Consider the following 54,951-nt stretch of genomic DNA (forward strand, 5'->3'; position numbering starts at 1 on the left):
CCCCATAAAAATCTCTATACCTTAATTATACAAAAAAGACTGCCAGCAAACCCGAAGTTTTTCGAATTTGTCGACAGTCTGAGACTCCCAAAAAGGGAGTTCTTTTATATTTATTAAGTTAATTCAGTTTTTAAGGTAAATTCCCAGTTGAGATTGTGAATCGGTTCACTTCAACTAAAGGGTGCAAGAGTTAAAGATCGGAGCTACCATATTGGTGGCTTTTTTTTATTGGACTAACGGGGCAGTATAGTTGAATAAAGGTATAAAAAAAACATGAATGTAGGCTTTTTTTCATAACTATATTTTTGGGGTGATAAAATGCCAAGAGTAAATTATCGAAGTTATGAAGTGGACGAAATGGCAAGGATGATGAGAGCAGAGGCTGAAGGTGAAGGAAAGCAAGGAATGTTATATGTTGGAAATGTAATAGTAAATCGGTGTGTAGCAACCTGTTTAGACTTCAAAGATGTAAGAACTATTCATGATGTAATATTTCAAGTACAAGGTGGAAATTATTCTTTTGAAGCAGTTCAAAAAGGAAATGTTTTTTATCAAAGAGCAAGAACATCTGAAAAAAGATTAGCAAAACAAAATTTGAATTATTGGAGAGATTACCCAGCGAAATTTGCACTATGGTATTTTAATCCACATGGTCCATGTCCTCCAACATGGTACGGTCAACCTCATACTGGTCAATTTAAAGAACATTGTTTTTATGAACCAAAACCTGGAACATGTGATAGTGTTTATAGCGGTTAAGCTTACTCTTTGAGTAAGCTTTTTTCATGTTCGGAATATTTACACAAAATAAACCTTTAGTAATAGTTTTATACAAGAAAACAAGATTGTGAAATATTGTACTTAAGCTAACGAAGCATTTAGTTAAAGAAGAAATAATCTTCTATATCGCTCTATTGCAATATAATTTCATTTTTTTCGGATGTGCTATTGTAAAACCACTGATGAAACAAAGAATGGTTTATTTAAAAACAAAACCATCCTATTATGGATGGTTAAGGAAAATGGACCTGATTTTTCATATAATATCATATTATAATCTTCAGAAAATGAATCTGGGTTGATTTATCATATTTAAGAAAAGCGCTTACAATTTATTGCTGTTTGTACTGAGGTTCTTCACTTTGAATTTCTTGAAGACGTGGTTCAAGACTATCAAGAACCTGTTGTGTTTATTGTGCTGCCTGTTGATAAAGCTGCTTGGCATTTTGGTTATCGGTTGCTAAAGCGAAGCCTTCAAAGCTCGCTTGTGCACTTTTTAAACCTGCTAGTGCTTGTTGAACTTGTTTTCCAACTGTCATTGGTTAATCATTCTTTCGTATGATTTTGAATTTCGAAAGTAGTATGTGGAAATTATTATTAGCTTATGTAAAAAGATTAAGCAAGAATGTACATTCCAATCGGCGGCATAGAAAACCAATCAATAGGTGGAAGAGTTTAAAGCCTTTCTCCAATATGTATTGGGAAATTTACCAATTTTAACAAAATGCAAAACCATCCTAAAAAAGGATGGTTAAATAAAATGGGCAAATTTTATTTTATATCTTAATAAAATTGTACGCTAAATATTACTAGGAAATTAACACAATATTGATTAGCACCAAAAAGCACCCAAAGGATGACTTATAAGAAATTAATAAATAAGGTATGGCGGATAATATGGATATGGATACCAGTAAACATATCTATAAGGACCATATAAACCAATAGACCGCCCAATACTCCACCCAGTAATCCTGTTAGAAAGGGGTTTCTAAGATAGGGTCTTCAAAAAAATGGAGGTCTCCAGAAAATAGGAGGTCTCCAAAAAAAAGGTCTTAGAAAAGTCGGTCTAATGAAAATTGGTCTCCTTATAATTCGTTCATCTGTATTTGTTATATCTATTTGTTGTGGCATAACCTGTACTTCTGAATTCATAAAAACAGTCCTCATTTCTTTTTGCTATTAAGAATATGCGTTTATATCCCGTTTCTTGTGCTTATATCATTGTTTTTAATAATTCCAACCATTAATGTCAAGCCAAGTTTTCAATAAAACAAAGGACCACACGTTACTTTTATTGAGGTATTTGGAAACCCTTCAATATCAAAAAAGAGAAAAACATGGGTACCAATTGTTTTCGTTAATCCCAGGGTTATATGTTATAAACTTGTTACTAATTGCACATTTTAAAAGGTAAAAGAGGGTGCTTATTTTGGGATGGATTTTTGGACTTTATTTATTAAATACTGTTTTTATGATAATTATGGCGATTCGAGAGGTACGGCGACCAGCAGTGGCTTTAAATTGGATAACCATTAGTTTTATATTCCCTGTAATTGGATTTGGGCTTTATTTAATTACATCAAATCCCATACGTATGAAACGCCGTAAAAAGCCGACTTCTACTTCTAACGAATCAGACACGCTGCCTGATTCCCTTGGCGGTTCAGCTCAGGTGATTGTACAAGCATTGAAACATTTGACCGTGGATGGATTGAGGACTGGTCATGTACAGGTGCTCATAAATGGGATTAAAACCTATGATCTACTAATGGAATCTATACAGAACGCCAAAAAAACGGTTGACCTGGAATATTACATATATAAAGACGACCAAATTGGAAGGCGTATTACGGACTTACTGATTGAACGGTCATTGGACGGTGTGAATATCCGTTTTATAAGAGACGGTTGGGGGAGCAGAAAATTATCTAAAACTCAGATTTTTCGGATGATGGATGCAGGAATAGAATGTCGGACTATTTTTCCTTTACGTCCCCCTTGGATTTTTTCAACTTTGAATAACCGGGATCATTGTAAGATTGTTCTAATCGACGGTAGGGAAGCTTTTACCGGTGGGATTAATATTGGGGATGAATATACCGGATTAAAGCCAAATGTAGGACACTGGCGTGACACTCATGTAAGAGTAGTGGGTGAAGCTTCATCTGATTTGAAAATGATCTTCGAAGACCATTGGAATATTGCTTCACCAGAACAAATAAATACAAAATCTAGAATGAAAACAAAAACTGCAAAAGATGGTTCCCCCATCACTCCTAAAACCAGCTTATCAAACCCATTTACCATGTTGACAGAATGGAGCACCGAGTTGGGGACTATTGAAGAAACAAACGCGAATGAAGTTCCGACCAATGGGATGCACCAAGCCTATGTACAGACAGTGGAAGGCAATCCTGGTATTCCTACGCCAGTTATTAGGCAGGCTTACTTTATCGGGATAACACAAGCCACAAAGACTGTTGATATCACCACACCCTACTTTGTACCAGATCAAGATATTATTATGGGACTTAAGACAGCAGTTGAACGTGGAGTACGTGTAAGACTGCTGGTTCCTCGTCAAGGGGATCAAAAAATCGTAGAACATGCAAGTTTTACTTATTACGGAGAGTTGTTGGAAGCAGGGGTTCATATCTACCTATATAACAAAGGCATGCTGCACGCGAAGTCGATGGTTATCGATGGGGAAGTAGCGGAAGTAGGAGCAGCAAACTATGATATGAGAAGTTTTCGCTTAAATTACGAAGTTTGTGAATTTTTTTACAGTAAAGACGTAGCAAAAGACCTTACAGAACAATTTGAGCGGGACCTACATGATTCTGTCTCTTTACAAATGGAGGATATATGTCAGCGCTCTCCTTTACAGAGGTTAATGCAGCAGGGTGCCCGTCTCCTTTTTCCGTTGTTGTAGCCATTAACATAGTATCAAATTTGGGAATACAGAATTGGAAGAGAGATTACTGGTTTATTTTTAAGTTGTTATATAATAATTGTGAAAGGTTTCACTTAAACTAACGGGTGCGTTAATAGAATAAGATATGTATTTAAATAAGGCTTAATATACAAGACTTTATTCATAAAGTGTATATTAAGCCTTATTTTCCATTCGAAAAATATACAGCCATTTGCGACATTTCTTAATTGCCAAATACAGTGTAACTTCATTTCCTTGGAATTTGTCGAAAAGGGACATGGCGACAGTATCTTATGTATAAATTCAAGTGTAGTTATCCTCATAGACCCAAGTGTGGAACAAATACAAGCAATTCACAAAATGAGGCAAGAGACCGTCCCCATGCATCATCGACAAGTTTTTATTGGTAACCTAACTTCAACCGTAGTACCTTCATTTTCTTTACTTTTTACTTTTATTGACCCATTATGTTCCCGAACAATTCTAAAACATATCATTAAACCTAAACCAGTACCTTTTTCTTTATTACTATAGAACGGCTCACCTAATTTTTGAATTCGCTGCTCACTTACTCCAATTCCATTATCGATTATTTTTATTAGGACATTTTTTCCTTCAATACTGCCTTGGATTTCTACAAACCCATTTTTAGGAATTGCTTCAATGCTGTTTTTAATAATATTAATGAAAACTTGTTTTATTTGGTTTGTATCACACATAATCTGAGGAAGGTTTGGTTTATACTCTTGGAAAAGTTCTACATTTTTCAAATTTGCTTCTGGTTTTAATAATGTCACAACATCTTTAAGTAAAGTTTTGATATTAACCTTTTTTAATTGAATTTCCTTTGGTTTGGCAAGACTAATAAATTTTTCGAGAATTTCCTCAACTTGTTTAAATTCTTTGGAAATTATTTCGAAAAATTCTTTTCCCATGATTCCTTCCTCTATAAGTTGAATGAATCCCTTTATTGAAGTTAAAGGGTTTCTAATTTCATGTGCAACACCTGCAGCAAGTTGACCCACAACTGATAATTTCTCTGATTTTGAGAGCTGTTCCTCCATTTCCCTTTTTTCAGTAATGTCTCTCCCCACTACTATAAAATGTTCGGGTTCGCCATTTTCTCCAAGGACTGGGGTACCTAGTCCATCAAATAATACCGATTTCCCATTAATGTTTAAAAAACGAGCTTCCATCCTTAATGGAGCCATAGAATTTAGTACATGTTCAAATCCCATGATCACGTTTTGTTTGTCGTCAGGATGTATTAAATCAAACGAGCTTTTACCTACATATGTTTTTAATGGATTACCCATTACTTTTCCAAGTGAAGGTGATGCGTACAAAATCATTCCATTCATGTCCAGTAATATTACTATGTCCGTCATGTTTTCAGCAATCAGTCGATATTTAGCTTCGCTTTCTTGTAAAGCTCTCTCCGCTTTTTTTCGTTTTGTTATATCAATACATGAACCAATCACCTGGATTACTACTCCCGCCTTTTTAATAGGACGTAAAGTTGTAAGATAATTAATTCCATTTAACTCGTCCTCATAAGTAACAAATTCTTCTCCTTCCCATGCCCTCCTATAGTAGGCAGTTTTATCAATTGCATTTCGATAAGGTAGAAAATCTTCTAACTCTTTTCCTATCACTTGAGAAGGAAGTATTCCAAAACGGTATAATAATTCCCCGTCACACTGTGTATGAATAAAACGATTTTTAATTTTTTTATATTTAAATATCATCCCTTGCTGCAAACGAATAGTATCTTTCAACTCTCTTTGGGCAGATTTCAATAATTCATCCATCAACATTTGATGGTTTAGATCCTTTGGAATCCCATGTTCTACAACTATTTTTTCAATTTCAAACCGTTTTTCTTCTAATTGATAAGGTGTTAATGGCTTACTTAAGAAATACCCTTGACCTTCATCACATATATGCTGTTGTAGAAAAACCAGTTGCTCCTTTGTTTCAATTCCTTCTGCCACTACATTTATATTTAAATTATGAGCCATTGAGATAATGGTTTTAACCATGGTTTCATCATTCGGGTTGTTTCGAAGTTCATTAACAAAACACTGGTCAATCTTTAGGGTATCAACAGGCAGTTTTTTTAAATAGCTTAATGAACAGAAACCTGTACCAAAATCATCAATACTTACCCGTACACCAATCTTTTTAAGCTGTTGAAACATAGAAATTGTACGGTCAATATCGACTGTCATAGTTTCAGTAATCTCAATTTCTAAAAAGTGTGGCTCTAATCCTGTTTTTTGAAGAATCGATTCAATAGTATCAATTATATTAGTTTGATTGAATTGAATAGCTGATAAATTGACGGAAACAACTGTTGAAAAACCCTGTTGTTGCCATGTTTTAGTTTGTTTACAAGCAGCATTCAAAGCCCATTCTCCAATAGATAAAATTAATCCTGTCTCTTCAGCAATAGGTATAAATGTTCCTGGTGATACTATTCCCCAAACAGGGTGGTCCCAACGAATTAATGCCTCAACACCCACAATTTTCCCCGTTTTTAAATCGACTTTAGGTTGATAGTGAAGTAATAACTGATTATTTTTTATCGCCTGATGGAGCTCAATCTCTATTTTTAAAGAGTCTAGTCTCCCTTCATTCTCATCAAAGGCGTAGAACTTATATTTATTTCTACCCTCTTTTTTTGCTTGATACATCGCATTTTCTGCATGTCTTATTAAAAACTCTTCACTTTGTCCATCCTTAGGAAACTGACTAACCCCAACACAAATAGAAATTTTTATGTCATACCCATTTATACAAAATGGACTTGAAAATGATTCAATTATCCGTTCAATCAAAGGAGAAATTTCATTTTCTTCAAGTTTTTCCAGCGTTACTAGAAACTCATCTCCAGAGTATCGAGCTATGATACCAAATTGATTTATTTCTTTCTTTAGTTGTCTGGAAATTTGATTTAATAACTGATCACCTACCTCATGACCGTATATATCATTAACAATTTTAAAATTATTAATGTCTATAAATAAAACGGCAAATAAACCCGCAAAAGATTGGGATTGTAACTTGCGTTTTATGTATTTATTAAAGTAAAAACGGTTCGGTATTTCTGTTATAACATCGTAATTAGCTAAAAAATTAATTTTTTGAAACACTTTCTTTTGTTCTGTAATATCTCTAAAAAACACAGACAAGCCTTCCTCAGAAGGAAATGCCCTTATTTCATACCATTTATTGTTAAAATACTCTTCGAATTCTACAGGAACCTGTTCTGACAATGACTTTCTATATCGTGTTACAAATTTATGCAAGTCACTGTGCGGTAATACATTATAAATATATTGTCCAATCGCATTTTCACGTTTAATTTGTAAAAGTTTTTCTGTAACATTATTTATATATTCAAATTTTAATTCATTATTTAACGAATAAAACGCATCAGAAATTCGCTCTAAAATATCCTGAGTATTGTTTATATTGCTCAAGGTGATCTCCTTTCGTTAGCTCCTAATATAAAAATTAAATTATTCACTAATATAATATACAGTTTTTCCATTGCAAGGAGAAATTTAATATAATCCATCTATTTTTAAAATACCCTAACCTCATGATGTTTTTTCTCTCTTCAACTAACTGTCCTTATATACAGTATCAACAACAAAAACTTGATATGGTACACCCTTTATCATTGTTTATATGTATCCATAGAATAGGCGTTTTAGGACTTGACATGGAACCTCTCTGGGTACGATTTGTCTAGACAGGCTGAAATAATATCAGTTGGACAACAATACTGGTTAAATAGCAAAGAAGCAATCACGTCCAGTCAAGAACTGGACCATTATCTTGCTATTTGTCAAAGATGTTGCACAAGAGAAAACCGTATATAATAAAAATCAGCCAGTTTCTAGAGCAGATTTTTTAATTAAAGTAAGTGTTTGTTAAAGTTCAATTATTCATAAATTATAGTCAAAAAATTAATTTAAAGGGATAATTTCACAATTAAAACTAAGAATAGAGAGGATATAAAATTCTAAGGATGATGTTTATGTTTTTAGTTCTCCTTTCAGTAATCATTTTCAATACTGTTGTATGGTTTATGCCCAAAAATATTTCTCGAATTGAATTGTATACAACTTCGTTATTCGCAATAGTGTTACAACTAAGTGCAGATATATTTTTGAGTTTTAAATTCAAATTGTACTGGTATTTCAATAAAGGAGTAGACACAGAGACATTTCTGGTCATTTTTGGTTTATATCCACAGGTAAATATGATGTTTCTTAATTTTTTTCCATATAATAAAAGACTTTTTTCGAAGATAATGTATATTTTGGGTTGGTCTGTTTTTGCAGTATTTTACGAATTTCTTATAGTTCATTCAAATGTTTTTAAGTACGGTGGTTGGAAGCTATGGTATTCGATTCCTATTTATCCTGTATTATATATAACTTTACTATTCAATCATTTATTTGTTAAACAATTAATGAAATCTAAAACATAATTGTGTTGCATTTACTAAATGCGTAATATTTGTTCTTGTACTAGCCTGCCTCGTTAGCTTAACAAGAAAAAGCCACCAAAAGGTGGCAGCCAGACTTAAATTTCAAGTATCAGTTAGTGTAATAAATTTGATGCATGGGGACGGTTCTTGTGCATCATTTTTGTCGTTTTCAGTCCATGCGACTAAGATGGAACCTGAACCGGAACCACGGTGTGGGACAAGAGAACCGTCCCTATGCATCCCAATTCAATTGTCGTTATCCTCATAACCCGAGCGCTGAACTAAACCGGCATTCGCAAAATGGGACAAGAGATCCGTCCCTATGCATCACGAAAATTGACTCTATTTAATAATCAAATTAACATAAATTAAAAAGTTAAGACTGGATAGGGGCCAGATAGGATGAAAAGGGTTGGAATTGTTGGCGGGGTCGGACCAGAAGCAACGGTGGATTATTACCAATCCATTATTTCTAAATTTCAAGAAAAGATAGGTAGTAAAGAAGACTTACCGGAACTCTTTATTAACAGCATTAATATGTACAAGATGTTTCGTTTCCTTACAAATGGACAGACAGAAGAGGTCATTCATTACTTAACCGATGCTGTTCAAAATTAGAAAGGGTTGGGGCTGATTTTGTATTCATGTGTGGAAACACACCACATATAGTTTTTGACCAAATTCAGCAAAAAGTCCAGGTTCCTATGATCAGTATTGTAGAAGAAACATGCAATTATCATCAATTCCAGAAAATGTTCCAATTTACATATGGGTATCTGAAAATGCACATGAACATACAGCTCTTCTTTTTACAATGTATTTGTTGCGGGAACAAAAAATCAACATTTCAATCATTGATACTGCAAAATTGTATAGAGAATTGTATAAAAAAAAGGCTAAGAGGTATGTACCCGTATTTTCGGGTGAAATAATTGAAGAAGAATTACAAACCATATATAAATATAGCCAAGAAAACAAGCAGATTTTATCAGACATAGAGCGTAAGCATTTTGAAAAAGAGTGGTTAGACCTCTCAAACAATTTCGCTACATTAAGAATATGGGAAAACGGAGAAATAAAAGTTGTAGCTGAAAACTACTACGATGATTTTATAATTGAAAAAGCTAAGAAGCTGATTGGGAAGAAAAAGGGGTTTCTTATGTGTGCAAGATTAGTCGGTGAAGTTTATGGACATATTCTTCAATATATCGGTGACAGCTTTTTGGAATATAGGGTTAGGAAATTAATTGAAAAGGGAATTTTTGAATATAAAGGTAGCCTAGAAGCAATGCGTTATTACAGTATTAAATTTAAGAAATGTTCTTCTGGAGGGAAGCACTAAAAATGCTTCTCTGTTTTGTGGTAAATTCATAACAACTTAAAATAGTATGTGAAGAAATGTACTTAAACTAACGGTGCAAGAGTTAAACAAAGGTTGCTGCAGCAGCGTCTTGTTTTCTTATTGAACTTACGAAACAGGATAGTTAAATAAGGTATTTACAATTGCAAAGATGAATTATATATATCCCCAAAAAAGTATTCTTTTCTATTGATTTTAGAGGATTTTGAGTATTTTTTTAACTTGATGTGCATTTGATGCTACCTTAATATAAACAAGTGCAAAAGTTTCTAAATAAGAGGTGTAATTATGAAGTTTGATGAGTTTACAGTTGGACAGGTGTTTGAAACTAAGTCCTTCAAAATGACAAAAGCGGATATTATGAGATTTGCAGGAGAATTTGATCCTCAATATATGCATTTAGATGAGGAAAAAGCAAAGCAGGGGAGATTTGATGGAATCATCGCTTCCGGACTACATACATTAAGCATTTCAGTAAGGCTTTGGATTGAACAAGGTATCTATGGTGATGATATCATCGCTGGAACAGGCATGAATAATTTGAAATTTATAAAACCGGTGTATCCTGGTGATGAATTGTATACCATCGCCGAGGTTATCGATAAGAAAGAGACGAAGAATGAATCGGGAATCATTACTGTATTGTTATCTACTTACAACGATAAAGAAGATAAAGTATTAGAAGTAGACCTGTCGGGTTTGATTAAGCGATGATGTGTTGTAATTGAAAATAAGTGAAATAATCTACACAAGTCAATTACGGCTTATGGGTTGAGTATTTTCGTAATTACATTTTTGGAAAGGGTCTTATTCCACTAACGGAGTGCTTTACCACAATAACAAATAAAATTAAAAAGCCTAAATTATGCAAGTTTATATATAATACTTGTTCAATTTAGGCTTTTTTAGATTCATAAAACATACTGCCATAAACAGCATTTCTTAATTGCCAAAAACATTTTTGAACCATCTTAAGTTGTTTTCCATCCGCAGAAGCCATAAAGGTAAGTTCACTTCTTTGGAACTTATTATAAAAATCCCGATATAAAAAATCCGCTTGATCTTTTGTCAGACAAGACTGCTTCGGGCACAGGCAGCATACCTCGGTTCCCCATTACCCCTCATAACACCCATCATCCTTAACGTCTCCTGAAAAAATAAAGCTGAATATGGTACTCTTGAACTTTTTCCTATAAGAGCTGTCTATTAAATCGATTCCTGCTACTTCACAAAAATCCGCTTGCCTATTTTTATGGAATCGTCTTTCAAAAACAAAGAAATCTATTACATGAGGATTTAAATGAAATTGAATGTAAGGACAATAAGTCAGCATACAACCCCTAGGGATATTCAGATAGTACGAGCCCAGTGTTTGATTAATTAACCAATATTATCTTGGGTAATTTTCATAATCCACCTTGAATTCCCAATTAAAACAATGTTCGCTTCGACTGGCATTCCAGGTGGACCTGGACGAACAGGGAAATCCTGTTCTAAAAACCAAAACATTCAGCAACATCAAAATGGAATCGACTGTTGACCAGTTATTCCAAGTTGCAACAGCCATTTCTGCTTTATGCAATGACCCGCTTAACAAGGTAGAACGAAGCGACAGTACTGAACTAACTGCGTAACGGAAGCTAAGGGGTGATTCTCGTGATTCAAATGGTGCACGGGGACGGTTCTGGTAATCTAAAAAAGCTATTCATGCTATGAATCAACGAAGCTTCAAACCAATCAAGCAGGAGGATTGGAAAAAATTGAAGCAAAAGGACCGTCCCCATTTCTCAAAGAAGGGAGGTGAATAGAATGGCAAAAACATTGGAATTAATGTTTGGTACGGAGTTTGGAAAGACCGCCCGTATAGCAGTGGACAATCCGAAGGAACCAGTTGATGAGGCTGCTGTCAAACAAGCGATGGAACAGATCATTGCTGCAGATGTATTTACATCGGCCAGCGGCAGATATGTTGCTTCAAAAGGTGCAAGAGTCATCGACCGCAACGTAGTTGAGTATGAAATTGTTTAGTAGATTATTAGGTATCGAATTTGCAGGGCAATTTGGTCAAATCGATATGTTCTAAGGGAGAGGCCGGATTCTTTTACGAAACCGGCCTCTTTTAAAATATGATTAGGAAAGGAGAGAATTTGCCGTGGAACAAATCATCTCATTTATCAATGAGGTCGGCTTCCCTATCGTTGTCACCCTATATCTTCTATATCGAATAGAATCCAAGCTTGATTTAGTCGTCCAGTCGATACAGGGCCTCCCTGAGCGAATGAAGGGGTGATCATCATACCGCCCTTTGGTAATCCCGAAATGATTAAAGCCAACTACCTTTTCTACGGGGCAGTTGGCTTTAATCTATAAAATGAAAATCCCCTCTGTCCGCCCCAAAACTTCTCTAGCCCAATGGATAAAAATGATGCACGAGAACCGTCTCCGTGCATCTATTCTTATTGTATTTGTTCGAAATTCAAAAAAACCCATCCATATTTGTATTTTGAAGCGAAAATGTGTGGGTTTGGGGTTCTTTTTGGTGTTGAAAGTGAATTAGTGGAGTTCGATGAAATGAGGGATTCCCGTTATGGTAGAGGTACCCGGGAATACATTGGCAAAGCGCGCTTTCCTGAAAGGAACGTCCGTTGGAGAGCTTTGATCAGATTGCAGAACAATATAAACCAATGATTCATAAAATCATCAGCTCCCTTCACCTATACGAAGACAAGGGTGAGTTTTATCAGCATGCCCTGATTGCCCTTTGGGAGGTTAGCCAGCGATTTAATCCCGAAAAGGGGGATATCACTAACTATGCTTATACGTTTATCAGAGGTCGCCTGCTCGTGGAACTGAAAAAAATTGCGTTAGCCAAGGAACGATGTGTTTGCACGGAGGAGGAATTCAGGAGGATAGCTGGTGATTTCCAAACAGACAGAACCTTGGAAAGAGAAATCCTATTATCCTATTGCGAAATGCTTACCCCAAATCAACAGAAGTGGCTATTGTACACCTTCTGGGATGTGCTTTCTATTAAAGAAATCGCCGAACTAGAAAAAGTCACGGTATCGGCTGTAAAGCAATGGCGGAAAGGGGCGCGTGAGAAAATAAAGGTTGTAATAAATGAATTGATTTGATGGAATGTTACGCCTACGCGTACCACTTATAAAGTGCCGTTATGTTACTTTTTCTTTAGAGTACTTTGATTGGTGGTTGGCAATCTATGGCTAAAAAAGTAAGGGTAAAAATAGGTGAATTAGCTAATAGACATAATATTTCAGTAAGAGAATTATCGCGTCTATCTGATGTACGCCATGCAGCTTTAAGTGAATTGGCCAATCAAAAAAGGACACGAATTGAGTTTAGCCATATCGAACGGAGTGAGCACTGATGTGTTTGCCTTTTTAATATGTCTCGTATAAACCCGTTATGGTAAATATGGAATAAAATATTGTGAAGTCTTTCACTTAAACTCAGGTGCGTTAGTGAAAGACTGGATTATAGGGAGGTCAGTCCGTTTAATAAATTTTACATATTTTGTAAATAATACATATCAGAAAAATTCGGGGCTGATATTATGCATTTAATATTCAACAGTTTATTTTTTATTGCAGGAATAAAATGGGGTGACTGGAGAAATTGGAGGAAATACCATTCCACGATTTTGTTCTTATGGTTTGGCGATTTGCTTTATAATTTCCTTTGCTACGACTACAAAATGTGGGAATATAAGGAGAGTATATTCGGATTAAATTTGCTGCCAAATCATACTATTATTACCTTGTTAATCATGTTTGTTGCTTATCCATCAAGTGTCTTAATATATCTGGGAAAATTCCCAAAGGATAAAATTAAAATTGTGTTTTGGGTATTATTTTGGGTAGCTTTATTTTCAATAATAGAATACATTAATTTGCAATATTTAAACTTAATAACCCATCATAATGGATGGACAATAGGATGGTCAGTTTTATTTAATGCTATTATTTTCCCTATGCTAATACTACATTATAGATACCCAATAGTTGCTTTACTAATCTCTATTCCGATTGTTTTCTTTTTTGTAATTTATTTTAATGTTCCAATATTCTAATTTTCAGGTTAACACTAATTAAGTTCATGTTAAATTAACGGGGGCTTCCGTTGAAAATAGGGTTGCTGCGGCAGCCTTCTTTTTAATTGAAGGCAGTTTACTTGAAGAAGGAATACCATTAGAATGGATTGTAAGAAAATTCAAAAAGAGGGTAAGGAGTGTTTGCTTATAAATATAAGAGCTTAATGGAGGATTTAATATGATATGCACCCTCAAATAGAACCTTTTCGATTAATGGGGATGGCTTTTTTTCGATTTTATAATCAAATCTTTAAAATGCTTTTTGTTTCACTCAATACTCGACTGTCATTAATTCGTAATTTTGACGGCATAAAATTGTTCCACACGATAGATAACGTCCTTGGTTGCAGCACGGGGTCACCTTTCGGATCAATATCTGTTTACAAAGTCTTCATGCCTAAAGAACGCTGTTGGAACGATCACCGTGTTCATCATTCTTGGAACATATTTAGTAGGGGGTCATCTGGAAGTGGGGTTAGGCTACTCGGTGGTTTGATGTCCGCTTCAACCATGTCTGCGTGTCTGAAAAAGACAGTAGGATCAGCAACTGATAATGTTACACCGCCAGGGGCTGATGTACCAGCGATTACCTCCACACTGAGTTGGTTTTTCAGCTCATCTCGACCGATATTTCCGAAAAATGAAAATCGAATATAAAATCCAGCAGGGTTCCCAGCATTAAGGGGCTTAAAGCTGTGTGCAGGAACGATCACTTTAAATAAATGGGGGGGTTCAATCTCTTTTTGAACTCCCGTAGTAGTAACAGGGAATTGGGTTCTTTCACCGAGTAAATACGTGGTGAGTGGTTTATCGGTTGGATTTTTCCAGAGAATAAACAACGTGTTGTTGGGGCTGCCACTTTGGTTAGTCAACGGAACCAAAAATGCTCCAGTCGATATTGCCTTCATTCAATCACTTCCTTTTCATATACTGGCTTATTATATGCATGGTGGTACAAGCTGTGTAGTACAACTATCAAGGTGTTAAAAAAAAATATAGGAAACTACTTTGCACGGTGGACATCATAAGAAAGACTATAACAATAACTGTTTACTACAACACTTTGGATATTTAGGTTAAAACATGAAATTTTGTACTTAAGCTAACGGGTGCTATATCACAATAAGGAATAAAATTAAAGAGAAGGAGAGGAACATGATGAAATGTCCAAAAAAATGTGCTGAAACGCCTAATTTGGACAACATAAATATAACGATATTTTTTGAATAAAAATGCTGAAAAACTGGACATTCTAGCCTGTCAAAAAGTTTTTCCAAAATGATATGAAAATAGCAATTGAACATTTTTATTGTCAAAAAGAGGACAACTTGTATCATCAAATTTTGGAAAGAATAGCTTAGTAGTACCACTATAAAATTCTTATACTAATAGGGTAGAGATAGGGGTGTTTAGGTTGGCTAATTTCCTTCCACTTGGTAATTTTAATAACAGGAAGTTCTGTTCCATTAAAAGTCGTGGTATCCAATACTCCTTTTGCTTCAATCCATGTATCTTCTGAAAGTGAAGAAGCCTCCGGAATCTCAGATAAAAAACCAATAATTCCGGCATCCGCAACACAATGGGTAATTAAAAATCGCGCGATGACAAGCTGGTTCTGTTTAAACCCGGCTTCTTTAAAGACAAATCCTTTTAATTCAATTTCCTTTCCTTTGAATTTTTGGATGTCTGTATGGATTTCATCATAGTAAGCCGCATAAACATCATCGTTCAACTCAATAGTCGTACTTCCTATTAAGTTTTGTTTTAATTGTTCATATTCTTCCTTTGAAATTTCCTTGGAACTTCCGATTTCTTCAGGATCCACAGCAGGAAATTCCTGAATATTAGTCTCTTTCTTTTCCTCTTTTAAGTTCCTTTGATTTGTTAAAACAGCCATACCTCCTTTTTTATCCGCAATGGAGGCATCAAGCACCTTGGCGGGAAGGAGGAAACCAGCAGCTAACGGAAAAACAATGACTAAATAAGCGATTAGTTTTCTTGTGTTAAATGGCGAATCGCCATGGTCATGACTGCAGTCATGGTCATCCTGATTACAATGGTGATGGTGTTCCTTAGCGGTCCAAATCCGTGTGACTTGAATAAAAAACAAAATTAAAAATAATACGGAAGCGAATTGGCTCAATCCTTCGTATTTAGGGTTAATGAACTTGGTCATTTCACCTGAAAAATGGAGTTTAAAAAGCATTACTGAAAAAGCGAGCAAAATAAACGCTCTAATCGCCTGTTGAACATGGAATTTCACGTTTTTCCCCCCTTATATAAAGCCCTGCACAAGCATAATTGTAATAAAAACAGTAGAAATGATGAATGCCAAAACACCGATAACGAACTTTACACGGAATACGCTTAGCATCATAAGAGTATTTTTTAAATCCATCATCGGGCCGAAAATTAAGAAACTTAATATCGCAGAAGTAGGGAAAATACTGCTGAAAGAAGCACCGATAAAGGCATCTGCCTCCGAACATAGAGATAAAACATAGGCCAAGCCCATCATAATGGCAATGGAGGACACCGTTCCACTTCCGGCTTCTAACAGAGCTTTTGCCGGCAGGTAGGTTTGTACAAACGCAGCTAAAAAAGCACCGATTATCAAATATTTTCCCATATCAAAAAACTCATCAATGGAATGGATTAGCATGTCCCAAAATCTTTTTGAAAAAGCTTCCTTTTTTGAATGTGAGTGGGAATGCGTTGTGAGAGTGGAAGATTTTAATTGATGTCCCTTAAAAAACAAGCTGACAAGAAATGCTGTTATGATTGCAATAAAAAAACCTAAACCCATCCGCAAACTGGCAATTTTAACATCGTTTCCAAAAGCCATGTAAGTAGAAGCAATTACAATTGGATTAATAAGCGGGCCTGTCAACATAAATCCGATAGCAGCATGTATGGGCACCCCTTTTCCAACAAGCCGGCGAACAATGGGAACAATACCGCATTCACAGGCAGGGAAAAGGGCACCAATCACACAACTCATCATGATAGCCAAAAACCGATTTTTTGGAATCCAACGTCTTATATGCTCTTCTGTTACAAAGACTTGGATCATACCAGCGATAAGAACTCCGATTAAAACAAAAGGGAGAGCCTCTATTAAAATACTTAGAAAAATCGTGTTGAGATTCAGCAAAGAAGGAGAAAGCTTGAAGGGCAGTTGAAAGTGAACGCTGAAGGAAAGCAGCATGAGTGCCAAGCCAATGAAGACCATTCCTGTAAAGTCTATGATATGATTGCGAAGAATTCGATTCATAAAAACCTCCAATAAATAGATTTTTCCATATACACTATAATCACTTTTGATAGTTTATGAATATGTATGGAAGCAATCCCTGTCATACAATATCAGGGATTGCTTCCTTTCCTACTCATTTAAAGCGGTCTTAAGCGTTTTTAAATTCTTGCGCATGATGCTGAAGTAGTCATCATTTTGTTTCATATTTTCCTTTGTTATGGACTCAAGATTATGAAGGGTAAGCGACCTTGCACCTAATTCCTGTTGAATGGTTTTTGCTACCTTTGATGAGACATTTTGCTCAAAAATAACATAATGGATGTTATGCTCTGTTGACTCTTGAATGATGGCCTGTAATTGTTTCTGGGTAGGATCTTGAGTAGGGGATAGGCCTGCAATAGCAATCTCTTCAATCCCATATCGCTTTTCCCAATATCCGTAGGCAGCATGTGCCACTAGTAAGTATTTCGTTTTTGAGCTCTCAATCGTCGTCTTAAATTCTTGATCAAGCTTTTCTAACTCGTCTTTTAGCTGATTAAAATTGGTTTCAAATTCTGCCTTGTGTTCTGGCATCAATTCACTTAATGAGTTTTTAATATTATTGGCTAGATCAATGGCAAGGATTGGATCTAACCAGACATGGGGATCCACATCTCCATGATGATGTTCATCTTCGTGGTGTTCACTAGACTCACTGTTTTCAGCTTGATGTTCCTCGGCATGTCCATGTTCATCCTCGTGGTGTTCACTATCAGAATGACCATTGTCGCCATCATGTTGATGTTCATCACTGGAATCTATTAGTTCAAGTCCTTCACCAGCTTTTAAAATTTGGACATCTTCTTTTCTTAATGCTTCAGCTGCCTTTTCTGCAAACCCTTCAATCCCAACTCCCGTATAGATAAATAAATCGGAGTTTGCCAGATTGACCATGTCTTTTGTTGAAGGATCGTACGAATGAGCATCCACATTCGGAGGGTAAATGCTTTTCACATCGACAAACTCACCGCCAATTTTTTTAGTAAAATCCTCAAGCGGATAAATAGTGGTATAGACCGTTAATTTGTCATTATCTTTTTTATCCGCATTTGTACTTACAGTTTTGCTGTTTCCGCAACCGGATATTATCAGACTTAACAAGAGAACAGAAGCGGAAACAAATCGATTAATCTTCATTTTTTAACTCCAATCTAATATAAATCGTAACCATTACGTTTTAAACTCTATAATATTTTTATGAATTTGTAAATGAAAATATGAATCTTTTATTTCAACAATCATTTTCTAGGTAAGAAAAATTTTTCAGAAGGAGCTTGCATTCTTTATCAATTTTTTATACGATACTAATCGTAACTATTACGATTTAAAGAATGAATTGCTTTAAGTTAAGAGGAGAAGGGTATGTATATCTTACAAATCGGAATGATTTGGATTTAAAAACGAGGTGAAGATATGACGAAAAAAATACCGGTTACAGTGCTCAGTGGTTATTTGGGTTCCGGGAAAATAACTTTATTAAACCATGTATTAACAAATCGCGAGAATAAAAAGATTGCAGTCATTGTCAATGATATGAGTGAAGTGAATATCGATGCTGCAATGATTAAACAGGGAGGATTTTCACGAACCGATGAAAAATTGGTCGAAATGCAAAACGGCTGTATTTGCTGTACGTTAAGAGAGGATTTAATGATCGAGGTCGAAAGGCTTGTTCAATTCGGAGATATTGATTATATCCTGATTGAATCCTCCGGAATTTCTGAGCCGATACCTGTTGCGCAAACCTTTACATATGTTGATGAAAATCTGGGAATAAACATATCCGATTTTTGCAGGCTGGATACGATGGTGACGGTAGTCGATGCGTATCGGTTTTGGCATGATTTTTCATCAGGTGAAAGTCTTCTTGATCGAAAGCAAGGAGCAGATGAGTCAGACACACGTGAAGTCGTTGAATTATTAATTGATCAAATTGAGTTTGCGAATGTGTTGGTCTTAAACAAGATTGATTTAGTGGAGAAAGATAGTGTAAGTAAGCTAAAATTCATTTTACAAAAGCTGAATCCGGAGGCAAGAATAATCGAAAGTGCTTACTCAAAAGTAGCACTAGATGAAATTTTGGATACCAATTTATTTGATTTTGAAGAAGCCAGTCAAGGGGCAGGGTGGATCAAGGAATTAACGGAGGAGCATACGCCTGAAACGGAGGAGTATGGTATTTCATCCTTTGTCTATCGTAGAAGGAAACCGTTTCGCCCTGAAAGATGGATGCAATGGTTAGAGGATTGGCCGGTGGAAGTTGTTCGGGCGAAAGGCTTCTTTTGGCTGCCGACTCGTAATGATTTGACTGGGATGCTGTCGCAAGCAGGACCATCAATTATGCTGCAGGGTGCAGGAGAATGGCTGGCATCCTATCCTGAGCATGAAAAGAAGCAAATTCTGTTGGAAGAACCAGAGCTTTTGGAAAATTGGGATGAAGAGTTTGGTGATCGAATGATAGAGCTCGTTTTTATCGGTGTTAATATGAACCGAGATGAAATCGAGTCTTCATTAGACCAATGCTTATTAACAGAAGAGGAAATAAAAATGGACTGGGAGGTCTTTAACGATCCTCTTCCAGCGTTTACAGTTTCAGGATAAATTAAATCACCCCAGGAGGAACTAAAAATGAGAGTAAAAATCACGTTAGCATGTACAGAAACAGGGGACCGTAATTACATTACGACCAAAAATAAGCGAAACAACCCAGACCGAATTGAACTGATGAAATACTCCCCGCGTTTAAAGAGACGTACTTTACATCGTGAAACAAAATAATCATCGATAGAAGGAAACCCTTAAGCTCAACTTAAGGGTCTCCTTTTAAATAAAGGGAATATCCGGCAGGCATCCATTGCTAAAATAGCTACACAAATGTAAATGATGCTTCACCAACCCAAGTAAACACTAATTTCACAAAATAAATATCTGGCACTAATCAGGAGGTTTAATTTATTATTGCAAATGTCTACTCAATTTTAATGCCTTCATCAAACACATAGGGCTGCTGCGGAGCAGTAATTTTTGAAAGTTGGTCAATTTTTATAACGGGAATTGTCTCCCCATTGAATTGGGTTTGCTCAATTTTACCTGTTACTTGAACCCATTTATCCTTCGGCAATGTAGCTACATCTCCTTTTGCCATCATTCCATATACCGAAGCATCGGCAACACAACATGTGATTCCAAATCGAGCAACAATTATCTGGTTTTGCATAAATTCTTTTTCCCGATACACAAATCCTTTTGTGGTTACCGTTTTTCCAATCATCGCATTTAGATTATCTTGAATAATGTTCATTATGTTTACATACTGGTTATCGTCTATATTAATGATATTAGCCTTTAATATTTTATTCTTCAACGCATCATATTCTTTTTGAGTTAAAGGCTCAGGTTGATTATCAAGTACACTTTGTGTGCTATTTGATGTATTAGATTCATTGGTATTAGATGATGATTGTAAATTTGAACTGTTATTTATAGGTTTATTTTGTTCAGTCGGTTGAGAGGTAGCTCCCAATATAATTGTTCTATTCATTGCAACAGAGCTGCCCAAAACATTGTTCGAGAAAAGAAATCCTGTGGATATAGGAAGAATAAACAATAAATAAAGAAAGACACTTTTCCCGAAAGAGGAAGGATAGGTATGTTCCCCGTCACAATCACAATGATAAGAGTGAGCCTTCCCTGAAGTTCCTCTTATAATCAAAAGAACTCCAAGAATAAGGCATACAAAGAGAGTAAAGTAAATAAATCGAATCATTTTTGGTGCGATTAATAGAGATATATTATTCGTTAGAAGTAATTTAAATAAAAGTAACATAAATCCAATCAAAATGATTCCCCTGATTAGATGATGAAAAGAAAAATCTTGGATTTTATTTGGTCTCATTATTGGACACCCCTTTTATAAAAAAATTAGCTGAAAAATATATACGGAAAAATAGACGACAAGAGGAGTTACCAATAGTAGGTATATGACAAACTTTTTCTTAAAATAACCAAATAACATTAAGGTGTTTTTTATGTCAATCATAGGACCGAAAACAAGAAACGCAAGGATGGAACCTTCTGTAAAACTGGAACCAAATGACGAGGCGACAAAGGCATCTGCTGAAGAACATACAGAAAGGACGTATCCTAGTCCCATCATAGCCATTGGTGCAAAGGTTGTGCTTGTCCCTATTGATAAGAGAACATTTCGATCTAAGAAAGCTTGAAATAAACTTGCAAGAAATGCACCTATGAATAAATACTTCCCTGTATCAAATAATTCATCACTTGCATGATAGAGTGTTTCTAAAAGTTTATTTCCACCACTTTGGTGGTGGTGATGATTATGGTGATGGTCTTCCTTCTGAACTTTAAGAATATTTTCACCTTTAAAGCGTCTGTAAATGATTAATCCAATAATAATGGAACTTATAAATCCTACAAACATCCTTGAATTGGCTACATAAGGTGTGCTTTTAAATGCAAAATAAGTAGACGCATAAACGACAGGGTTTAAGATTGGAGCACTAAGCATAAATACAATACCTACATGTGAAGGCATTCCTTTTTTTATTAATCTTCGAACGACAGGAACGATAGCACACTCACATATGGGAAAGATTATTCCAAGTAAAGCAGCAGGTATAAGGGCTAGATAGGCATTACGGGGCAAAACCCTTCGGATTACATTTTCGGAAACAAATGATTGGATAATAGCTGATACAAATACCCCCAGTAAAATAAAAGGAATAGCTTCTAAAATAATACTTAGAAAAATGGTGTTTACATTAAAGAATGTACTTGGGATTCTAGTAAAAAAAGAAGTGTTTTTTAGCTCCTCCGCAAAGAGAAATAGAAAAAGGAATAAACAAAATAATAGAAAAACGAGACTATCTTTAAACATCTTATATATTATGGTCACAGCAAATCTACCTCCTCAAATCTATTATTCCTATCATATGGATATGCGATTATGAGTTGTTTATTTCATTAAAATTTGATGATTGACATGAATAAAAAATCGTTATAAGATTTAATTCGTAATAATTACGATTTGTATATTACTTATAATCTAAAATAATACAAAATAATTATTCACTTTAAATCGTAATAATTCCTAATTAAAGATAACTTTGGAGGGAAATGAACATGAAAAGACTTTTAGCCCCATTAATTATTTTTCTAATAATGGCAAGTGGCTGCTCAAACACAGCTTCAACGAAAAGCGAAAAAAATACCGAAGGATCTAATAAATTGCAGATTGTCACTACTTTTTATCCTATGTATTATTTCACCCAAAAAGTAGCTGGCAGCTCAGCAAATGTTGAACTATTGATACCAAGTGGAGTAGAGCCACATGATTGGGAACCAACTGTAAAGGATATGGCTAAAATTCAAGACGCAGATGTGTTTATTTATAATAGCCACTACTTCGAAACTTGGACTGAAAAAGCATTAAAGAGTATTGATGATTCAAATTTAAAGGTTGTAGAGGCTTCAAAAGGTATTGAATTGATGAATGCATTAGAATCAGAGGAAGAGGAGGATCATGACCATTCGGGACATGCATCATCTAAAGATCCTCATGTTTGGCTTTCTCCAGTGTTAGCTCAGCAAGAGGTTGACACTATAGCGAAGGCTCTAGAACAGGTGGACCCAAACAATAAAGAACAGTATGAAAAAAATGCAGCAAATTTAAAATCTGAACTTGCCGATTTAGATTATTTATACAAAGAGACTATTGATAATGCTAAGAATAAGGAATTTGTTACCCAACATGCAGCATTTGGCTATTTAGCGAAACAATATGGATTAACACAAATTCCTATCGCAGGATTATCACCTGATGTAGAACCTACGTTAGGAAAAATGGCTGAATTAACGGAATTGACAAAAAAGAAAAACATAAAGATTATCTATTTTGAGGAACTTACCTCTTCAAAAGTGGCAGAGACGTTAGCAAAAGAAATCGGTGCTAAAACGGAGGTTTTAAATCCATTAGAAGGGTTAACGAAGGATGAGCAAGAACAAGGGTTAGACTATATTGGTGTTATGAAAAAAAATCTTGAGGCACTAAAACTATCAATATTAGAGTAAAATGACAAGGCTAGGATATAGATTCTAGCCTTTTTATTATCCGAAAATGTAACTTTTAATAAACATTACCTCATTACATTTATTTGCTTTATCGATATTTAATCGAAACTTAAGTTTGCAGAATCTTAACATTAATCGTTAAATCAACCATTACGCATGCTTCAGTTGTGTTTGGCTTACATGCTTGACCAAATTGAAAGGGTAAAGAAGGCATATCAAGAGAACCAAACTTATTAAACTCCCTCAGTTAAATACGATTTTCTCTCGAATACTCGCTTATTCGCAGGATTTCATAACCATTGATATAGGAATAACAATTGAATGGAATGAGATCAGATTATTATGGCTTCGCGAAGACATAGTTAAATAGAGGAGTAAGGTGCAACTCCACAATTTACCATATAATGTACATACTCCACGCCGCCCCTGGAGGCTTTCCCTCCCATGTCTCAACGGGTCAATTGCCCTATCATTCCTTCGTCATGCCTATCCAAGGGGTGGAGGCCAGTTTTGCTAACGGAATGGGTCTGTGCCCTTGTGTCGAATAATTCTGGTACTCGTACATATTTGAAATCCTACGAATAAGCCAACATTCGGTATATTTTGCTAGATTATTTATTTCAAGGGGACGAATAATCTTCAATACTGTAATTTATTAGGCTGCCAACGGTGAAAATGGTTTGACCATATCAGGACAATAGGATTCATTTCGTCTAGATATACCTACAAAAATCCTTGCCAACTTGCCGATTAACTTCATAATCGATTTCATTTTCTTCATTTTTTTTATCTTAACATTATGAGAATGTAATGTTTGAAATTCCGGGTTATTCATCACAAGGCTCATCGTTGCTAAGTAAAGGAATCGTCGCAGTCTCGACCTTCCGCGTTTAGAAATGACAATCTGGCCTTTCCACTTTCCTGAACTTGCCTCAGCTAGATGCAATCCCGCATGCCTTAGTAGAGAATTACCGTGGGAGAAACCACTTAAATCTCCAGCCTCACCTAAAATACCAGCCAAAGATATTTCACTAATTCCTTTGATAGTAAGCAGTTTCTTAGCGAAAGGAATTTTGTTTAATGCTTCGGTAACTTGTTGTTCAACTCTTTCGAGTTGTGTTACAGCTAAATCATATTCCTCTAATAACTGTTCTAAATGAAATTTATAAGCATCAAGTGCTTGTCTAGTACCGACAGATTTCTTAGCTAATTGAAGGAGTAATAGAGCCTTTTTTAAACCAGGCTGCCTCTTCATTATTGATTTCCAACCTGTGATGACATTATGAGGTTGCATAGTTTCTAATTCCATTGGGGTTGGGAATAATCGAAGGGTTGCGATCGCCCCTTTACCTTTAATATCTTTGAATACCTGTCGTAGTTCTGGGAAAACAATATCTACCCAACGATTTAATTGATTAATAGAACTGACGAGGCGTTTAACAACTACATCACGGTTAGACATAAGAACCCTAAGTTTTTCGAACGATTCAGATGTGTGCCTAACTTCAGAATAGTAACCGTTCTTTACCATGTCAGCGATAACTAAGGCATCTTTTTTATCACTTTTTGATTGAGTATTATCACGATTTTCTTTATTTTTTTTTACTAAATGTGGGTTTACCGTTACCACTTCAATACCTTGATTAGAAATCCATTTTGAAAGATTGGTCCAGTAGTGTCCAGTTGGTTCCATCCCAACAATTGCTTCATCTAGGTTGTTTAATCTTTGAAGATTTTTAATCCATTTGAGTAAACTAGCAAATCCTTCTTCATTATTATTGAATGTAAGTGGATCTCCGATGACAATTCCACGGAAATTTACGGCTCTGGCCACGTGAAATTGTTGGGCTATATCCACACCAACAACAAGATGTTTAACGGAAATTCTTTCTATCAGTTGATTTTGTTTGGTTTGCATTTTAAACTTCATAATAGGGTTCCTCCTAAAGTTGTGAGTTAGAGTGGTGTCTATACTCATATCTTACTGAGGAGCCCTATTTTTTTCAAAGTCGAAAAATAACGACCTACAGGAATGCTAACGGGGGCTATAGTTGAAGATTGGGGGTTGCTGCGGCAGCCCTTTTTGTTGTTCTGCTAACGTGGCAGTTTAATTTAAGTGTTATTATTCACAATCTTTATTATTAAATGTCCTTTTCCTCCACTCAAAAAGACTCCCACCACATGAAAAAAGAGAATGAATTCAATTATGAAATCATCCCCTCAAATAGTTTGAATATACTTTTACTGATATTATTCATCAATGACTCGCTAAACGTTTTTCAAAATCCGCCTTAAACAACAGAATAGCATCAATATTTACAGCAAAATCGTGGTCACTGATATTAAAATTAGTTATAAACTCGTCAGACTTCTTACGAACCATAATTGTCGGACGGATATTATCTCCAATAGCGTCCTTAGTTACAGCACTTNATTCGCATAATTGAACCATAAAATCTTCAGTAAGCTTAATGGTTTTTCCATGCTGACCATCAACAGATATATCAGCATATCCATACCAAATATTCCTGCTTGTATACTTCCCATCATTTGAAGTGTTTGTTTCATCAAACAAAATCTTCATTTCATTACCCTCCGTTAGGATAAAATTTCTTCAAACTATTATACACCAATTAGAAAATGTAAAATAGCTTGCCGTTAGTCTCACTAAACTTGTAAGAGTTAGGCAAGCTAACATCATGGTAGGGTTCCTCCTAAAGTTGTGAGTTATTTTGAACTGGCTTCTTAGATTATAGGAAGAGTGAGCAAGTCAACTAACGGGTGCATTACTGGAACAACGGTAATGCTTTTTCTTATTGAAGTAACGGTACAGGTTTGTTGAATAAGGTTATTTTACATAAAAAAATATCTTAAGGGAAAAATAAGAAAAAAGAGTTTCATAAATAAATGATGATTTATTAGTAACCATAATCGGAACATAAGGACAGGGTTCCTGTTGATTTATAAATTGATTAGGTTTGTATATAGGCTAAACTTTTTTAAAAGTATAGGAAAGGATAGTAATTAATGCACATTGCTATTGCGGTATTAACCATTATGGCTTCCTTTAAGTGGGGAAACTGGAAAAACTGGAGAGAATACCATGCCAGTATGTTTTTTATTTCCACGGGCGGTTTGCTGTACGAATATATTGTAAAGGAAAATACCTTATGGAAGTTCCACCCAGATTTCTTATATGGACATGAAATGGTCGTGATTGTTTATGCTGTAATTACGATGCCTGTTAGTATCTTTTTATTTCTTTCCCATTTTCCAGAAAGATGGTTGCAACGACTTTTTTACATATTACTTTGGTGTGGAATTTACATTTCCGTTGAGTGGATATTGGATGTGTCAGGAAGAATCTCATATCAGAATGGATGGAAATTTTGGTATTCTTTTTTATTTGATATTGTCATGTTTTCAGTAATTGCACTGCATCAATATAAACCCTTCAAAGCTTATATCATTTCTATATTTATAATCATCTTTTTAATATCCTACTTTGATATTCCTTTTACATTTGCTAAATAACTCTAAAATCATTTAACGGTACTTGTAAACTAGCGGAGTGTGTTTCTGTATTATCAGTAACGCTTTTTCACTAAAGGTGCAGAATAGTTGAACAAGACAAAGGGTGGACTATTTCTGAATTAATTGTTAAAAAATACATATCATAAAATTTGGAGGTGGTATATTGAAAAATTCAAAATTATTTTATATAGCTTTGCTTATTGTACCTTGGCTAACAGTACCATTCTTAGGGAGAAATGCATTTAAAAAATACCTACCAGCAGCAATATTTATTTGTACATTTACAAAAGCTTTAGACTTATTTGGTGAAAAGAAAAAATGGTGGCGAATTTATAAAGGTATACCACCTTTGGATAGTGCGAACTTTTTTAATTTTGGTCCATATCTTGTTTCTGGTCTTTGGATGTTAAAATTTACTTTTGGTAAATTCCCATTGTATTTAATTTCAAATCTAATTCTTCACATTTGTTTTATTTATTTGGGAGGATTAAAATTTTTAAAACATTATAAAATTGCTTCCTTAGAAAAATTAACAAAACTTCAATACTTAGCAATCCATTTTTTAAGGGGATTAATTCTTTATGGTTTTCAATATATAAATAATTTTAGTATTAATACGAAAAAGCATTCTAACAAGTAATCAAATTAAATTTACTGCAAAGGATGGGGATTTCTAAAAATTAAAACACTGTTCCTAGTGCTTATATAGCATATTGTGAAGAAATTCACTTAAGCTAATGGGTGTTTTAACACAATAAAGATAAAAATTAAAGAGCCAAAAATATGCAAGTTTTTATGCACTACTTGCGCATTTTGGCTCTTTTTGCGTTTATAAGAGATATTACGGTATTTAGCATTTTTTAATTGCAAATACAGCGATTGATGCGGCAAAATATACCCATAAGATAATAATTTGTACATTTTATAGGAAAAACTTTTTCGTTGGATGCTGTCACGCCCCGAATTGCCAGGTTTCATTAGGCCAGCCCCTCCATTTCTTTAGATAAGATAACCACGATTTTAGGTGACTTCATCAGGGGGATAAGCATATAAAAGTTTACAATAGATTGAATTTTTAGTAGGCTTTTAAAGTAGATAGGAAAGTCAAATGGGAGGATTAGCTCATGAATGATAAGTCAAGCAAAAGCGGCAGCGTAGAGAAAGCTCTTGAAATATTAGAGTGCTTTGACCGAAAGAATCCATTTTTAACTCTTGACGCCATTTCGGAACGTACGGGATTTTCTCGCTCTACGGCATTTCGAATGATCTGTTCGCTTGAGAAATTTGGCTATATCAAAAGAAAACAAACAAGTGGTGAAGTACAATTTTCCCTTGGTTGGAGCTTTATTGAAAAAAGCCATCTTGTCGTAGAACAAATGGATCTTCGTGAGGCAGCGCGCGATATCATGAAGGACCTTCGTGACGAGACGGGGCTTTCCGTTCAGCTTGCAATTAGAGATGGTCTGGATGCAGTCTATATAGATAAAATAGAGTCATTGAAACCGATTCGGGTTTATCCAGAGATCGGAAGAAGGGCTCCCTTGTATGCGGCAGCTTGTCCTAGAGTGCTATTGGCCTTCCTCCCTGAAAATGAACAAACTAAACTGCTAAGCAAATTTGCCTATCGGCCGATTACCGAAAAAACCATGAATAGTATAGATCAGATCCAGCAACAACTTCAAACGATTAAAGAAAAGGGATATGAGATTAGCAAGGGCGAGTTGCATGAAGGCACTATAGCCATCGCAGTGCCAATCTTCGACCATTATTATTCTGCTGTAGCATCTCTTAGTGTAATTGGTTTGGAAAATGACTTTAGCGAGGGAAGTATACAGCAGATTATTGAAGCATTAAATAGGTGCTCGGCTAATATCTCGATTAAATTAAAGGGAATGTAGACCCATTGGATATCTGTTTTCCATCTTTAAGAATTGGAAAATAGATATCCTTTTTATTTTGAATTTTAATTTACATAATATTTCTAATGTTCTATAATGTTAATATTCGGAATCGTCATTTCAATTAATGAAATGGATGTTTTTTAACTCATTTTTATAAAGGGGGATTTTGCTTGGAGAAACAGAAGCTAAACAGAACGCTATCTTTTTGGGATCTCTATTCTTTAGGTGTTGCCGCTCTGATAGGAACGGGGATTTTCGTTTTGACCGGAGTCGCAGCAGAGCCAGCGGGTCCGGGTTTATTTCTGAGTTTTATCATTGCGGGTGCCATTGCTACATTTACGGCGTTATCGTACGCTGAGCTGTCCTCGATGTTTCCGAGTGCGGGAGCTAGCTACGAGTATTGCCGACAGGCCTTCTCCACATTAGGTAAGGGAGTAGGCGATCTTGTAAGTTCGGTAATTGGTTGGACTCTTTTGACTCAATATGTTGCAGTAGGGGCTGCCGTTTGGCTTGGTTTCGGGTTGTATGCTCGTTTCTTTGTCCCCAATCTTTCTGTAACCGTATGGGCATGTATTCTCGGGGTTCTTACGATTGCGCTTTTATATCGAGGAATTGCCATTTCCAAAGGGGTGATCAATCTCCTTGTTGTTTTTAAGGTGTTTGCTCTGATTTTGTTCATTGTTCTTGGGTTTATGCATCCTCAGCTGCCTGCGCCGATTCATCAACAGCCATTTTTGCCGCATGGAATCGCTGGATTAATAGCAGCTGCTGCGATCATTGCCTTTGGACAAATTCATATTGATGCCATCACAACCGTTGCAGAAGAAGCAAAAAGTCCATATCGCGACGTACCGCGTGCTACAGTTTGGGCCATTTTTACTGTGGTAATCCTCTATGCTTTAGTCGGTTGGGTATCCGTTACACTTGTCCCAACGGATGTTCTTCCAACATTAAAGGCACCATTGGCTTCTGCTTTAGAGGTAGTGACCTCTGGCTGGGCTTCAAGTTTTGTTGCAGCAGCTGGGGTGGCGGCTACGATCACATCTGGACTAGGCTGTATGATCGGTGGACCAAGGGTTGGATTGGCCATGGCAAGACAGGGACAAATTTGGTCGTTTTTTGGAAAAATACATCCAAAGTTTAAAGCGCCAAGTACAGCTACACTCGTAACTGGTATCTTCGCTCTATTGCTAACGCTTACCGGAAATTTAGGACTGGTTGCTTCAGCAGGTGTCTTTACGGCATTGGTTGTATTTATAGGAGTCAACGTATCCGTCATTATCCTTCGATTCAAAAGAAGAGATGTGAAACGGCCTTTCCAGGTCCCTTTTGGTATCCTTCTCCCTGTACTAGGGATTGTGGGAACCTTGATTGAGATGTACTATCTCAAACCAGAGGCGATTCTCTGGGGGAGTATTTGGCTGTTAACCGGGGTTGGAGTTTACTTTATTTTCCGTGGCAAGAAAGAGGAAATGACTGAAGATGAGGCAAAGGCCCAAGAAGCTTAAATTAATAGAATAACTACGGAAAGAAGAGGATGATAAATGAAAAGTGTATGGTTGCAGGAAAATAAATGGGAAGATGTTGAACGTTATTTAGAAAGTAAAAAGACAATTCTTGTTCCTTTCGGTAGTGTAGAACAGCATGCTAAACATTTGCCTATGGGGACCGATTCCTTAGTGGCGATTAAGGTAGCAGAGGATGCAGCTACTCAAACAGGAACATTAGTGGCTCCACCTACTTGGGTAGGATGGGCACCGCACCACATGGCTTTTCCGGGAACGATTACCCTTCGTCCAGAAACACTTACGAATGTAGCAATGGATATTATCCAAAGCTTGGTTTATCACGGATTTGAAAAAATTATCTTGATCAATGGCCACAGAGAAGCGAACCTTCCGCCGCTCAAAATCGCCGCTACGAAACTAAGAAATCGAACTGGTGCTTTTATTGCCATTGCCGACCCTTTTTATATTGCTGAGCAGGTGGGAAGAAGGATTCGCCAGTCCGAGGCGGGTGGAATCGGTCATGCTGCCGAAATGGAAACTTCGCATATGTACTATATACACCCAGAACTATGTGAAGAGGAAAATGCAGTAAAGAATGTGCATCAGAAACATCCGTTCCTTCAGCATGACCCTTATTCAGGAGGAGATCGTGTCTTTGTTCCTAGTGATGTTGCAGCATACCGTGAAGGCGCCCTGAATATAGGTGTAGTTGGGGATCCTACTGTTTCTACTAAAGAAAACGGAGAAATCTACCACCATGAGCTTGTTGGAAATATCGTAAACTTTATTCAATATTGTGAGGAAGAGGTCCAAGTTACACTTCGTAACCAAGAGATTCCTTTATGATGTCTGTCACGACCCGACTAGGTAAGAATTATCTTTATTAAGCAGCGGGGATTATATCTCCAAAAAAGTATAGTCTTCTCATTTCGAGAAGACTATTTTTCTTGGATTAATTGCTCAACTGCTGGAACATCCGCCGGAGCCCACTTGAGCGAATCTAAGTTTTCTCTTTTTAACCAGATTAACTTTGAATGCTCACTTGGCGTAGGTGTTCCCTCAACGACTCTACATTTAATGGAGACCAAATTAATGGTAAATGTGTCGTATTCATGGGTGTTGTCATTAAAAACTTCATTAAATATCTCAATTTTACAGCCTAACTCTTGATTTACACTTATTACAATTTGAATATTGCTTAAAAAATAGATAAACATAACATCAATGGAGGTGTTGGTATGAAGAAAAAACTAATGATTTTATTTAATGGGTTAAGGAGGTCGCCTTTTTTCTTTTTGCACTAGAAAAATTTTGAAATGTTGTAATTAAACTATCCGTTTGTTAGTGTAAGAATATTACCTTAAATGGCAGTATAACTGAAAAGAAGAAGTGCATTATAGTAATGATATTATCATTACTAATGAGGGATAAATTTATGTACAGCCAAACAAACAAAATGGGTAGCAAATATCATTCACTTCAAACAGATATATGGCTTCATCACGATTTGTTTAGTCTTGGGTGGTGGAGTATCGTCATTATAAATGTATTATTTTTTATTCTGTTCATTCTTTTAATTGACCGTTATAGGACGTTGTTAATATCTTTTGCTTTTGTGGTTAGTTTTGTAGTTGTTGGTTTAGGAAATGAAGTAGGCTCTTATTTTGATTTTTGGAGTTATCCACATCAGTTCCTTATTTTTACACATCGTTTTAATGCAGTAGATTTTGCTGTGGTTCCAGTCATTATGGCTATGACGTATCAATACTTTTCAAAGTGGAAGCCATATTTAGTTGCTATTGTTATTATGTCAGCAATAATGTGTTTCATTGGTATACCGATTTTTGTTTTCTTAGGATTATATAAATTAGAGAATTGGAACTACTTCTATTCTTTTTTAGTTACGGTTTTAATGTTTTTGATATTGAAAATTATTGCTGATTTCGTAAGAGATAAATCGAAAAAACATTCGTAGTTAAAAAAGGGAGTATGTGAAGAAATGTACTTAAACTAATGGGTGCATTAATTAAAGAAGAAATCTAAAGACCGCTGTTTAGTAGGTCTTTAAATTTCTTCACATATAGAACGTTAGTTCGTATATAATGGTATAAAAGGAGATGATTCACTATGACAATACGTGACCGTGGTAAAATGAAATGGCAGTCTGCTTCTTTTATACCGCTAGCATTCGAAATGACCAGTGAAATGTTCAAAGATCAGGCTCGGACTCCTAAGCCGTTATTAGACGAAAATCAGATTGAAGAGTTAGATCTGCGGATAGCTTACGCCACAGAATATAATCATGCAGTTAAGCTAACCGTATGGGGCGACGGATTTAATCACGACATTACTGGTCGTGTTCATTACGTTGATCCGATAACTCATGAACTTCGGATTGAGGTGAAGCCTAGAGAATTCGAGCGGGTGGCATTCGATAGTGTAGTCGGAGTGAAGGTTTTGAATTGATTATTCTTGAGTCAACCTGATCTATAGGTTGGCATTTTTTATTAAACTAAAGGGGCAGTTGAAGAAGCAATTAATGATTAACGTGGCATTTGACACAAAATCCGAAGTAAAAAAGAAGCGTCCTAAGACGCTTCAAAAGAGTATAGGATAGTGCTGCACATTATTAGTTAATGCGTTATTAGTTTATAAAAGATTGTGTTTGGGCAATTTAAGGATTATCTTGAGCATGTATTAATAACATTAGCATTACGTTTTTGACACCTATTGTGGTGTTTACTTCTGGAAAAAGGGCTGCCCTAAATAGGGCAGCAAACGGGAAAATATTACTAGTTCTTGCTATGGAGAGTAGCAAGTTACATGATGTATTAACGACAAACTATCAATAATCGTTTAGCCCAATTGAAAAAAAATTTTTCTAAACAAAGAATTAATTAAAGAGAAAAAACTATTATTTACGTCGGAATTCGGTCAAAATATGCAGCAAATGAGAAGGTGCTTCTTCAACTAATGGGTGCATTTGTACAACAGAAAGGGTTGTTTCGGCAGCCCTTTTTATTTTATTTGACTAACGTTGCATGTTATTTCAAATAATCAATTTATATTTTAAGTGTATGAAAAATTGCTGCTTTCATCCAAAAAATTTTTGATACATGAAAAAAACAGCATTAGCTGTTTTTTTATAATTATTGACCTGTTGTTGGGAATAATTCATTAAATTATGCGAAGGACTTACAAGTTGAAAATAGTTTAAACGAACCAGTTGAATTAAATTAATATAAGCAATAGAAAATTACTGAATAAGTTGTGAAAAAAACTAATTGAAGCGTGGAAATGGTATTAATAAAATCACGAAAAGGGACTGTGCCTGTCATCAGTCTCTTTTATTTTGGAATAAATTTTATATGCAAGAGTTAAAGAACGAATCACTACGCCGTTCTTTGTGCTTTGAAAATATAGTTTATGAATTAGGTTTAACTAAAAGTTACACGGTAATGATAATAGTGTTGACGATCAAAAAAGATTATTTAACATAAATAATTCTCTTTCTGAAAAAAAATACTAGAAACGAAATTACCAAAAGTTCGTGTTAATAATGACTCTTTAATAAAATAAGGTTCATTTGGCAATTCGCAATTTGAAAACAATCTCAAATTTACAAAAGGATTGAACTGAAATATGTATTCGTCGCTAATTATTTCGTTTGGGATTGTTATAACCCTAGCTTTTATTTTTAAAAAGAAAAAAATGCACACGTTAGAAATCTTACTCGTATTGATGTCTTCAATATTTATTTATAACAATATGGCATTCTTACTAGCTTTAAATTATTCTCTAATAATTATCCCAGATCATAATAAAAATGGTTTTCTTGCTTACGAAAGTTTCAGATTGTTAATAGTCCCACTTTCAATAATTTGGTTATTAGACATAAATTACTCTCCTTGTTCACTAAGGAGAAGGGTTTTTAATACTCTGGTTTTTTTACTTTATATGTGCAGCTTTGATTACATTCTTGAATATTTCAAATTAGTTACCCATAATAAGTACTGGAATATGGGATATTCAATTGGTATGTATTCGTTCTTGATTTTTTGCGTATTTGTTATCAAATTCTTTTTTCACAAATTATTTAAAAAAGAGGTGCTCCAACAATGAGCTTACCTCTAAAATTTGACGGAAACGAATGGTTTATAATCACAGGATTACTTGTGTCACTTACAATTATTTTTTTACTTCCTAAAAAATTTCCATATACCATAACCATACTCTTTATGGCATTTTCTATGGTTATTCCAATTATCTTGGATACAATGATATCGACTAAACCATTTGACTTTTACAAAATTAATGACAGCCCGAAATTTGAAATTTTTGATTTATTACTATGGTTTTTCTATGCACCTTTTGGCTATTTTTTTATTTATATTTTTGAGAGATGGAATTTGCACGGTTTTAGCTTATTTATTTATATTATTGTTTCTTCGATGATTTCCATCGGTTTTGAATATTTAACAATAAAAGCACATTTATTTACCTATAATGGATGGCTTTTATCATACAGTTTTCCTGTATACCTTATTGTTCAAAGTACGTATATTGCATTTTTTTTATGGATAAGGAATCTATTTCTTCTCACAAAACCATCAGATTTAAATTAAAATCTGATTAATGACTTGCTTCTTATTGATAACTAATGGTTGCTTTAGAAAGATATCGAAGCCGCCACTTAAGATGGCTTTTCTAGTTGAACAAACGGTCAGATTTGTAGAACAATAACCTACATATAAATTTCATTTTTTGGAAACCTTATCTAGGATGAATATGGTTTCGAAAAGGGAGATGAATAAATGTGTCAATAAAGATTCAAAGGTTGGTAAACCTGGCTATGGTCCTACTGGCGTGGCTTACGTTGCCTTTTATGGGGATACATAATATAAAAAGATTTTTTCCAGCTTCACTCCTTTGTATTTTTTGGTTTTATTAATGTACTAATTGGGAAAAGACGTAAATGGTGGGTCTTTTATAATAAACCGAAATCTTATTTATTAAACGAATTTCCTTTTAATATTGGTCCGTTTTTGGTAGGGTCTATGTGGATATTAAAATGGACATATGGAAATTTTAAACAGTTTATTTCGCTTAATGCCACTGTTAATGCTTTCTTTGCTTTTATTTTAATAAATTTACTCGAAAAGTTAAAAGTAGCCAAATTAGTTCGATTAAATAATTTTCAATTTTTCCTGTTTTTCTTTTACAAAGCACCCTTGTTATATGGGATTCAATACATTATTGAAAGTAAAAAGAAATTTTCATCAACTTAAACATATTCCGTCAAATGAGAGTGAAAATATTGTGAACTAATCACTTAAAGTAACGGGTGCAAGATTATATCTGTAATAATGTGTTTCATTGGGATACCCATTTTTGTTTATTGTGGATTATATAAGTTGGACAATTGGAGCTATTTTTACTCATTTTCAGTTATTGTTGCAATGTTTTTTATATTGAAAATTATCGTTGATTTTATAAGGGTTAAATCCCAAAAATTTTCTAAGTGAAATTTTTATATCAATTTTCAGGGTAGCGATGCTTTATGAAGCGTCGTCTTTTCTTTATTTACCAAACTTAGGTGGTCAAACGTTATATGAAAAGCGGTGTTATAATTGCGTTTATTATTATCAGCAATCTTTATTCTCGCATGTTGGCGTTGGGGAAATATAAAAAACTGGAAACAATACTACCCGACAATTTTATATTCTGTTGTTTTGCAATTGTTATATAGATTTTTTGTTGACGGAGATTATTTTCTTTGGAAAGTAGAGGAGGATTATTTTTTATTAAACGAAACCTTTTCTTTTTTAATTATTACATTTGTGATTTTTCCATGCTCTGTCTTTCTGTTTTTGTCCCGCTACCCCGAACCGTGGATGAAACAAATTTTATATTTGGCTGGATGGGGGGCATTATCAGTCATTATTGAAACTGTAATGTTTTTAATGGAGAGAGTTACCTATCATAATGGGTGGAATTACTGGTGGTCAATGGCATTTGATCTTACTATGTATCCCATGATTCGCTTTCATGACGTGAAGCCAATTTCCGCTTGGATTGTTACCTTTTTATTGACGGCATTTTATGTAATTTTCTTTCATGTTCCCTTGCCAGGCAATTAAAAATGCTGTATTCCCTAATTACAATGGGGTGCGAATCTTCGAGAAGAACCCAATTAACACCCCAAAAATTCTTAGCGGAACCCCAATTGTAAATTAAGATTGAACAATAATGACATTAATAAAAAAAGAACACCGATAACAATGAAACTAACAATTAATGTTTTGTTTTTTGATGGTTCTATATGGTTTGTTTTCATTTCTTCATCCATTATACGAAGCAGTAGTACACTTATAAAAAAATTTATCACGTCTATAAAGTAAACTATTATTTCGGCGGATTGTGGTGAAAGCATAACGCCTAACATGGCCCCCATCATACCACCCATTATCCCCGCTGAAAATCCTTCTAATGATGCCATTAACGAGATTGGTCTTCCGGTACCATATCCCACAACCATGCCTATTGATACAGCAATAATGGTGGGTATGGCTAAATCCTTATCCTGAATGGAAATTCCTAAAAAAGTGCCGATTGCAACACTCGTCATCATGGAGTTCGTCATAGCTACAACCATGCCTGTCATGGATGATAGAAATTTACTATTTATGAAAGTGTAGTATATTACGAGACATGACAAAAGAAAGACTAAAATAAAACTAGCCAAAATCAATATTTACTACCTCCATTCCGCTCAAGTTGAGTTGTATCAATTCAAAAACGAAATGCTGATAAAATGGCCACTTTAATTATTAATTCAAACTCTAATGTATTTTTTACTATATATGACATGAGGGCTTGAACTAATGATAAGTGCTGTTATTTTTTGAGAAAAAATGTTATTTTATTGTTATTTTTCACATAATATTCACATTTCTATCTTATATATGGTGAGATGATGTTTTAAACTATTGGTGAAGGAATTTTTAATTCAGCTTTAGGAGGTGCAAAATGTTACCTATTGAAAGGCAAAGAGAAATATTGAATTGGTTAAAAGAAGAAGGGACACTCTCAATAACAGAAATAAGCAAGCGTTTTAATGTATCCGAAATGACTATTTATCGGGATATTAAGCCACTAATCGAAGAAAATAAGATTAATAAAACTTCCCGTGGCATTTCTCTTGCGTCTATTGGAAACGTTTCTTCGAATACCTGTGCGTATTGCTTAAAGGAATTAAATAATAGACATCCTGTCCAAATCATTACCCATGATCAAAAAGTGGAACAATTATGCTGTCCACATTGTGGTTTATTAAGGTATCGGGATATTGAAACTAATGTTTCTCAAATCATATGCCGTGATTTTCTTCAGAATACAACGATTAGTGCTAAGTTGGCCTATTTTTTAATGGACACTGATTTTAATTTGAATTGCTGCCAACCCCAGGTACTAACGTTTGATTCTTTAAAATATGCCGAACAATTTCAAAAAGGTTTTGGTGGTGTGATTTTCCATTTTAGCCAGGCAATTGATGAAATTGTGAAGAGAATGAATGGAGAAAGAGGTTGTGGGTGCCATCAATAGGAAGGGGGTGACGATTTGAATAGTAGAAAGAGCGTAAGCATAGCGATTTTATCCATCTGTTTTATTCTATTTTCATTTCCTTCCTTTATTTCGGCGCATGCTTACATAGTAAAATCCAACCCTTCTGAAAACGAGGTGCTTAAACAATCTCCTCAAATCGTTTCCATTCAATTTGATGAGACCATTCAACCTATAAATAACTCGATTCAAGTTTTTGACAAAGAAGGCAAAAGGGTCGATCAGAAGGATGGACGTATTAACGCTAAAAATTCAACCATTTTGGAATGTGGATTAAAGCAAAACCTTCCAAACGGTACCTATAGTATCCAATGGAAGATTGTATCGAGTGATGGTCATCCAATTCAAGGTACTATTTCCTTTCAAATAGGTTCAGACAGTCAAGCCCAAGATGGCTTCACAGTGGGTCAGGAGTCAAAAGGATACACACCGAAATTGGATCTTATTCTTATTCGCTGGGTGCAATATTTTAGCAACGCTTGTTATGTTGGTATTCTATTCTTTTTCCTATTGGTGATGCCAGGAGAACTTAAACAAAATGATTTTGTTAAAAATGTATTTAAAAGGATAGTAAAATTTTCTTTTTTCTTTTTATGTTTGAGTATTTTTTTAAGTTTACCATTAATGGCATCTATTCAATTGACCACATCTTGGAGTAACGTGTTAAACATTCAATCACTAAGGGATATGATAACGAATACAACGTTTGGAAAAACGTGGATGATTCAAGTGGATACTTTGTTTTTCCTGGCGATTTGTACTTATCTTATTAGTGTCAAAAATAAACCAATTGTTATTTGGGTTTCTTTTTTTCTTGGAATAGGTTTGTTATTCACAAAGGCTCAAACAAGTCATGCAGGTTCTTCAACAAATCCAATATTATCGGTTGGAATCGACTTTTTTCATTTATTAACTGCATCGATATGGGTTGGAAGTATATTGGTTTTGGCTGTTTTAATCCCATTAAGCAGGAAAATGGATACAAAGAATCATTATATGGAAATGATCAGACGTTTTTCCAAATGGGGAATTATGTTGATCGTGGTTTTAACCGTTACAGGTGTTTTCGGAAGTTTTTCCTATATTCCTAACCTTTGCTCTCTCGTTTATACCGATTATGGAAGGGTATTATCAGGAAAGGTTATTCTCCTTATTATCATGATTATTTTTGCAGCAATGAACTTTTATAAAGGAAGGCTAAAATCTGCAAAAGGAATATCGGCCTCTTTATGGGGGGAATTAGTTACGGGTTTGATTGTGTTAATCCTTTCTGTTAAGTTAACCAATTTACCAACAGCAATGGCTTCACCTGGACCAATAAACGAAACAAAAACAGTGGATAATGGAAATAAAATTACATTTGAAGCGTCCCCTAATGTTATTGGAGAAAATACCTTTGAATTATTTTTGAAAGATCGTAATGGTCAACCAATTAAAGATGTTGAACAGGTAACCCTTACATTTATCTCACTTGAGATGGAAATGGGTGAAGATACTAAAACGTTAATGAAAGTCAAGGAAGGCGAATATATAGCCAAGGGAATGAATTTCAATATGGCAGGGCGTTGGAAAGTTCATGTTCACGTACTGACCAAAGAACTGGAATCTATTAATACAGACTTCAACGTTATGGTAGGGAGTCAATAGAATATATTTGAGGAGAAATGATCATGAAAAAAATAATGAAAAAGATAACAACAGTGTTTTTGCCAACCATTTTAGGATTATTTTTATTTTCAAGCGTTGCCAGTGCCCATGTGACAGTGGTTCCGAAAACATCAACAACGGGTGCATGGGAAACTTATACGGTTAAGGTTCCAGTTGAAAAAGATGTCCCAACTACGAAAGTTACTTTAAAGGCACCTGCTGGGGTTGAAATCATGTCATACCAACCTGTACCAGGATGGGCATATTCCGCTGATAAAGATGCATCCGGGAAGGTAAAGTCTATTACATTCGAGGCAACAGGAGAAGGTATACAATCTGGTCAATTCCAACAGTTCTCCTTTGTTGCGAAAAATCCAGATAAAGCGGCAGAAATAGCATGGGATGCTTACCAATACTATAAAGATGGCAGTATCGTGGAATGGACAGGGAATGAAGGTTCAGATTCGCCACATTCTATTACGAATATAGTAACTGGAACTGCAACAGATGATCATCATGATAAGGCTGCGACTGAAGAGACTAAAAAGAATGAAACAACAACGGACGTTGCCGATACAAAAGACTCTGAAAAAACTAGTTCTCTTCCTTTGATTTTATCCATTGTTGCTGTCGTCCTATCATTAATTGCTGTTTTACTTGGATTCCGTAAAAGATAATCTATTATCAAAGTGACTTATTCATCTGCTGAATAAGTCACTTTCTTTTTTTAAGTTAAAATCGATATGAACAAGAAAGCATTCTGCAACTAACTGAATAGGAATACGAGACTCTTATCGAAGCCATTAAGGAACAAACGGAAAAGCCCGTTGTTGTAAAAACAAAGCCAGTGGTCTATGCATCTGCGAAGAAGGCCAGCAAAGTGAAAAGCACCCTAAAATGCCAGCACTGCCAAGAAGAAAAGCCTCGTGATCAATTCACAATTGTAAATGTTAGACCTTCAGCTTACTGCAACAGTTGTAATGAAGAATTTGCTCGACAGCGCGAAGAGCGTTTGTTGAAAAATGGTGAAACTGCACTCTGGAGGTACAAGTAGGAACGGAATGGTTAGAGTCACTGCTAAAACACGTGAGGATGCCGCAGATAAACTGATGGAGGCGATTTATAGTGGAGCATTGAGTAGAACTACAGCAAAGCCAAAACCATTAAAAAACACACATGCTTCTCGCAAACCTAAGAAGTCCGGGTTCTGGGCTGTTATCAAGTCTGTATTAGGATTAAAAGGAAGTAACTAACAGCCTGCATGGCTGTTTTTTGTTGAAACACAACGTTGAAATGATTATCATAATAAAGTAGTGAGCTCAATTGAATTTTCCGTATCTTGCCATTTCTTGCAAAAAATGTTATGATTAAAAGGAATTATTTTTGTTCGGTGTAAAGGATTTGTAACTTTTCATCTTGATGATCACTGAGAGCAAGGATAGTATTACATTGTGTGTGTTTACACACTAGGAGGCAATACAAATGGAACAAGGTAAAGTAAAATGGTTTAATGGCGAAAAAGGCTTCGGATTCATCGAACGTGAAGGTGGAGAAGATGTATTCGTTCATTTCTCAGCGATTCAAGGCGAAGGTTACAAAACTTTAGAAGAAGGTCAAGCGGTGACTTTTGACGTGGAGAAAGGTCAACGTGGACCTCAAGCTTCAAACGTACGTAAAACTGCTTAATTTTACAAAACAAGGAAGGCAGGCTCTTTTATGGGGGCCTGCTTTTCTTTTTTTCCTGTGAAACAAAGAACCCCCCACTCGTAACGGAGTAGGGGACATGAAAACAGTAAAACAAATGGTGAACCAAGTGTCCTAATTTCTCTTTAACTCGTTTAAAAAATTATTTAACTGCATCTTTTAACGCTTTACCTGGCTTGAAGGCAGGAACTTTTCCTGCAGCTATCTGAATTTCTTCTCCAGTTTGTGGATTTCGCCCTGTACGCGCAGCCCGTTCACGAACCTCAAAGCTACCGAACCCAATCAATTGAACGTTGTCACCATTTTTCAATGCTTCTGAAACGGTATTAAAAATGGCATCTACTGCTTTGGATGCTTCTTTTTGTGTAAGTTCTGCGGATGTAGCTACTTGATTAACTAATTCTGTTTTATTCATTTTTATAAACACTCCTTTATACAATCCGTATGGGACGTACCTTAGTTGTAACATAGCGTACATAAATTCACAACTGTCAGCCTTATTTTCTTTATTTATTGAACTTGGATATTAACGTATGTATATTACCATTGCAACGGCTTTTTTGTATCATTTCATTTGTTGTTATCCTCATGTACCCAAGCATGGAACATAAACCGGCATACGCAAAATGATGCAAGAGAACCGTCCCCATGCATCCCCATGCATCATTAATTAGATCATCGATATCATTTTTCAATATTAAAATTGGAATTATAGTTGGGATATAAATAAGCAAAACTCGCCATAGTTCATATTAAAAGAGTGCCAGTCACGACCGTAATTTTTCGAATTCTTTTCGATATATTTCGGGTGGTGACTGGTACTTTTTCTGAGTAAAAAAAGCAATGTACCTTTCCTTGAAGGGGTGGAAAGGTTTGTAGCGATTTGGAAAACTGCACCCCAATTGTTAGACACGAACTAACAATTGGAGCTGCAGTAGTAGATTGTTCTGCAATTAATTTAAGTTGTGGTAGCACAGAAATGCCCTTTTTTACTGTTTTGTTATAATTTAAAGTCTAGAATCATCTTACTTTTTTCACTTGTAAACCTATAGTTATAAGACCCTTTCAATTTCGTTAATAAAGCAGTCATTTTGACGGCAATGACAAAAAACATAAAATAATACAAGTAAGAAATTGATAATTCTAAATATTTGGGCTATATTTGCACTGTACATATTTTTAAGGGAGGAATTAAAAATGGTTAATTTTACATGGAAAGGAAATCCAGTAACACAATTAGGAAAAGACGTAAAGGTTGGGGATAAAGCTCCTGAGTTTACAGTACTAGCGAATGACTTATCACCTGTTTCACTCGCTGACTCAAAAGGGAAAGTTCGTTTAATTTCTGTTATACCATCTATTGATACTCCTGTTTGTGATGCACAAACACGTCGTTTTAACGAAGAAGCTTCTAAATTAGGTAATGTACAGGTTCTTACTGTTAGCGCTGATTTGCCGTTTGCACAGAAAAGTTGGTGTGCAGCAAATGGTATTGAGAATGTACAAACATTATCAGATCATCGTGATCTTTCATTCGGTGAAGCATATGGTGTTGCTATTCAAGAACTTCGCTTATTAGCACGTGCTATTTTTATTGTTGATACAAACGACAAAGTAACATATGTCGAGTATGTTAATGAATCAACAGACCACCCAAATTATGAAGCAGCATTAGTAAACAAGTAGACTTATTGTTGCAGCTCAAAAGCATTTTGCAATATATTGCAAAATGCTGCAATTGTGCAGTAAGAATTTGTAACAATCTGGCCCCCCTTAACATAAAAAAAGAGGAACCTATTCAATAAAGAAATTGGATGTGCGATTAATGGAAAGAACTCCAGTTTTATACCAAGGAAAAGATTATATATTACTTATAAAATACGCATCTGGTTATTGTGAAATTGTCGAAGATGGTGAACCTAACCATAATGTTAAGCTGGTACATTTTTCTGATTTAAAGTTAAAAGAAGTATGACCGTCTAATTGGCGGTCATTTTTTATTGCACTAAAGGGTCAGGTTTGTTAAAGAAGGATATTTTCTGTTTTAAGCGAATTATAATTTCAAACAAACCTTACATCAATACAGGTATTGAAAATAACAGGACTTAGGAGGTATGAGATATGAGGATTAATAGAATAGATCATGTGAGTATTAACGTAAATGATCTTTCAGAGGCTAAAGCGTTTTTTCTTGATTTAGGACTTGAAGTGAAAGCGGAATGGGAATTGGATGGAGAACTGTTGGACAGAATAGTTGGGCTTAATGATGTTAAAACGGCATGTGTAGGATTGGGAATGCCGGATGGTCAGGCATGGATAGAGCTAGTCAAATTTTATAGGCCGTCAGATGAAAAAGATATTCAGCAACCTTTTGCAAATACGCTGGGTATCCGACATATTTGCTTTGCTGTTGAAGATATTGAAGCTATTGTTGCAAAATTGAAAAAGAAGGGCACGGAAATCTTTAGTGAGATACAGCAATATGAAGAAAGTTATAAGTTATGCTACGTTCGTGGTCCAGAGGGAATTATTTTAGAGTTGGCGGAGAAAATCAGATAAATATTAATGGGACTTTAAATGATTTAGATCTCCAACTTTAAAGATTTCTTCTTAACTATCGGGTGCTTTACCACAGTAGATTATTACCAATCCATCATTTCTAAATTTCAAGAAAAGATAGGAAGTAAAGAGGAATTACCGAAACTCTTTATTAACAGCATTAATATGTACAAGATGTTTCGTTTGCTTATGAATGGACCGACAGAAGAGGTCATTCATTATTTAACGGATGCTGTTCAGAAATTAGAAAGTGTGGGGGCTGATTTTTTGGTCATGTGTGGAAATACACCACATATTGTTTTTGACCAGATTCAGCAAAATGTCAGGTTCCGATGATCAGCATTGTAGAAGAAACATGTTTAAAAGCGCGGGAATTGAACTTAGAAAAGATTGGTCTTATAGGAACTAAGTTTACGATGGAAAATGATTTTTTCCAAAAACCATTTATTTCTCATAACATAGAGATTATCATGCCGAATCAATCGGAACAGGAATACATACATAGAAAGATTGTAGACGAACTAGAAAATGGCATCTTTAACAAGGAAACAAAAGAAGGCTTTTTAACGAACATCAATCAAATGATAGACAGAGACGGGATACAAGGTATCATATTAGGCTGCAGAGAACTTCCTATGTTAATCAAAAATGAGGATTTGACTATCCATACTTTAAACACATCGGAAATTCATATTAATAGGATTGTTGATACCATTTTGAGGACTAAATGCACTGACCTTTAATAAAAAAGCCAGGTAATTATCACCTGGTTTTAAAAAACCTTTTAGCTATTTTCTTTATGCTTCTTTTGTATGTCAAATCGGAGTGTTTAATTTAATTCCGACGAATTTCCAACGATCCCTTCCGTTTATAATTTGATAGTCAATTTCTATTGGAATAGGATATAGAAAGATAGGTCCATAATATACAAAGGTATGGTACTCGCCGTACTCTCCACATGGGTCTACATCAGGAGGCAATGCTTCTATCCATTCTTTTGTTAAGGTTTTCCCTAAAAAATCGGACGACAATTTCGTTGAATCTATGGATATGCAAGCAGCTTTCCATCCTTCTTCCACCAATTGTCGAGCTAATGTTTTCGTATTCCGTCCCCATAATGGCAGCAGCAATTCAAATCCGTATTTCGCGAGTAATTTTTCTTTATAGGTCTTGACCTCTTCCAAAAATAAGTCACCATACGCGATTTTTGTGACTCCGAAATGTTTCCTGAAATAAACCATGGTACTGATTAAACCATCTTCGAAATTCTCAGTGGTAAATTTGTTCATTTTTATTTTGTATAGAGGCAGTCCGATGGCTTCCGCTTGTTTTTCTACTAGCAGTTCATCAATGTGGTGACTAGTGACGTTTCCATTGTTCGTACAGGTTGTCACTAACGATATGATTTTATACTTTGGATCCTTTAACAATTGGTTGACTAAGAAAACGGAGTCTTTTCCAGATGAAAAAGCAACGACGATATTTTCAAGGATTGTTTCTTCCATGGTCTCATCCTTTCTCAGAGATTATTAAATCATCTTCTCTTACTATATTATATATAGTTATTCTACTGTCCAATATATTGTAGCGTCATCTATTTAAGAGAGAGTGGTTCAAATTTGATTAAAAATATGATAAGTAAAAGAAACTCCTCATTTGGGAATTTGGAATGACACTTTACTTATAGAGAGATTTTCTGAATGCACTTAAGGTGGAGTAAACGTTTACTAGGTTGGGTATATACCCAGCCATTACCTGTAGAAATGCTAAAAGAAGTTCAATATAATAGAAAGAAACTTAATAAAATATTCACCGGGCCTACTAGTAGAAGTGGCTCCTTTTTCTATCTTCATAGTCAAAAATAGTCAAAGGCAAAAGGAGGCTGGAAATATGTTTTGTCAAAACTGTCAAACATCGGTAGCGAGTTATCAGTTAAACTTCTCATTTAATCAGGGTCAAAGCCAAATTAGTTTGTGTGCGGAATGCTATGATATCGCAAAACAAAAATTGGAAAACGGCTCCATCAAACTTGACAACCAAATGTTCAATCTGTTGGACACAGATGGCAGCCAGCCTGAGCAAAACAAAAATGTCCATGTAACCAAGCCAAAGAAACGAAAAAAAATTAGCTTGCTTGATCAACATGGACGGAACTTGACGAATGAAGCAAAAGAAGGGCGAATTGATAATGTGATCGGCAGGGATCAAGAAATTGAACGTATCCTTCAAATATTAAACCGTCGTACAAAAAATAATCCGGTCTTAATTGGTGAGGCTGGTGTCGGGAAAACAGCGATCGTTGAAGGCCTTGCCCTTCAAATCGTCAAAGGCAAAGTACCGCCGAAACTAAAAACGAAAGAAGTATATGTGCTAGACATCAGTTCACTTGTAGCAGGTACAGCCTACAGAGGACAATTTGAAGAAAAAATGAAAAAACTTATTGCTGAATTACAACAACGTGAAAACGTAATTTTGTTCATTGATGAACTGCACATGATGGTCGGTGCTGGAGGTACGTCTGACGGTTCAATGGATGCAGGGAATATATTAAAACCAGCGTTAGCGCGCGGTGATATTCAAATTGTTGGTGCAACAACGATGAAAGAGTATCGCATGATTGAAAAAGATCCTGCACTTGAGCGCCGCTTCCAATCGGTAATCGTGAAAGAACCGTCTGTGAATGAGGCGTTTGAAATTTTAAAAGGAATTCGGCCAGCATATGAAAAGTATCACGATGTAACGTATTCGGATGATGTCCTAAAAGCATGTGTGACACTATCAAAACGCTATATTCAAGATCGCTTCTTACCAGATAAGGCCATCGATTTAATGGATGAGGCCGGTGCAATGCTAAACCTTGCTCACGGAGAGCTAGATATTAACTATTTAAACCAGCGCTTAAAAGAAATTGCTGAAGAAAAACAAGAAGCAACGAAATTAGAGCACTACGAAAAAGCGGCGATTCTTCGTGATGAAGAGAGAGAAATAAAACAAATATTATCTGATTATTCAAACAATATAACAAAAGATATTACCGTAGAAATGGTCCAAGAGATTATTGAAAAAAGTACTGGAATCCCACTACAAAAGCTACAAAAAGCAGAGCAGCAAAAAATGAAAGACTTGAAAGAGAGACTAGCAAGTAAAATTATTGGTCAGGAGAAAGCTATTGAAAAAGTAGCCAATGCAATCTTAAGGGCAAGTGTTGGATTAAAACCGAAAACACGTCCAACCGCTTCATTTTTATTCTTAGGTCCAACAGGTACAGGTAAAACCGAGTTGACGAAAACTCTTGCCGCCGAATTATTCGGCAGTAAAGATGCGATGATTCGCCTAGATATGAGTGAATATATGGAAAAACATTCTGTCTCTAAGCTCATTGGTTCACCTCCAGGCTATGTCGGACATGAAGACGCAGGTCAGTTAACGGAACAAGTTCGCCGAAACCCTTATTCCATCATTCTGCTGGATGAAATCGAAAAAGCACACCCAGATGTGATGAATGTGTTTCTTCAAATCATGGAAGATGGCAGGTTAACAGATAGCCAAGGAAGAGTCGTAAGCTTTACGGAAACGATTATTATCATGACTTCAAACGCAGGTGTTGGAAACAAAACTTTAGGGCCAATTGGTTTTGGTGGCGATGAACAGCAAGGAGCAGAGTCAAATATTGTCGATAAAATTGGAAATCACTTTAAGCTTGAATTCTTAAACCGTATTGATTCGATTATTGAGTTTAACCACCTACAAAAAGAGAACCTTGTGGAAATTATCGAGATTATGATGGCGGAGCTTAAAGAAACATTAGAGGAACAAGGGATTTCCATTGAAATCGATAAGGAAGCAAAAGAAAAGATTGCTGAATTAGGATATAGCAATGTGTTTGGTGCTCGTCCACTTCGACGCGTCATTCAAGAGCAAATTGAAGATAAAATCACTTCTTTAATTATTAATAGCGAAAACGTAACTGCGATCACTGTATCAGTAGAAAATAATAAAATTAACGTAGCATAAGGATAGATGATCTTCATCTATCCTTTCAGCTTGTTGAGAAACCTCACTTTTCAAATCAGCGGGGTTCCTCTTATAAATAGATCATTCAATGTTGGAACAATAAACGATTTCTATAGGCTTCAGTAAGGTAATGTTGATTAAATTAACGAAGTGTTTTGTAAGTTTGTGAAGGATTACACTTAAGTAAACGGGGGCGTTTGTTTAAGAAAGTTTTCAGAATCGTTAATGATCCTTTTCGAATATGTATGTATTAAGTCAAAAAGTAAGCCCTGGGAAGACCCAGAGCCTATCATATTCTTATAGCCAATCTCTTTTATTTATTTGTAATCCCTCGTTACCAAAGAAGTGCTCGATGTATTTCTGTTCCTCTTCAACAGTTCTTACTTTCAATACTGGACTTTCGCTTGGCTGTGAAGGATCGCCTTTTATGTTCCTAATTGTCAGATAGTCATTTTCGAAGTTAGAAAAGTCTCCATTTAGCCATTTATCTAAGATTTTCTGATAAGGTTCGGATGCTTTTAGTTCCACTGCCTTGTTTTTAAAATATTGAAGATTAGCTCGGTCAAACTGAATTCTCTTGATACTATCAGGAGTATTTGGGATACTGAAGTTTTCTTCTCCCTTGAATTCTAACTTCTGAAGAGCCATCGTTATCATTCCGTAGTAGAATAAGTCATCACCCTTTACATCACTCTCAATTTCTTGAAAGTTCTTTGCCGCTTCAACCAATTCGGCTTGGCTAACTTTATGAACTACTACTTTTTCTGTATTATCTGATTCATCCTGACTAACTTTATGACCATCTTGAGTTGAGACTGCTTCTGCTTTATCATTATTAGACGAAAAATATGTATATGAGCCTCCAATTACTATTGCTAATCCAAGACCTGAATAAATAAGAGTTTTATTCATTAGTGTTCCCCCATATATTTTTTTCAACTTTCTCCTGAAAGTTAATTCTTTACTGAGTTTACCATATGTTTCCTCTCCGTTAACAACCTTTGAATTCTATAAATTATCTTGTTCTTTTAGGCCTCTTCATCTAAAGTAGATGATGAATATATGATGTAGAGGTGTAGAGATGTCACTTTGGCTATTACGGTATTTTATTTTTTTTCTTGGTTTAACTTTCTTTGGATTAGGAAATGCGATAGCAGTGAATGTTCAATCCTTGGGGCTGCATCCATGGGAGGTATTAAACGTCGCTCTGTTCCAACGGATCGGGTTCACGATTGGGACTTGGAGTGTTATTTGCGGCTTAGTACTGGTGCTGATTACTCTTGTCGTTTATAGGAAGTATATTAGTATTGGGACCTTTCTAAATGCCTTATCAATTGGCCCAATCATGGATTTCTTTTTGCATCTCAACATTCTTCCTCGTGAAAACGAGAATTGGTGGTTGAATCTACTAATCTTGTTAATGGGTATCATCATAACCGGCATTGGCGGAGGAATCTATGTGGCTGCGGGAATCGGGGCCGGTCCACGGGATGGTTTCATGCTTTCTGTTTCGGAAAAAACCGGGTTATCGGTCAGCCGGGCAAGAATCGTTGTCGAGAGTGTCATCTTGATTATCGGCTTAATCCTTGGCGGTCCTGTCTTTATTATGACGTTTGCATATACCTTTATTCAAAGCCCCATCTTTCAGTTTTCCATGAAACTAATGCGTTCCTATATCGCTAGTCTGGAGCGACAGCAAATGGGACAATTTAAAATCCCGTTATAAATCTAAGGAGGCTGCCTTTTTTTATGGTCAACCTCCTTTCTTCTTATTTTACTGACATGTGCTTTACTTCAATTTGTAGTGAAGTCTTTTTCTAATTTAAGTAATTATGCAGTTTAGTTAAATAAAAAAAAGGACTAACTATTGCTTAGTCAGTCAATTTGACCGAAAGTGCTTCCTTCTCGTCTACTATAGGGGGATTTTTTTCAAGGCTCTGTTTTGGCTTTAACAGAGCCTTGTATTAAATATGAGCCGAGAGAGCTCTAATTAACTATAATTAGGTAATATAAAAATCTAATCAATGAGAGGGAGTTAATGTTGGAGTTTCAAAAAATATTTGATGAATTAAAAGATATTATTAAAGAATATGAAATTTTTTTGGATCTGAAATCCGACACCTTAGATAATTATTATTTAGATACAAGGCAAGTGAACAAACGAAATAAAAAGCCCATTTTCTTTGGAGCAGTCCAAATTAAGAAAACAAGAAAAAGGGCTTCCGTAGCAACTCAATTTTCAACTTAAGCACCAGTTTGTTTAATAAAAGCAGTAGTTTTAAATAAGTTGGTTTTCTTTATATTTATCGAACCCATTTTTTGTAAGTCGTTTTAATTCACTAAATAAGTCATCATCAACTTTTTTAAAATGAAAGCAAGATTTTCCTTGCATCCGTTTCTTTAAACTATCCGAAATATCATTTAACAGTTGGGGAAAAACATAAACAGGCATCAGATGAAAACTTACATAATTATTAGTTTGTCCGCTGTTCGGGACGGTTAGGGTCGTCAGCAATTTCCTCAAAGGTAATTTATGAAATTCTTCCGATGAAAGAATCTCAGGATATAAAAATACAGATAATTATGAAAATTAACTTTACCAGACAACTGTATCTTGATAAAGTAAAAGAGACAGCATTATTTAGCTGTTAAGCCATTTATTAACTTAATACAAAAGCTAATTTCACTTTAATAGAAGTTAGAAAAAATGCACCCTATAACATTGGTTTTTACTACTCCAATTCATTTTCTGTCCGCTGTAAGCGTTACCAAAATTAAAAAGTAATTGTTTTCCGTTTGGAAAGGGGGAGGGGAGCCTAAGATGGATCATACTATTCTTTTGAATCGCACTTGGGAGAGATTTGTGAAAGAAGATGTATTGGATTCGAGCAGAATTTCTAAACAAATTCTTGAATCTTGGTACAGATGTAAAGAGAGTAACGTAGATCCTTATTTAGTCAAAGGCAAGACAGTGTTGTTCGGTGACGAATATTTCAGTAAAGTATCAGAAAATGAAACGTTATTAAAAATAGCCACTCCTTATATTCAATCGTTATGGAGGTCCATCAAAGATAAATCTAGAATTATAATGCTTACTGATGCTAACGGTTATGTTTTAAAGGTGATAAGAGATAGCATAATTGATCCGATCTGTAACCAATTAAACCTAATTGAGGGTGTAAAGTGGACCGAAAAGGAAGTCGGGACGAATGCAATTGGAACTGCACTGGCAATAGAGGAACCCATTCATGTAGTCGGGAAAGAACACTATTCACTCCTATCACAAAACTGGACTTGTTCAGCTGCACCGATTAAAAACTCACGTGGTGAGTTAATTGGGGTTTTGGATATATCTAAGAACCAGCCTTATTACGAATTCGATATTTATAGTCTCGCTGTTTCGACAGCATATGCAATTGAATCTGAGTGGAAGCTGCAGGAGCAAAGAGATCGTATCACCCTGGTAGAACTATTTCTGCAGTTTAAACAAAAGGACAATGAACAAATGATGATCTCAGATATAAATGGTTATTTGGTTACCGCTAGTGATTCCATCATGAAAATCATAAGAGATGGTAATAACCCTCATGGTTTTGAAGTGAAAAACCTGAAAGATTTTGGAATAAAAATTTTAACTAAGCAGCCTCTTTACTCAGGGGATCATCGATTAATTGGATTCAAACATTTTGTGAAGCATGTAAATGAGAATTCTAATTACTATTTTTCTGCAGTAGAAAACTTTACATTTATGGGGGAACAAGGAAATAGTATCGCTTTTAGAAAGATTCTAAGTGAGATGAAAAAAGCGGCAAAATCCAATGTTACGGTTTCTATTTATGGAGAAAGCGGAACAGGGAAAGAAGTGGTGGCTAAGTCGATTCATGTAAATAGCGACAGAAAGGACAAGCCCTTTGTTGCCGTTAATTGTGGAGCTATTCCAAAGGAATTATTAGAAAGTGAATTATTTGGTTATGTAGAAGGTGCATTTACAGGGGCTAGAAAAAAAGGATACGAAGGAAAATTTGTTCAGGCCAATAGAGGAACCATATTTTTAGACGAAATTGGAGAAATGCCTTATTCCATGCAGGTAGCCTTATTAAGAGTCCTTCAAGAGAAAGAAGTATTACCAGTTGGTGCGGAAAAGCCTATACCTGTTGATATAAGAATTATCACAGCGACCAATAAAAATTTAGAAGAACTAGTTAGGCGTGGTGAATTTAGACAAGATTTATACTATCGGATCCATGTATTTGATCTTAAAATACCACCTTTGCGTGAAAGGAAACAGGATATACCTGAGCTGGTGAAGTATTTTTTTAAGACTAAAAATATAAATCTTACTATCTCTTCAACTATTATGGATATATTGACGACTTACTCCTGGCCCGGGAATATCAGGGAATTATTTAATGTCTTGGAAAAAATGATGATTTTATCTGAAGGGAAATCTTTGAAGCTTTCACACTTGCCTTCTTATATTAAAGAAAGCAATGGCAATCCCAGCACACCAATAGAACCTACTGTAGAGTCAGCCAATAATTTAGAGGGGGGATTCTTTTCAAACAATCATAAGCTTCAAAAAGAAAAAATGATAAAAGCTCTTCAGAGTACGAAAGGCAATATAAGAGAAGCAGCCTCGTTAATTGGAATGCCTTTAAGTACGTTTTACCGTAAAATGAAAAAGTTTAATATTTAATGAAAAAATATGTTTCATAGCCAAAGTCAATACATATTGTTTTTGGTGATAAGGCGATTCAAAAAGGAAAGGGCCAATCTGGCCCTTTTCTAATTGTTTGCAGAGTTTACTCATGAATAGGGGGAGCCTATCCCCTTCGTGTATCGGTTATTTTTTTAAAAAAAGAGTTAAAGGTATTGCCTATATACGAACTTTAGCTATTTTGTGGTTCACTCTTGGCATAACCTCTTCTTGAAGTAATCTCATTGATTTTTTCCAAATATCAGGTGTCTCGCTATAATCATAGCCTGTAACGAGTAAGGCCCCGAATCCGCCAACCGTTTCATAAAGATTGACTATTTTGTTTGCTACAGTTTCTGGAGAGCCAACAAACCAATTGTGTTTGGCAACATATTCAGGAGTAATTTGTGATTCATCAACAGATTCTTCATGCTTGAATACAGATACTGCACGAAGACTTCGAAAAAGGGGAATCCAATATTCGCGATGCTGTCTTCCCATCATTGAATTTAGGGATCCTTCAATTGCTTCCTCATCCGTATCTGCTACAAACACATCACGTGTAATCCTCCAATCAGATCTTGATGGAGTTCTGCCGCTTCTTTTTGCACCTTCCTCAACAGATTTCCAATGACCGGCTATATATTCATTGTTAGCTCCAAGACTCATTGGAATAAATCCTTTTTCACCAGCGGTTTTTAACGTTTCCGAGCCAGGACTTAATCCGGTAACACCAATTGGCGGGTGTGGCTGTTGATAAGGATAAATATGGTAGCTTGCAAATGGATTGCCTTCAATTTTATTTGCCTTCCAGTAAGCTCCTTCAAATTGGAAAGGCTCTTTCTCATTCCAAAGTTTCAGCATGATTTCTAAAGCTTCTGCCATCATGGTTCGATTCTCGCCAATTGCAGCATCAACACCAAAGGTTTCACTATCTGTCAGCAGGCCTCCCGCTCCAACTCCCAGCATTAAACGCCCTTGTGAGAGATGATCAAGATACGCCACTCTATGAGCGAGCTCAACAGGGTGATGGTATGGCAGTAAATGAGCACCTGGTGCAAGTTTAATCTGTTTAGTTGACGTTAAAGCCTGAGCAATCATTAAATCCGGAGCTGGAATAGGCTCCCATGGTGCAGTAAAATGCTCTCCAATCCAAGCCTCTTGATATCCAAGAGTATCAGCATACTGAATCATCTCTAAATCCCATTGCGTTGCATCATATAAACTTCTTTCCGGTGGATGTGACGGCATTAAAAATAAACCTAACTCCATACATTCATCTCCTTTTTAAATACATTTACACTTTAATAATGCAAATTTTGTGCCAACTTAAAAAAAGGAGAAAAGTGCTGATCTTATCCATGTTTTCAAAAAATCGGAAGTAAAATCATTACTAGAAATTTCTCATTTTTCTCATCGCAGCCATTAAAACTCGAATTCTATTTAATTTCTCAACTTCTCACTTTTCTCACTTTTCTCAAGATGAAGAAGCATGGGGACGGTTCTTGTGCATCATTTCAGTCGTTTTCGGCTCTGTGCACCCCATCATTTGAACCTGAAACGGCTTGCAAAATGAGGCAAGAGAACCGTCCCCATGCATCACAAAAAATTGACTCTAATGAAAAATCAAATTAACATAAATTAAAAGTTAAAGATTGATAGGGGACTGATAGGATGAAAAAGGTTGGAATTGTTGGAGGTATCGGGCCAGAAGCGACAGTAGATTACTACCAAACGATCATCTCAAAATTTCAAGAAAAGATAGGGAGTAAAGAGGAATTACCGGAACTCTTTATTAACAGCATTAATATGTACAAGATGTTTCGATTGCTAATGAATGGACAGACAGAAGAGGTCATTCATTACTTAACCGATGCGGTTCAAAAATTAGAGAGTGTTGGGGCGGATTTTGTGGTCATGTGTGGAAACACACCACATATTGTTTTTGACCAGATTCAGCAAAAAGTCCAAGTTCCGATGATCAGCATTGTAGAAGAAACATGTTTAAAAGCACGGGAATTGAGTTTAGAAAAGCTTGGTCTGATCGGAACAAAGTTTACGATGGAGAATGATTTTTTCCAAAAACCTTTTATTTCTCATAACATAGAGATTGTTGTGCCGAATCAAACGGAACAGGAATATATTCATAGAAAAATTGTTGAGGAATTGGAAAATGGCATTGTCAATAACGAAACAAAAGAAGGTTTTTTATCTATTATCAATCAAATGATAAAAAGAGACGGGATACAGGGCATCATATTGGGCTGCACAGAACTCCCTATGTTGATTAAAAATGAGGATTTAACGATCCACTCTTTAAATACAGCGGAAATTCATATTAGTAAGATTGTCGATATCATTTTTGAGGACCAAAATTGATATTGTAGTTGGGTTATAAATAAGCAAAAACTCGCCATAGTTCATTAACGGAGAGTTTCTTAAATTAAGGCTCTGTTATAACTGAATGTTGAGTTATACTGTGTTTGAAAAATAAGCGGAAAATTTCCGTTTAAATTGGGAAATACCCATATTTCCCTAAAAATAAAGGAAGTTTTTCCGTTTATATTATCCAAACCATTGTATTTTGTCTTATTTAGAGCGGTTAATCGGAATATCTCCGCTTCGTATTATAAGGTCAGCCAGATATTTCTGGTTGACCTTTTTTTATATGGTTTTATTATTAC

General features: G+C 35.4%; 52 protein-coding genes and 2 pseudogenes. 38 read left to right on the plus strand and 16 right to left on the minus strand.

Annotation, left to right across the window (positions count from 1 at the left end; translation table 11 throughout):
* Nucleotides 1-318 precede the first annotated feature (318 nt).
* The gene (locus ACFPA1_RS22000) at nucleotides 319-759 is read left to right on the plus strand and encodes a cell wall hydrolase (protein ID WP_213146170.1); all 441 of its coding nucleotides are present in this window, start codon (nucleotides 319-321) and stop codon (nucleotides 757-759) included.
* Between the two features lie 353 nt (nucleotides 760-1,112).
* Here ACFPA1_RS22000 and ACFPA1_RS22005 read toward each other — a convergent pair.
* Nucleotides 1,113-1,319, minus strand: a pseudogene (locus ACFPA1_RS22005) (DUF1657 domain-containing protein).
* Between the two features lie 893 nt (nucleotides 1,320-2,212).
* Here ACFPA1_RS22005 and ACFPA1_RS22010 point away from each other — a divergent pair.
* Nucleotides 2,213-3,715, plus strand: a complete 1,503-nt coding sequence (locus ACFPA1_RS22010; protein WP_378585583.1) for a phospholipase D-like domain-containing protein — start codon at nucleotides 2,213-2,215, stop codon at nucleotides 3,713-3,715.
* A 389-nt stretch (nucleotides 3,716-4,104) separates the two neighbouring features.
* On the opposite strand, the gene ACFPA1_RS22015 is transcribed toward ACFPA1_RS22010, so the two are convergent.
* A complete protein-coding gene (locus ACFPA1_RS22015; protein WP_378585585.1) occupies nucleotides 4,105-7,203 on the minus strand; it encodes an EAL domain-containing protein in 3,099 nt (1,032 codons plus the stop codon).
* A gap of 614 nt (nucleotides 7,204-7,817) precedes the next feature.
* Between ACFPA1_RS22015 and ACFPA1_RS22020 the strand changes: the two genes are divergently transcribed.
* From ACFPA1_RS22020 to ACFPA1_RS22065, 10 genes are all read left to right on the plus strand, one after another.
* The gene (locus ACFPA1_RS22020) at nucleotides 7,818-8,222 is read left to right on the plus strand and encodes a CBO0543 family protein (protein ID WP_378585696.1); all 405 of its coding nucleotides are present in this window, start codon (nucleotides 7,818-7,820) and stop codon (nucleotides 8,220-8,222) included.
* 402 nt (nucleotides 8,223-8,624) lie between these two features.
* Nucleotides 8,625-8,840, plus strand: coding sequence for a hypothetical protein (locus ACFPA1_RS22025; RefSeq protein WP_378585588.1), 216 nt, complete (start codon nucleotides 8,625-8,627; stop codon nucleotides 8,838-8,840).
* A gap of 109 nt (nucleotides 8,841-8,949) precedes the next feature.
* The gene (locus ACFPA1_RS22030; RefSeq protein WP_378585590.1) at nucleotides 8,950-9,564 is read left to right on the plus strand and encodes a DUF3658 domain-containing protein; all 615 of its coding nucleotides are present in this window, start codon (nucleotides 8,950-8,952) and stop codon (nucleotides 9,562-9,564) included.
* 306 nt (nucleotides 9,565-9,870) lie between these two features.
* A complete protein-coding gene (locus ACFPA1_RS22035) occupies nucleotides 9,871-10,296 on the plus strand; it encodes a MaoC family dehydratase (protein WP_027323056.1) in 426 nt (141 codons plus the stop codon).
* A 704-nt stretch (nucleotides 10,297-11,000) separates the two neighbouring features.
* Nucleotides 11,001-11,216 carry a DUF1659 domain-containing protein gene (locus ACFPA1_RS22040; protein WP_378585593.1) on the plus strand — a complete coding sequence of 72 codons (216 nt, stop codon included), beginning with the start codon at nucleotides 11,001-11,003 and terminating at the stop codon, nucleotides 11,214-11,216.
* 175 nt (nucleotides 11,217-11,391) lie between these two features.
* Nucleotides 11,392-11,610 carry a DUF2922 domain-containing protein gene (locus tag ACFPA1_RS22045; protein ID WP_378585596.1) on the plus strand — a complete coding sequence of 73 codons (219 nt, stop codon included), beginning with the start codon at nucleotides 11,392-11,394 and terminating at the stop codon, nucleotides 11,608-11,610.
* 124 nt (nucleotides 11,611-11,734) lie between these two features.
* On the plus strand, nucleotides 11,735-11,872 hold the full coding sequence (locus tag ACFPA1_RS22050; protein WP_217033350.1) for a YvrJ family protein: 138 nt from the start codon (nucleotides 11,735-11,737) through the stop codon (nucleotides 11,870-11,872).
* Between the two features lie 355 nt (nucleotides 11,873-12,227).
* Nucleotides 12,228-12,716 carry a sigma-70 family RNA polymerase sigma factor gene (locus tag ACFPA1_RS22055; protein WP_378585599.1) on the plus strand — a complete coding sequence of 163 codons (489 nt, stop codon included), beginning with the start codon at nucleotides 12,228-12,230 and terminating at the stop codon, nucleotides 12,714-12,716.
* 86 nt (nucleotides 12,717-12,802) lie between these two features.
* Nucleotides 12,803-12,970 (plus strand): helix-turn-helix domain-containing protein, encoded by a 168-nt coding sequence (locus ACFPA1_RS22060; RefSeq protein WP_378585602.1) that lies wholly within the window; start codon nucleotides 12,803-12,805, stop codon nucleotides 12,968-12,970.
* 186 nt (nucleotides 12,971-13,156) lie between these two features.
* Nucleotides 13,157-13,672: a CBO0543 family protein gene (locus ACFPA1_RS22065; protein ID WP_378585604.1), complete on the plus strand. Its 516-nt coding sequence runs from the start codon at nucleotides 13,157-13,159 to the stop codon at nucleotides 13,670-13,672.
* 452 nt (nucleotides 13,673-14,124) lie between these two features.
* On the opposite strand, the gene ACFPA1_RS22070 is transcribed toward ACFPA1_RS22065, so the two are convergent.
* From ACFPA1_RS22070 to ACFPA1_RS22085, 4 genes are all read right to left on the minus strand, one after another.
* Nucleotides 14,125-14,601, minus strand: a complete 477-nt coding sequence (locus ACFPA1_RS22070) for a hypothetical protein (RefSeq protein ID WP_378585607.1) — start codon at nucleotides 14,599-14,601, stop codon at nucleotides 14,125-14,127.
* A 461-nt stretch (nucleotides 14,602-15,062) separates the two neighbouring features.
* Complete coding sequence (locus ACFPA1_RS22075) at nucleotides 15,063-15,956, minus strand: TIGR03943 family putative permease subunit (RefSeq protein WP_378585609.1); 894 nt, start codon at nucleotides 15,954-15,956, stop codon at nucleotides 15,063-15,065.
* Nucleotides 15,957-15,968: 12 nt separating this feature from the next.
* On the minus strand, nucleotides 15,969-16,967 hold the full coding sequence (locus tag ACFPA1_RS22080; RefSeq protein ID WP_378585612.1) for a permease: 999 nt from the start codon (nucleotides 16,965-16,967) through the stop codon (nucleotides 15,969-15,971).
* A 111-nt stretch (nucleotides 16,968-17,078) separates the two neighbouring features.
* Nucleotides 17,079-18,125, minus strand: a complete 1,047-nt coding sequence (locus tag ACFPA1_RS22085; protein WP_378585615.1) for a metal ABC transporter substrate-binding protein — start codon at nucleotides 18,123-18,125, stop codon at nucleotides 17,079-17,081.
* Between the two features lie 276 nt (nucleotides 18,126-18,401).
* On the opposite strand from ACFPA1_RS22085, the gene ACFPA1_RS22090 reads away from it, so the two are divergent.
* Together ACFPA1_RS22090 and rpmG are read left to right on the plus strand one after the other, a co-directional pair.
* Nucleotides 18,402-19,589, plus strand: a complete 1,188-nt coding sequence (locus ACFPA1_RS22090; RefSeq protein ID WP_378585617.1) for a GTP-binding protein — start codon at nucleotides 18,402-18,404, stop codon at nucleotides 19,587-19,589.
* Between the two features lie 27 nt (nucleotides 19,590-19,616).
* Nucleotides 19,617-19,766: a 50S ribosomal protein L33 gene (gene rpmG / locus ACFPA1_RS22095; protein ID WP_088090954.1), complete on the plus strand. Its 150-nt coding sequence runs from the start codon at nucleotides 19,617-19,619 to the stop codon at nucleotides 19,764-19,766.
* Nucleotides 19,767-19,956: 190 nt separating this feature from the next.
* On the opposite strand, the gene ACFPA1_RS22100 is transcribed toward rpmG, so the two are convergent.
* Nucleotides 19,957-20,883, minus strand: coding sequence for a TIGR03943 family putative permease subunit (locus tag ACFPA1_RS22100; protein WP_378585621.1), 927 nt, complete (start codon nucleotides 20,881-20,883; stop codon nucleotides 19,957-19,959).
* Between the two features lie 15 nt (nucleotides 20,884-20,898).
* Nucleotides 20,899-21,888 (minus strand): permease, encoded by a 990-nt coding sequence (locus ACFPA1_RS22105; protein WP_378585623.1) that lies wholly within the window; start codon nucleotides 21,886-21,888, stop codon nucleotides 20,899-20,901.
* A 245-nt stretch (nucleotides 21,889-22,133) separates the two neighbouring features.
* Between ACFPA1_RS22105 and ACFPA1_RS22110 the strand changes: the two genes are divergently transcribed.
* Nucleotides 22,134-23,081, plus strand: coding sequence for a metal ABC transporter substrate-binding protein (locus ACFPA1_RS22110; protein WP_378585625.1), 948 nt, complete (start codon nucleotides 22,134-22,136; stop codon nucleotides 23,079-23,081).
* A gap of 655 nt (nucleotides 23,082-23,736) precedes the next feature.
* On the opposite strand, the gene ACFPA1_RS22115 is transcribed toward ACFPA1_RS22110, so the two are convergent.
* Together ACFPA1_RS22115 and ACFPA1_RS22120 are read right to left on the minus strand one after the other, a co-directional pair.
* The gene (locus tag ACFPA1_RS22115; RefSeq protein ID WP_378585627.1) at nucleotides 23,737-25,011 is read right to left on the minus strand and encodes an IS110 family transposase; all 1,275 of its coding nucleotides are present in this window, start codon (nucleotides 25,009-25,011) and stop codon (nucleotides 23,737-23,739) included.
* Nucleotides 25,012-25,338: 327 nt separating this feature from the next.
* A complete protein-coding gene (locus tag ACFPA1_RS22120) occupies nucleotides 25,339-25,665 on the minus strand; it encodes a hypothetical protein (protein ID WP_378585629.1) in 327 nt (108 codons plus the stop codon).
* A 443-nt stretch (nucleotides 25,666-26,108) separates the two neighbouring features.
* Here ACFPA1_RS22120 and ACFPA1_RS22125 point away from each other — a divergent pair, with 443 nt between their 5' ends.
* Nucleotides 26,109-26,615, plus strand: coding sequence for a CBO0543 family protein (locus tag ACFPA1_RS22125; RefSeq protein ID WP_378585632.1), 507 nt, complete (start codon nucleotides 26,109-26,111; stop codon nucleotides 26,613-26,615).
* 163 nt (nucleotides 26,616-26,778) lie between these two features.
* Entirely contained in the window at nucleotides 26,779-27,255 is a 477-nt protein-coding gene (locus ACFPA1_RS22130; RefSeq protein ID WP_378585635.1) for a hypothetical protein, read from the plus strand.
* Between the two features lie 89 nt (nucleotides 27,256-27,344).
* Here the strand turns inward: ACFPA1_RS22130 and ACFPA1_RS22135 are convergent, their stop codons facing one another.
* On the minus strand, nucleotides 27,345-27,593 hold the full coding sequence (locus ACFPA1_RS22135; protein WP_378585637.1) for a hypothetical protein: 249 nt from the start codon (nucleotides 27,591-27,593) through the stop codon (nucleotides 27,345-27,347).
* Nucleotides 27,594-27,739: 146 nt separating this feature from the next.
* On the opposite strand from ACFPA1_RS22135, the gene ACFPA1_RS22140 reads away from it, so the two are divergent.
* From ACFPA1_RS22140 to ACFPA1_RS22170, 7 genes are all read left to right on the plus strand, one after another.
* Nucleotides 27,740-28,513, plus strand: coding sequence for an IclR family transcriptional regulator (locus ACFPA1_RS22140; protein WP_378585640.1), 774 nt, complete (start codon nucleotides 27,740-27,742; stop codon nucleotides 28,511-28,513).
* A gap of 173 nt (nucleotides 28,514-28,686) precedes the next feature.
* Nucleotides 28,687-30,024 (plus strand): APC family permease, encoded by a 1,338-nt coding sequence (locus ACFPA1_RS22145; protein WP_378585643.1) that lies wholly within the window; start codon nucleotides 28,687-28,689, stop codon nucleotides 30,022-30,024.
* A 36-nt stretch (nucleotides 30,025-30,060) separates the two neighbouring features.
* Nucleotides 30,061-30,870 carry a creatininase family protein gene (locus tag ACFPA1_RS22150; RefSeq protein ID WP_378585645.1) on the plus strand — a complete coding sequence of 270 codons (810 nt, stop codon included), beginning with the start codon at nucleotides 30,061-30,063 and terminating at the stop codon, nucleotides 30,868-30,870.
* A gap of 589 nt (nucleotides 30,871-31,459) precedes the next feature.
* Nucleotides 31,460-31,999: a CBO0543 family protein gene (locus ACFPA1_RS22155; protein WP_378585648.1), complete on the plus strand. Its 540-nt coding sequence runs from the start codon at nucleotides 31,460-31,462 to the stop codon at nucleotides 31,997-31,999.
* A gap of 152 nt (nucleotides 32,000-32,151) precedes the next feature.
* The gene (locus ACFPA1_RS22160; protein WP_378585650.1) at nucleotides 32,152-32,490 is read left to right on the plus strand and encodes a YolD-like family protein; all 339 of its coding nucleotides are present in this window, start codon (nucleotides 32,152-32,154) and stop codon (nucleotides 32,488-32,490) included.
* A gap of 1,652 nt (nucleotides 32,491-34,142) precedes the next feature.
* Nucleotides 34,143-34,649: a hypothetical protein gene (locus ACFPA1_RS22165; protein WP_378585653.1), complete on the plus strand. Its 507-nt coding sequence runs from the start codon at nucleotides 34,143-34,145 to the stop codon at nucleotides 34,647-34,649.
* Between the two features lie 1,005 nt (nucleotides 34,650-35,654).
* Nucleotides 35,655-36,164, plus strand: a complete 510-nt coding sequence (locus ACFPA1_RS22170; protein ID WP_378585655.1) for a CBO0543 family protein — start codon at nucleotides 35,655-35,657, stop codon at nucleotides 36,162-36,164.
* A gap of 71 nt (nucleotides 36,165-36,235) precedes the next feature.
* On the opposite strand, the gene ACFPA1_RS22175 is transcribed toward ACFPA1_RS22170, so the two are convergent.
* A complete protein-coding gene (locus ACFPA1_RS22175; protein ID WP_378585658.1) occupies nucleotides 36,236-36,775 on the minus strand; it encodes a hypothetical protein in 540 nt (179 codons plus the stop codon).
* Between the two features lie 278 nt (nucleotides 36,776-37,053).
* Between ACFPA1_RS22175 and ACFPA1_RS22180 the strand changes: the two genes are divergently transcribed.
* The 5 genes from ACFPA1_RS22180 (at nucleotide 37,054) to ACFPA1_RS22200 (ending at nucleotide 40,980) form a co-directional block, all read left to right on the plus strand.
* Nucleotides 37,054-37,629 carry a DeoR family transcriptional regulator gene (locus tag ACFPA1_RS22180; protein ID WP_378585660.1) on the plus strand — a complete coding sequence of 192 codons (576 nt, stop codon included), beginning with the start codon at nucleotides 37,054-37,056 and terminating at the stop codon, nucleotides 37,627-37,629.
* Between the two features lie 15 nt (nucleotides 37,630-37,644).
* Complete coding sequence (locus ACFPA1_RS22185) at nucleotides 37,645-39,294, plus strand: copper resistance CopC/CopD family protein (RefSeq protein ID WP_378585663.1); 1,650 nt, start codon at nucleotides 37,645-37,647, stop codon at nucleotides 39,292-39,294.
* A gap of 23 nt (nucleotides 39,295-39,317) precedes the next feature.
* A complete protein-coding gene (locus ACFPA1_RS22190) occupies nucleotides 39,318-39,971 on the plus strand; it encodes a YcnI family protein (RefSeq protein WP_378585665.1) in 654 nt (217 codons plus the stop codon).
* 384 nt (nucleotides 39,972-40,355) lie between these two features.
* Nucleotides 40,356-40,547, plus strand: a complete 192-nt coding sequence (locus ACFPA1_RS22195) for a hypothetical protein (RefSeq protein ID WP_378585668.1) — start codon at nucleotides 40,356-40,358, stop codon at nucleotides 40,545-40,547.
* Between the two features lie 229 nt (nucleotides 40,548-40,776).
* Nucleotides 40,777-40,980: a cold-shock protein gene (locus ACFPA1_RS22200; RefSeq protein ID WP_284037113.1), complete on the plus strand. Its 204-nt coding sequence runs from the start codon at nucleotides 40,777-40,779 to the stop codon at nucleotides 40,978-40,980.
* Nucleotides 40,981-41,140: 160 nt separating this feature from the next.
* On the opposite strand, the gene ACFPA1_RS22205 is transcribed toward ACFPA1_RS22200, so the two are convergent.
* On the minus strand, nucleotides 41,141-41,413 hold the full coding sequence (locus tag ACFPA1_RS22205; protein ID WP_213118585.1) for an HU family DNA-binding protein: 273 nt from the start codon (nucleotides 41,411-41,413) through the stop codon (nucleotides 41,141-41,143).
* Nucleotides 41,414-42,195: 782 nt separating this feature from the next.
* Here ACFPA1_RS22205 and tpx point away from each other — a divergent pair.
* The 4 genes and pseudogenes from tpx to ACFPA1_RS22225 all read left to right on the plus strand — a co-directional run bounded on the left by tpx (nucleotide 42,196) and on the right by ACFPA1_RS22225 (nucleotide 44,300).
* Nucleotides 42,196-42,684, plus strand: a complete 489-nt coding sequence (gene tpx / locus ACFPA1_RS22210) for a thiol peroxidase (RefSeq protein ID WP_378585671.1) — start codon at nucleotides 42,196-42,198, stop codon at nucleotides 42,682-42,684.
* A 139-nt stretch (nucleotides 42,685-42,823) separates the two neighbouring features.
* On the plus strand, nucleotides 42,824-42,973 hold the full coding sequence (locus ACFPA1_RS22215; RefSeq protein WP_378585673.1) for a hypothetical protein: 150 nt from the start codon (nucleotides 42,824-42,826) through the stop codon (nucleotides 42,971-42,973).
* 146 nt (nucleotides 42,974-43,119) lie between these two features.
* Nucleotides 43,120-43,557: a VOC family protein gene (locus ACFPA1_RS22220; RefSeq protein ID WP_378585676.1), complete on the plus strand. Its 438-nt coding sequence runs from the start codon at nucleotides 43,120-43,122 to the stop codon at nucleotides 43,555-43,557.
* Nucleotides 43,558-43,674: 117 nt separating this feature from the next.
* A pseudogene (locus tag ACFPA1_RS22225) lies at nucleotides 43,675-44,300 on the plus strand (aspartate/glutamate racemase family protein).
* A gap of 72 nt (nucleotides 44,301-44,372) precedes the next feature.
* Here the strand turns inward: ACFPA1_RS22225 and ACFPA1_RS22230 are convergent.
* Nucleotides 44,373-45,062, minus strand: a complete 690-nt coding sequence (locus tag ACFPA1_RS22230; RefSeq protein ID WP_378585677.1) for a hypothetical protein — start codon at nucleotides 45,060-45,062, stop codon at nucleotides 44,373-44,375.
* Nucleotides 45,063-45,447: 385 nt separating this feature from the next.
* Here ACFPA1_RS22230 and ACFPA1_RS22235 point away from each other — a divergent pair, with 385 nt between their 5' ends.
* Nucleotides 45,448-47,571 (plus strand): ATP-dependent Clp protease ATP-binding subunit, encoded by a 2,124-nt coding sequence (locus ACFPA1_RS22235; protein ID WP_378585680.1) that lies wholly within the window; start codon nucleotides 45,448-45,450, stop codon nucleotides 47,569-47,571.
* A 297-nt stretch (nucleotides 47,572-47,868) separates the two neighbouring features.
* On the opposite strand, the gene ACFPA1_RS22240 is transcribed toward ACFPA1_RS22235, so the two are convergent.
* The gene (locus ACFPA1_RS22240; protein ID WP_378585682.1) at nucleotides 47,869-48,483 is read right to left on the minus strand and encodes a hypothetical protein; all 615 of its coding nucleotides are present in this window, start codon (nucleotides 48,481-48,483) and stop codon (nucleotides 47,869-47,871) included.
* 169 nt (nucleotides 48,484-48,652) lie between these two features.
* Here ACFPA1_RS22240 and ACFPA1_RS22245 point away from each other — a divergent pair, with 169 nt between their 5' ends.
* The 3 genes from ACFPA1_RS22245 to ACFPA1_RS22255 all read left to right on the plus strand — a co-directional run bounded on the left by ACFPA1_RS22245 (nucleotide 48,653) and on the right by ACFPA1_RS22255 (nucleotide 52,267).
* Nucleotides 48,653-49,297 carry a YczE/YyaS/YitT family protein gene (locus tag ACFPA1_RS22245; RefSeq protein WP_378585684.1) on the plus strand — a complete coding sequence of 215 codons (645 nt, stop codon included), beginning with the start codon at nucleotides 48,653-48,655 and terminating at the stop codon, nucleotides 49,295-49,297.
* Between the two features lie 312 nt (nucleotides 49,298-49,609).
* Nucleotides 49,610-49,819: a hypothetical protein gene (locus ACFPA1_RS22250; RefSeq protein ID WP_378585687.1), complete on the plus strand. Its 210-nt coding sequence runs from the start codon at nucleotides 49,610-49,612 to the stop codon at nucleotides 49,817-49,819.
* Nucleotides 49,820-50,392: 573 nt separating this feature from the next.
* A complete protein-coding gene (locus ACFPA1_RS22255; RefSeq protein WP_378585690.1) occupies nucleotides 50,393-52,267 on the plus strand; it encodes a sigma-54-dependent Fis family transcriptional regulator in 1,875 nt (624 codons plus the stop codon).
* Between the two features lie 180 nt (nucleotides 52,268-52,447).
* Here ACFPA1_RS22255 and ACFPA1_RS22260 read toward each other — a convergent pair whose 3' ends face one another.
* Nucleotides 52,448-53,539, minus strand: coding sequence for an LLM class flavin-dependent oxidoreductase (locus ACFPA1_RS22260; protein WP_378585692.1), 1,092 nt, complete (start codon nucleotides 53,537-53,539; stop codon nucleotides 52,448-52,450).
* Nucleotides 53,540-53,941: 402 nt separating this feature from the next.
* Between ACFPA1_RS22260 and ACFPA1_RS22265 the strand changes: the two genes are divergently transcribed.
* Nucleotides 53,942-54,646: an aspartate/glutamate racemase family protein gene (locus ACFPA1_RS22265; protein ID WP_378585694.1), complete on the plus strand. Its 705-nt coding sequence runs from the start codon at nucleotides 53,942-53,944 to the stop codon at nucleotides 54,644-54,646.
* Nucleotides 54,647-54,951: the final 305 nt, after the last annotated feature.

Source organism: Neobacillus sp. GCM10023253 (genome assembly GCF_042653105.1).
In the GTDB taxonomy this organism is placed as follows: Bacteria; Bacillota; Bacilli; order Bacillales; family Cytobacillaceae; genus Neobacillus; species Neobacillus citreus.

Coding starts and splice junctions, on each gene's coding strand:
- ACFPA1_RS22065 (WP_378585604.1), top strand. CDS start 13,157: ATGCATTTAATATTCAACAGTTTATTTTTTATTGCAGGAATAAAATGG.
- ACFPA1_RS22205 (WP_213118585.1), bottom strand. CDS start 41,413: ATGAATAAAACAGAATTAGTTAATCAAGTAGCTACATCCGCAGAACTT.
- ACFPA1_RS22000 (WP_213146170.1), top strand. CDS start 319: ATGCCAAGAGTAAATTATCGAAGTTATGAAGTGGACGAAATGGCAAGG.
- tpx (WP_378585671.1), top strand. CDS start 42,196: ATGGTTAATTTTACATGGAAAGGAAATCCAGTAACACAATTAGGAAAA.
- ACFPA1_RS22220 (WP_378585676.1), top strand. CDS start 43,120: ATGAGGATTAATAGAATAGATCATGTGAGTATTAACGTAAATGATCTT.
- ACFPA1_RS22135 (WP_378585637.1), bottom strand. CDS start 27,593: ATGAAACCTGGCAATTCGGGGCGTGACAGCATCCAACGAAAAAGTTTT.
- ACFPA1_RS22090 (WP_378585617.1), top strand. CDS start 18,402: ATGACGAAAAAAATACCGGTTACAGTGCTCAGTGGTTATTTGGGTTCC.
- ACFPA1_RS22140 (WP_378585640.1), top strand. CDS start 27,740: ATGAATGATAAGTCAAGCAAAAGCGGCAGCGTAGAGAAAGCTCTTGAA.
- ACFPA1_RS22165 (WP_378585653.1), top strand. CDS start 34,143: ATGAGCTTACCTCTAAAATTTGACGGAAACGAATGGTTTATAATCACA.
- ACFPA1_RS22260 (WP_378585692.1), bottom strand. CDS start 53,539: ATGGAGTTAGGTTTATTTTTAATGCCGTCACATCCACCGGAAAGAAGT.
- ACFPA1_RS22215 (WP_378585673.1), top strand. CDS start 42,824: ATGGAAAGAACTCCAGTTTTATACCAAGGAAAAGATTATATATTACTT.
- ACFPA1_RS22240 (WP_378585682.1), bottom strand. CDS start 48,483: ATGAATAAAACTCTTATTTATTCAGGTCTTGGATTAGCAATAGTAATT.
- ACFPA1_RS22100 (WP_378585621.1), bottom strand. CDS start 20,883: ATGAGACCAAATAAAATCCAAGATTTTTCTTTTCATCATCTAATCAGG.
- ACFPA1_RS22025 (WP_378585588.1), top strand. CDS start 8,625: ATGAAAAGGGTTGGAATTGTTGGCGGGGTCGGACCAGAAGCAACGGTG.
- ACFPA1_RS22070 (WP_378585607.1), bottom strand. CDS start 14,601: ATGAAGGCAATATCGACTGGAGCATTTTTGGTTCCGTTGACTAACCAA.
- ACFPA1_RS22045 (WP_378585596.1), top strand. CDS start 11,392: ATGGCAAAAACATTGGAATTAATGTTTGGTACGGAGTTTGGAAAGACC.
- ACFPA1_RS22110 (WP_378585625.1), top strand. CDS start 22,134: ATGAAAAGACTTTTAGCCCCATTAATTATTTTTCTAATAATGGCAAGT.
- ACFPA1_RS22155 (WP_378585648.1), top strand. CDS start 31,460: ATGTACAGCCAAACAAACAAAATGGGTAGCAAATATCATTCACTTCAA.
- ACFPA1_RS22195 (WP_378585668.1), top strand. CDS start 40,356: ATGGTTAGAGTCACTGCTAAAACACGTGAGGATGCCGCAGATAAACTG.
- ACFPA1_RS22255 (WP_378585690.1), top strand. CDS start 50,393: ATGGATCATACTATTCTTTTGAATCGCACTTGGGAGAGATTTGTGAAA.
- ACFPA1_RS22035 (WP_027323056.1), top strand. CDS start 9,871: ATGAAGTTTGATGAGTTTACAGTTGGACAGGTGTTTGAAACTAAGTCC.
- ACFPA1_RS22030 (WP_378585590.1), top strand. CDS start 8,950: ATGCAATTATCATCAATTCCAGAAAATGTTCCAATTTACATATGGGTA.
- ACFPA1_RS22080 (WP_378585612.1), bottom strand. CDS start 16,967: ATGAATCGAATTCTTCGCAATCATATCATAGACTTTACAGGAATGGTC.
- ACFPA1_RS22200 (WP_284037113.1), top strand. CDS start 40,777: ATGGAACAAGGTAAAGTAAAATGGTTTAATGGCGAAAAAGGCTTCGGA.
- ACFPA1_RS22085 (WP_378585615.1), bottom strand. CDS start 18,125: ATGAAGATTAATCGATTTGTTTCCGCTTCTGTTCTCTTGTTAAGTCTG.
- ACFPA1_RS22245 (WP_378585684.1), top strand. CDS start 48,653: ATGTCACTTTGGCTATTACGGTATTTTATTTTTTTTCTTGGTTTAACT.
- ACFPA1_RS22150 (WP_378585645.1), top strand. CDS start 30,061: ATGAAAAGTGTATGGTTGCAGGAAAATAAATGGGAAGATGTTGAACGT.
- ACFPA1_RS22020 (WP_378585696.1), top strand. CDS start 7,818: ATGCCCAAAAATATTTCTCGAATTGAATTGTATACAACTTCGTTATTC.
- ACFPA1_RS22235 (WP_378585680.1), top strand. CDS start 45,448: ATGTTTTGTCAAAACTGTCAAACATCGGTAGCGAGTTATCAGTTAAAC.
- ACFPA1_RS22190 (WP_378585665.1), top strand. CDS start 39,318: ATGAAAAAAATAATGAAAAAGATAACAACAGTGTTTTTGCCAACCATT.
- ACFPA1_RS22060 (WP_378585602.1), top strand. CDS start 12,803: ATGGCTAAAAAAGTAAGGGTAAAAATAGGTGAATTAGCTAATAGACAT.
- ACFPA1_RS22180 (WP_378585660.1), top strand. CDS start 37,054: ATGTTACCTATTGAAAGGCAAAGAGAAATATTGAATTGGTTAAAAGAA.
- ACFPA1_RS22125 (WP_378585632.1), top strand. CDS start 26,109: ATGCACATTGCTATTGCGGTATTAACCATTATGGCTTCCTTTAAGTGG.
- ACFPA1_RS22160 (WP_378585650.1), top strand. CDS start 32,152: ATGACAATACGTGACCGTGGTAAAATGAAATGGCAGTCTGCTTCTTTT.
- ACFPA1_RS22230 (WP_378585677.1), bottom strand. CDS start 45,062: ATGGAAGAAACAATCCTTGAAAATATCGTCGTTGCTTTTTCATCTGGA.
- ACFPA1_RS22115 (WP_378585627.1), bottom strand. CDS start 25,011: ATGAAGTTTAAAATGCAAACCAAACAAAATCAACTGATAGAAAGAATT.
- rpmG (WP_088090954.1), top strand. CDS start 19,617: ATGAGAGTAAAAATCACGTTAGCATGTACAGAAACAGGGGACCGTAAT.
- ACFPA1_RS22250 (WP_378585687.1), top strand. CDS start 49,610: ATGTTGGAGTTTCAAAAAATATTTGATGAATTAAAAGATATTATTAAA.
- ACFPA1_RS22265 (WP_378585694.1), top strand. CDS start 53,942: ATGAAAAAGGTTGGAATTGTTGGAGGTATCGGGCCAGAAGCGACAGTA.
- ACFPA1_RS22105 (WP_378585623.1), bottom strand. CDS start 21,888: ATGTTTAAAGATAGTCTCGTTTTTCTATTATTTTGTTTATTCCTTTTT.